Origin of the sequence: Nocardiopsis sp. NPDC006139 (genome assembly GCF_040614155.1) — a bacterium.
GTDB classification, from domain to species: Bacteria; Actinomycetota; Actinomycetes; order Streptosporangiales; family Streptosporangiaceae; genus Nocardiopsis; species Nocardiopsis changdeensis.
Genome location: NZ_JBEXTT010000004.1, coordinates 170,788 through 228,458, shown reverse-complemented (window position 1 = coordinate 228,458; position 57,671 = coordinate 170,788). Strand labels below are relative to the sequence as shown.

The 57,671-nt window shown below is 73.2% G+C and carries 45 protein-coding genes and 3 tRNA genes (2 of these 48 only partly in view); 33 read left to right on the top strand and 15 right to left on the bottom strand.

Annotated features, from left to right (window positions below):
* Both gatC and gatA read left to right on the top strand, forming a co-directional pair.
* Positions 1-86, top strand: partial view of an Asp-tRNA(Asn)/Glu-tRNA(Gln) amidotransferase subunit GatC gene (gene gatC, locus ABZ249_RS07145; RefSeq protein WP_220563153.1) — the final stretch only. Its footprint begins 214 nt before the window's first position; 86 of the gene's 300 nt are visible here — the last part of the coding sequence; its start codon lies beyond the left edge, outside the window; the stop codon is at positions 84-86.
* 2 nt (positions 87-88) lie between these two features.
* Positions 89-1,588, top strand: a complete 1,500-nt coding sequence (gene gatA / locus ABZ249_RS07140) for an Asp-tRNA(Asn)/Glu-tRNA(Gln) amidotransferase subunit GatA (protein ID WP_220563152.1) — start codon at positions 89-91, stop codon at positions 1,586-1,588.
* Positions 1,589-1,872: 284 nt separating this feature from the next.
* Here gatA and ABZ249_RS07135 read toward each other — a convergent pair whose 3' ends face one another.
* The 4 genes from ABZ249_RS07135 to ABZ249_RS07120 form a co-directional block, all read right to left on the bottom strand.
* On the bottom strand, positions 1,873-2,988 hold the full coding sequence (locus ABZ249_RS07135) for a thioester domain-containing protein (RefSeq protein WP_355258405.1): 1,116 nt from the start codon (positions 2,986-2,988) through the stop codon (positions 1,873-1,875).
* A 225-nt stretch (positions 2,989-3,213) separates the two neighbouring features.
* Positions 3,214-4,422, bottom strand: coding sequence for a thioester domain-containing protein (locus tag ABZ249_RS07130; protein ID WP_355258402.1), 1,209 nt, complete (start codon positions 4,420-4,422; stop codon positions 3,214-3,216).
* A gap of 271 nt (positions 4,423-4,693) precedes the next feature.
* Positions 4,694-5,905 (bottom strand): thioester domain-containing protein, encoded by a 1,212-nt coding sequence (locus tag ABZ249_RS07125; RefSeq protein WP_355258399.1) that lies wholly within the window; start codon positions 5,903-5,905, stop codon positions 4,694-4,696.
* 371 nt (positions 5,906-6,276) lie between these two features.
* Positions 6,277-7,401: a thioester domain-containing protein gene (locus ABZ249_RS07120; RefSeq protein WP_355258396.1), complete on the bottom strand. Its 1,125-nt coding sequence runs from the start codon at positions 7,399-7,401 to the stop codon at positions 6,277-6,279.
* A gap of 241 nt (positions 7,402-7,642) precedes the next feature.
* On the opposite strand from ABZ249_RS07120, the gene gatB reads away from it, so the two are divergent.
* From gatB to ABZ249_RS07030, 18 genes are all read left to right on the top strand, one after another.
* Positions 7,643-9,139, top strand: coding sequence for an Asp-tRNA(Asn)/Glu-tRNA(Gln) amidotransferase subunit GatB (gatB, locus tag ABZ249_RS07115; RefSeq protein ID WP_355258764.1), 1,497 nt, complete (start codon positions 7,643-7,645; stop codon positions 9,137-9,139).
* 420 nt (positions 9,140-9,559) lie between these two features.
* Positions 9,560-12,268, top strand: a complete 2,709-nt coding sequence (locus tag ABZ249_RS07110; RefSeq protein WP_355258393.1) for an EAL domain-containing protein — start codon at positions 9,560-9,562, stop codon at positions 12,266-12,268.
* Positions 12,269-12,682: 414 nt separating this feature from the next.
* The gene (locus ABZ249_RS07105; protein WP_355258390.1) at positions 12,683-14,443 is read left to right on the top strand and encodes an acetolactate synthase large subunit; all 1,761 of its coding nucleotides are present in this window, start codon (positions 12,683-12,685) and stop codon (positions 14,441-14,443) included.
* A gap of 19 nt (positions 14,444-14,462) precedes the next feature.
* Positions 14,463-14,987, top strand: coding sequence for an acetolactate synthase small subunit (gene ilvN, locus ABZ249_RS07100; protein ID WP_220563144.1), 525 nt, complete (start codon positions 14,463-14,465; stop codon positions 14,985-14,987).
* Positions 14,988-15,061: 74 nt separating this feature from the next.
* Positions 15,062-16,057 carry a ketol-acid reductoisomerase gene (ilvC, locus tag ABZ249_RS07095; protein ID WP_220563143.1) on the top strand — a complete coding sequence of 332 codons (996 nt, stop codon included), beginning with the start codon at positions 15,062-15,064 and terminating at the stop codon, positions 16,055-16,057.
* Positions 16,058-16,213: 156 nt separating this feature from the next.
* Positions 16,214-17,803, top strand: a complete 1,590-nt coding sequence (gene serA / locus ABZ249_RS07090) for a phosphoglycerate dehydrogenase (RefSeq protein WP_355258385.1) — start codon at positions 16,214-16,216, stop codon at positions 17,801-17,803.
* 310 nt (positions 17,804-18,113) lie between these two features.
* Positions 18,114-18,458, top strand: coding sequence for a hypothetical protein (locus tag ABZ249_RS07085; protein WP_355258382.1), 345 nt, complete (start codon positions 18,114-18,116; stop codon positions 18,456-18,458).
* Positions 18,455-20,434, top strand: coding sequence for a hypothetical protein (locus ABZ249_RS07080; protein WP_355258380.1), 1,980 nt, complete (start codon positions 18,455-18,457; stop codon positions 20,432-20,434). Before ABZ249_RS07085 ends, ABZ249_RS07080 begins: the two co-directional genes overlap by 4 nt.
* On the top strand, positions 20,431-21,687 hold the full coding sequence (locus tag ABZ249_RS07075; RefSeq protein WP_355258378.1) for a hypothetical protein: 1,257 nt from the start codon (positions 20,431-20,433) through the stop codon (positions 21,685-21,687). Before ABZ249_RS07080 ends, ABZ249_RS07075 begins: the two co-directional genes overlap by 4 nt.
* A 24-nt stretch (positions 21,688-21,711) precedes the next feature.
* Positions 21,712-22,404 (top strand): glycosyltransferase family A protein, encoded by a 693-nt coding sequence (locus ABZ249_RS07070; RefSeq protein ID WP_355258375.1) that lies wholly within the window; start codon positions 21,712-21,714, stop codon positions 22,402-22,404.
* A gap of 10 nt (positions 22,405-22,414) precedes the next feature.
* Positions 22,415-24,010 carry a glycosyltransferase family A protein gene (locus tag ABZ249_RS07065; protein ID WP_355258372.1) on the top strand — a complete coding sequence of 532 codons (1,596 nt, stop codon included), beginning with the start codon at positions 22,415-22,417 and terminating at the stop codon, positions 24,008-24,010.
* 11 nt (positions 24,011-24,021) lie between these two features.
* The gene (locus ABZ249_RS07060) at positions 24,022-25,602 is read left to right on the top strand and encodes a glycosyltransferase family 2 protein (RefSeq protein WP_355258369.1); all 1,581 of its coding nucleotides are present in this window, start codon (positions 24,022-24,024) and stop codon (positions 25,600-25,602) included.
* Between the two features lie 588 nt (positions 25,603-26,190).
* Complete coding sequence (locus ABZ249_RS07055) at positions 26,191-27,252, top strand: 3-isopropylmalate dehydrogenase (protein ID WP_220563134.1); 1,062 nt, start codon at positions 26,191-26,193, stop codon at positions 27,250-27,252.
* 219 nt (positions 27,253-27,471) lie between these two features.
* Positions 27,472-28,596, top strand: a complete 1,125-nt coding sequence (locus tag ABZ249_RS07050; protein ID WP_220563133.1) for a branched-chain amino acid aminotransferase — start codon at positions 27,472-27,474, stop codon at positions 28,594-28,596.
* Between the two features lie 316 nt (positions 28,597-28,912).
* Positions 28,913-30,529, top strand: coding sequence for a citramalate synthase (gene cimA, locus ABZ249_RS07045; protein WP_220563132.1), 1,617 nt, complete (start codon positions 28,913-28,915; stop codon positions 30,527-30,529).
* 359 nt (positions 30,530-30,888) lie between these two features.
* Positions 30,889-31,791 carry a sugar ABC transporter permease gene (locus tag ABZ249_RS07040; RefSeq protein WP_355258761.1) on the top strand — a complete coding sequence of 301 codons (903 nt, stop codon included), beginning with the start codon at positions 30,889-30,891 and terminating at the stop codon, positions 31,789-31,791.
* Positions 31,788-32,693 (top strand): carbohydrate ABC transporter permease, encoded by a 906-nt coding sequence (locus tag ABZ249_RS07035; RefSeq protein ID WP_355258364.1) that lies wholly within the window; start codon positions 31,788-31,790, stop codon positions 32,691-32,693. The genes ABZ249_RS07040 and ABZ249_RS07035 overlap by 4 nt, the downstream gene beginning before the upstream one ends.
* A 71-nt stretch (positions 32,694-32,764) precedes the next feature.
* Complete coding sequence (locus tag ABZ249_RS07030; RefSeq protein ID WP_355258361.1) at positions 32,765-34,162, top strand: ABC transporter substrate-binding protein; 1,398 nt, start codon at positions 32,765-32,767, stop codon at positions 34,160-34,162.
* A 68-nt stretch (positions 34,163-34,230) separates the two neighbouring features.
* Here ABZ249_RS07030 and ABZ249_RS07025 read toward each other — a convergent pair whose 3' ends face one another.
* From ABZ249_RS07025 to ABZ249_RS07015, 3 genes are all read right to left on the bottom strand, one after another.
* Entirely contained in the window at positions 34,231-35,955 is a 1,725-nt protein-coding gene (locus tag ABZ249_RS07025; protein WP_355258358.1) for a hypothetical protein, read from the bottom strand.
* A 64-nt stretch (positions 35,956-36,019) separates the two neighbouring features.
* Positions 36,020-36,460 (bottom strand): Rieske (2Fe-2S) protein, encoded by a 441-nt coding sequence (locus ABZ249_RS07020; RefSeq protein WP_355258355.1) that lies wholly within the window; start codon positions 36,458-36,460, stop codon positions 36,020-36,022.
* Between the two features lie 29 nt (positions 36,461-36,489).
* Positions 36,490-37,254, bottom strand: a complete 765-nt coding sequence (locus ABZ249_RS07015; protein WP_355258758.1) for a DUF3152 domain-containing protein — start codon at positions 37,252-37,254, stop codon at positions 36,490-36,492.
* 261 nt (positions 37,255-37,515) lie between these two features.
* Between ABZ249_RS07015 and ABZ249_RS07010 the strand changes: the two genes are divergently transcribed.
* The 6 genes from ABZ249_RS07010 to ABZ249_RS06985 all read left to right on the top strand — a co-directional run bounded on the left by ABZ249_RS07010 (position 37,516) and on the right by ABZ249_RS06985 (position 41,501).
* Positions 37,516-38,316 carry a fumarylacetoacetate hydrolase family protein gene (locus ABZ249_RS07010; protein WP_220563130.1) on the top strand — a complete coding sequence of 267 codons (801 nt, stop codon included), beginning with the start codon at positions 37,516-37,518 and terminating at the stop codon, positions 38,314-38,316.
* A gap of 89 nt (positions 38,317-38,405) precedes the next feature.
* Positions 38,406-39,428, top strand: a complete 1,023-nt coding sequence (locus ABZ249_RS07005; RefSeq protein WP_355258352.1) for a GDSL-type esterase/lipase family protein — start codon at positions 38,406-38,408, stop codon at positions 39,426-39,428.
* A gap of 59 nt (positions 39,429-39,487) precedes the next feature.
* On the top strand, positions 39,488-40,933 hold the full coding sequence (gene gltX / locus ABZ249_RS07000) for a glutamate--tRNA ligase (protein WP_220563129.1): 1,446 nt from the start codon (positions 39,488-39,490) through the stop codon (positions 40,931-40,933).
* Between the two features lie 174 nt (positions 40,934-41,107).
* Positions 41,108-41,179, top strand: a tRNA-Gln gene (locus tag ABZ249_RS06995).
* Between the two features lie 50 nt (positions 41,180-41,229).
* Positions 41,230-41,305, top strand: a tRNA-Glu gene (locus ABZ249_RS06990).
* A 120-nt stretch (positions 41,306-41,425) separates the two neighbouring features.
* Positions 41,426-41,501: transfer RNA gene (locus ABZ249_RS06985), tRNA-Glu, on the top strand.
* 64 nt (positions 41,502-41,565) lie between these two features.
* Here ABZ249_RS06985 and ABZ249_RS06980 read toward each other — a convergent pair.
* The 3 genes from ABZ249_RS06980 to ABZ249_RS06970 form a co-directional block, all read right to left on the bottom strand.
* Positions 41,566-42,165: a TetR/AcrR family transcriptional regulator gene (locus ABZ249_RS06980; protein ID WP_355258349.1), complete on the bottom strand. Its 600-nt coding sequence runs from the start codon at positions 42,163-42,165 to the stop codon at positions 41,566-41,568.
* A 176-nt stretch (positions 42,166-42,341) separates the two neighbouring features.
* The gene (locus ABZ249_RS06975) at positions 42,342-43,913 is read right to left on the bottom strand and encodes an SDR family oxidoreductase (protein ID WP_355258346.1); all 1,572 of its coding nucleotides are present in this window, start codon (positions 43,911-43,913) and stop codon (positions 42,342-42,344) included.
* A 210-nt stretch (positions 43,914-44,123) separates the two neighbouring features.
* Positions 44,124-44,855, bottom strand: coding sequence for an IclR family transcriptional regulator (locus ABZ249_RS06970; RefSeq protein WP_355258343.1), 732 nt, complete (start codon positions 44,853-44,855; stop codon positions 44,124-44,126).
* Positions 44,856-44,932: 77 nt separating this feature from the next.
* Between ABZ249_RS06970 and leuC the strand changes: the two genes are divergently transcribed.
* From leuC to ABZ249_RS06955, 3 genes are all read left to right on the top strand, one after another.
* A complete protein-coding gene (leuC, locus tag ABZ249_RS06965; RefSeq protein WP_220563125.1) occupies positions 44,933-46,339 on the top strand; it encodes a 3-isopropylmalate dehydratase large subunit in 1,407 nt (468 codons plus the stop codon).
* Positions 46,340-46,371: 32 nt separating this feature from the next.
* A complete protein-coding gene (gene leuD / locus ABZ249_RS06960) occupies positions 46,372-46,965 on the top strand; it encodes a 3-isopropylmalate dehydratase small subunit (protein WP_220563124.1) in 594 nt (197 codons plus the stop codon).
* 352 nt (positions 46,966-47,317) lie between these two features.
* Positions 47,318-47,599, top strand: coding sequence for an HU family DNA-binding protein (locus ABZ249_RS06955; RefSeq protein ID WP_073379845.1), 282 nt, complete (start codon positions 47,318-47,320; stop codon positions 47,597-47,599).
* Between the two features lie 91 nt (positions 47,600-47,690).
* On the opposite strand, the gene cofC is transcribed toward ABZ249_RS06955, so the two are convergent.
* Complete coding sequence (gene cofC / locus ABZ249_RS06950) at positions 47,691-48,377, bottom strand: 2-phospho-L-lactate guanylyltransferase (protein WP_355258338.1); 687 nt, start codon at positions 48,375-48,377, stop codon at positions 47,691-47,693.
* Between the two features lie 194 nt (positions 48,378-48,571).
* Between cofC and ABZ249_RS06945 the strand changes: the two genes are divergently transcribed.
* The 4 genes from ABZ249_RS06945 to ABZ249_RS06930 are packed head-to-tail and all read left to right on the top strand — an operon-like array spanning position 48,572 to position 52,845.
* Positions 48,572-49,375 carry a lysophospholipid acyltransferase family protein gene (locus tag ABZ249_RS06945; RefSeq protein WP_355258335.1) on the top strand — a complete coding sequence of 268 codons (804 nt, stop codon included), beginning with the start codon at positions 48,572-48,574 and terminating at the stop codon, positions 49,373-49,375.
* A 2-nt stretch (positions 49,376-49,377) separates the two neighbouring features.
* Entirely contained in the window at positions 49,378-50,436 is a 1,059-nt protein-coding gene (locus tag ABZ249_RS06940; protein ID WP_355258331.1) for an NAD(P)H-dependent glycerol-3-phosphate dehydrogenase, read from the top strand.
* Positions 50,437-50,448: 12 nt separating this feature from the next.
* Positions 50,449-51,657 (top strand): aminotransferase class I/II-fold pyridoxal phosphate-dependent enzyme, encoded by a 1,209-nt coding sequence (locus tag ABZ249_RS06935; RefSeq protein ID WP_355258328.1) that lies wholly within the window; start codon positions 50,449-50,451, stop codon positions 51,655-51,657.
* Positions 51,658-51,717: 60 nt separating this feature from the next.
* Entirely contained in the window at positions 51,718-52,845 is a 1,128-nt protein-coding gene (locus ABZ249_RS06930) for a D-alanine--D-alanine ligase family protein (RefSeq protein ID WP_355258325.1), read from the top strand.
* A gap of 73 nt (positions 52,846-52,918) precedes the next feature.
* On the opposite strand, the gene ABZ249_RS06925 is transcribed toward ABZ249_RS06930, so the two are convergent.
* The 4 genes from ABZ249_RS06925 to cydB all read right to left on the bottom strand — a co-directional run.
* Entirely contained in the window at positions 52,919-53,767 is an 849-nt protein-coding gene (locus tag ABZ249_RS06925; RefSeq protein WP_355258755.1) for an EI24 domain-containing protein, read from the bottom strand.
* 92 nt (positions 53,768-53,859) lie between these two features.
* Complete coding sequence (gene cydC / locus ABZ249_RS06920; RefSeq protein WP_355258322.1) at positions 53,860-55,626, bottom strand: thiol reductant ABC exporter subunit CydC; 1,767 nt, start codon at positions 55,624-55,626, stop codon at positions 53,860-53,862.
* Entirely contained in the window at positions 55,623-57,341 is a 1,719-nt protein-coding gene (gene cydD, locus ABZ249_RS06915) for a thiol reductant ABC exporter subunit CydD (RefSeq protein WP_355258319.1), read from the bottom strand. The genes cydC and cydD overlap by 4 nt, the downstream gene beginning before the upstream one ends.
* A gap of 120 nt (positions 57,342-57,461) precedes the next feature.
* Positions 57,462-57,671, bottom strand: the end of a protein-coding gene (cydB, locus tag ABZ249_RS06910; protein WP_355258752.1) for a cytochrome d ubiquinol oxidase subunit II. It continues 816 nt past the right edge of the window; only the last 210 of its 1,026 coding nucleotides appear in the window; the start codon falls outside the window, past its right edge; the stop codon is at positions 57,462-57,464.

Sequence of the window (57,671 nt, the reverse complement as noted above, 5' to 3'; positions counted from 1 at the left end):
TCACCCCGGAGCAGGCCCTGTCCGGGGCCCCGGCGGTGGAGGAGCAGCGGTTCCGGGTCCCGCGCATCCTCGGGGAGGAGGAGTAGCCATGAGCGACATCGTCAGTCTCAGCGCCGCCGACCTCGGCGCGGCGATCAAGGCGGGCGAGGTCTCCGCGGAGGAGGCCGCCAACGCCTACCTGGACCGGATCGAGGCCGTGGACGGCGAGATCAACGCCTTCCTCCACGTGCGCCGGGAGACCGCCCTGGAGCAGGCCCGGGCCGTCGACGCCCGCCGCGCCGCGGGCGAGGAGCAGGGCCCGCTGGCCGGCGTGCCCGTCGCCCACAAGGACGTGTTCGTCACCAAGGACATGCCCACCACCGCCGCCTCCAAGATCCTGGAGGGCTGGCAGCCGCCCTACGACGCCACCGTCACCGCGCGCCTGCGCGAGGCCGGGCTGGTCATCCTGGGCAAGACCAACATGGACGAGTTCGCCATGGGCTCCTCCACCGAGAACTCCGCCTACCAGGTCACCCGCAACCCGTGGGACACCGACCGCATCCCCGGCGGGTCCTCGGGCGGGTCCTCCGCGGCCGTCGCCGCGTTCGAGGCCCCCCTGGCCACCGGCACCGACACCGGCGGGTCCATCCGCCAGCCCGCCGCCGTGTGCGGCCTGGTCGGCGCCAAGCCCACCTACGGCGGCTCGTCCCGGTACGGGATGATCGCGTTCGCCTCCTCCCTGGACACCCCCGGCCCGTTCGCGCGCAACGTGCTCGACGCCGCCCTGCTCCAGGAGGCGTTCTCCGGGCACGACCCGCGCGACTCCACCTCCATCGACGCCCCCGTCCCGCCGATCGTCGAGGCCGCCCGCCGCGGCGACATCGACGGCCTGCGCGTCGGCGTGGTCAAGGAGCTGGACAGCGACGGCTTCCAGGCCGGGGTACGCCAGCGCTTCCACGAGAGCCTGGAGCTGCTGGAGTCCCTGGGCGCCAAGATCGTCGAGGTGTCCTGCCCCAGCTTCGACGCCGCCCTGTCGGCGTACTACCTCATCGCGCCCAGCGAGTGCTCGTCCAACCTGGCCCGGTTCGACGCCATGCGCTACGGGCTGCGCGTCGGCGACGACGGCACGCGCAGCGCCGAGGAGGTCATGTCGCTGACCCGCGCCCAGGGCTTCGGCCCCGAGGTGAAGCGGCGGATCATGCTGGGCACCTACGCGCTGTCCAGCGGCTATTACGACGCCTACTACGGCAGCGCCCAGCAGGTGCGGACGCTCATCAAGCGCGACTTCGACGCGGCGTTCGAGAGCGTGGACGTGCTGGTCTCGCCGACCACGCCGACCACCGCGTTCCCGATCGGCGAGCGCGCCGAGGACCCGATGGCGATGTACCTGGCGGACCTGTGCACCATCCCGTCCAACCTGGCGGGCAACGCGGCGCTGTCGGTGCCGTGCGGCCTGGCGCCGGAGGACGGGCTGCCGGTGGGCCTGCAGATCATGGCCCCGCCGCTGGCCGACGACCGCACCTACCGGGTGGCGGCCGCGGTCGAGCGCGCCCTGGCCGACCGGGACGGTGCGCTCATCGCGCGCAGCCCGTACGCGGTCAACGCGTAAGGCGCGAAGGACGGACGCACGGCGCCCGCCGCCCCGGAGGGGGCGGCGGGCGCCGTCGTGTGCCCGGGCCGTGGGGGTGCCTCCGCCCCGGGGCCCCGGTCGCGCCGGGGGTCGGGGGCTGGCCCCTCGGGGTGAAGGCCCTCCGGCCGTGCCCCGGCCGCCCCGGTCGGGTGGAGGGCCCGGCGGGGCGGGGGCACCGCGCCGCCTCCGGTGGTGGCCGGGTCCCCGGGGGTGGGGACGGGGCCCGGGCCGTGGGGGGTACGGTCCGGGCCCCGGGTTCGGGGTCAGTCCCGGGCGGTGCGGCGCCGGCGCGCGGCCAGGAGGAAGGCCAGGCCGCCCAGGATGAGGACCGCAGCGCCCGCCACCAGGGCGGCGACGGCCGGTCCGGTCAGGGCCAGGCCGCGGTCGTCGGCCGCCGCGGCCACCGGGCTCGCGGAGGGGCTCGCGATCGGCGGCGGGGTCCCGCCCGCCTCGTCCCAGGCCGCGGTCACCGTGCGGGAGACGGTGATCTCGCCGTCGGCCGCCGCGATGAGCGTCTGGGTGGGCTCGTCGGCGTCCTCGCCCTTGAACAGGCGCCCCGTCAGCACCGCCGCCTCCGCGGCGAGGGTCAACTCGGCCTCGCCCGCGGCGGCGTCCGCCGGGACCGACAGCCCGATCCGGTCGCCGTCCGACACGGTCTCGACGGCCTCCCCGGTCGCCAGGTCGACGACCTCCACGCCGTCGGGCGCGTCGAGTTCGACGGGCACCGACGCGGCGCTGGTCTCCACGGTGAACTCGCCGACGGTCTCCCCGGCCAGCCCCGACGCCTCCTCGGGGGACACCGACAGGGCGGTCGGCGGCTCGTCGGGCAGTTCCCGCGCGTCGGCGACGAGGAGCTCGTAGAGCTCCACCACCTCTTCCTCGGAGACCGTGGGCAGGTCCGGGTTCTGCTCCACCTGTTCCAGGTCGAGCCCGTTGCTGAAGTGCCAGATCGCCGCCTGGGTCGCCGTCAGGGCCTCGGCCTTGGTCAGCCCCGGGATGCCGGTCTCCTCGCGCAGGTCGCCGATCTCCACGACCGGGTAGGAGTTCATGAGGATCCAGTGGACCCGGCCCGGCTCGCTGAAGTCCCCCTCGCCGGGGTAGTCGGCCCAGCTGTCCTCCACGTACCAGGCGCCCCCCACGATCCCGGTCCGGAAGTCGATGCAGTAGGTCGGCAGGGTGCGGTCGCCCAGGTCGAGGCCGAAGGTCGCGGTGGTGGTGAACTCCTCGCCCCGCATGACGATCCCGTGCCCGTGCTCGTCGACCCCCGTGTACTGCCCGCGGACGGGGTCGGCGGCGGCCGGGAGGGCCAGCGGGCCCGCGAGGAGCACGGTGGCGGTGAGCGCGGCGAGGGCGGGGCGGCGGAGTGCGGACGCGTTCACGGTTCTCTTTCCGTCGGGGGGAGCGGAGGGGGAGAGGTGCTCGGGAACGGCGGCGGGGTACCTGTTCCGCTGGGGGATACCGGGCCGATGGTAGCGATTCAACTCCATGAGACCAACCCTCGGTAGTGGCTCAAGTGCACTGTGTCCACAGTTGGGGTTTTTGTCCGTTGAACACATGACAAAGGGCCCCGTCCTGTAACAGGACGGGGCCCCAGGGCCGGTGGATTACTCCTGGCCGGAAGCGGCCTTGCGCTTGCGGCTCAGGTAGATCGCGCCGCCGCCGGCGCCGAGGGCGGCGACACCCGCGGCGACCAGGCCGAGGAGGGCGCCACCGGTGACCGGCAGGGCCGGGCGGTCATCGTCCGGAGCGGTCGGCCTCGGGGAGGCCGGGGTGGAGGGGGACTCCGACGGCGTCGGGGTCGGGGTCGGGCCCGGGGTCGGCGACGGGGACTCGCTGGGCTCCTCGGAGGGGGACGGGGAGGGGCTCGGGGAGGGCTCCTCGCCGCCGCCGGCGGTCCAGGTGGCCGTCGCGGAGGCCGAGACGGTGACCTTCTCGGTCTTGGCGGTGATCAGCGTCTGGGTCGGCTCGGCCGGGTCCTCGCCCTTGAACAGGCGGCCCGCGGACACCTCGGCGGTGGTCTCCAGGGAGAAGGACGCCTGGCCGGCCTCGGTGCCCGCGGGCACCTCGAAGCCGACCTTGTCGCCGTTCTCGACGGACTCCACCTGCTCGCCGGTCTCCAGGTCGACCAGCGTGACGCCCGCGGGGGCGGTCAGGTCCACGTCGATGGCGGAGGTCGCGTTGGTCTCGATGGTGAACTCGCCGACGGTCGATCCGGCCTCACCCTCGGCGGTGCCGGGGGTGACGGTCAGGGACGGGCCCGGCTCCTGGGGGAGGTCCACGGCGTTCTCGACCAGGTAGTCGTAGACCTTCCTGACGCCTTCGGGGTCGTTGGCGGTGACCTTGGCCCCGTTGGTGAAGTGCCAGATCGCGGCCTGGGTTGCGGCGATGGCGTGCCTCTCCGAGAAGCGGCTGTTGGTCACGCCAGCGTTCTCGGCCAGCTGCTCGGCGGAGATCGTCGGGTAGCTGTTCTGGAGGATCCAGTGGACCTTGCCCGGGGCGGAGAAGGCGCCCTGGCCCGGGTAGTTCGCCCAACTGTCCTCGACGTACCAGGCATTGCCGCGGATGCCGGTCTCCAGGTCGATGCAGTACGTGGTGAACGTGCTGCCGTCCTCCAGTTCGAGGGTGAAGAGCATCGTGCTCTGGCTTACACCGTCCATGCGGACGTCTACACCACGGTCCGCCGGACCCGTGTACTGCGCGCGGACGGCGTTGTCGGCGGCGGCCGGGGCGGCCAGGCCCAGGGCGAGGAGGGCTGCCGCGCCTGCGGCGACGGTCGTGCGCCCGAGGGCACGGGGGAGGGACACGTTCGTCACGTCTCTTCCTTGAGTTCTGCGGTGGTGTCCGCGGAGGGACCAGGGGATGCTCGCACGGCAGGAGGAACACCGTGAGGAGGGTGAGCGGGGAGTCGGCGAATACCGCGTGACCGATATTAGCGATATGGGATGTCCCCACCAAGCCGAGAGAGGCGGGGCCCCGGAGCGCGGTTCGCGGCTCCCGGAAGAGGACGCGCGGGCGGGGCGAACGGTGTACACGCGAAAGCCCCCTCCCGGGTGAATCCCGGGAGGGGGCTCTCACGAGGTGGCCTTAGTCCTCGGTGGAGGTACCGGCCGCCTTGCGCTTGCGGCTCAGGTAGATCGCGCCGCCGCCGGCGCCGAGGGCGGCGATGCCCGCGGCGACCAGGCCGGCCAGGGCGCCACCGGTGACCGGCAGGGCCGGACGGTCATCGTCCGGGGCGCTCGGCTTCGGGGAGGCCGGGGTGGAGGGGGACTCCGACGGCGTCGGGGTCGGCACCGGGGTCGGGGCCGGGGACTCACTGGGCTCCTCGGACGGGGACGGGGAGGGAGTGGGCTCCTCGCCGCCGCCGGCGGTCCAGGTGGCGGAGGCCGAGGCGGAGGCCGTGGTCTCGCCGCCCTCGGCGGTGATCAGGGTCTGGGTCACGATCTCGATGCCCTGGAACAGGCGGCCGGTCGCGACGTGGGCGCTGGTCTCCAGGGAGAAGGAGGCCTGGCCCGCCTCGGTGCCCGCGGGCACCTCGAAGCCGACCTTGTCGCCGTTCTCGACCTCGGTCACGGCCTCGCCGGTCTCCAGGTCGACCAGCTCGACGCCCGCGGGGGCGCTCAGGTCCACCTCGATGGCGGAGGTCGCGTTGGTCTCGATGGTGAACTCGCCGACCGTGGTGCCGGCCACGCCCTCGGCGGTGCCGGGGGTGATGCTCAGGGTCGCGTCGGGCTCGGAGGTCTGCGGCAGGTCCTCGGCGTTGCCGACCAGGTACTCGTAGACGGCCTTGACGCCGGCGGAGTTGTCGTCGGTCAGGTCCATGCCGTTGCTGAAGTGCCAGATGGCGGCCTGGGTGCCGCCCAGGGCGTCCTTCGGGGTCAGGCCCTCGACCCCGGCGGCGGCGCCCAGCTCCTCGGCGGTGACGTTCGGGTAGGCGTTCTGGAGGATCCAGTGGACCTTGGCGGGCTCGGCGAAGTCGCCCTTGCCCGGGTAGTTTTCCCACTTGTCCTCGGCGTAGCCCGCGCCGCTCACGATGCTCGTGCTGAAGTCGATGCAGTACGTGGTGAGGATGGTGCCGTCTTGCAGCTTCAGGTTGAAGAGGCTGGTGGAGGCGGCGCCGCCGTCCATCTTGACGCGGGTGCCGCTCTCGGCGTTGCCGACGTAGGTGCCGGTGACCGCGCCCTCGTAGAGCTCGGGCTCGGCGGAGGCGGGGGCCGCCAGGCCGAAGGCGAGGAAGGCGGCGGCGGTGGCCGCCAGGCCCGCGCGCCCGGCGGTGCGGAGGAGGGAGATCTGAGTCAAGTCGTATCCCGGTGTCATCTAGGGGTGACCGGATGGAAACGGTTCGGGTCGCGGTAGGGGACCGCGGTGCGATCCGTGCGAAGGACGGGCGGTACAGGCCGCCACACGTGCGTCCGGGTCGGGGGTAGCAACGTCGGGGTCAGGCGGCGTGGAGCCGTGGGGAAGGGCGTGGGAGCGTCCCGGTCCCGGGCTGAGCCGTCTCGCGGGGGCGGGCCTGCGGCGCCGCACTAGGTCGATCGCCCGCCCGATACTAGCGATCCCATTCGCCACTTCCAACCCGGTTCGCGAAAAATGTGACCGGATACGGGCGAGAAAAAATGGCGCGCGGTCAGGGCCGCATTATGGGCGAATGTTATGCAACTGAACGGGGGTCACTCGCGTCGCTTGCGGCCCAGAACCAGGATGATCAGGCCCGATACCACCAGGGCACCCGCGATGACCAGCAGCCCCGACAGCCAGGTGCCCGTCGTCGGCAGGTCCTCCTCGGGGATTCGGTCGGCCTCGGTCGGCGTGGCCTCCGGGCTCGGTGCGGCCTCGGTGAGGGGCTCTTCGGGCTCCGGCTCCGGGGTTTCGGCCGGGGTTTCGGGCACCGGAGTCGGCTCGGGGCTCGGGGCGCGCCAGGTGACCGTCGCCGTGGTGGTGATGGTCGCCTCGGCCGGCTCGGCGGTGACCAGCGGGCGGGTGCGCACCCCGTCGCGGCCGGTGAACAGGCTCCCCTCGGCCAGCGGCAGGTCCTCGCCGCGCACGTGCAGGGTCACCACCCCGGCCGGGACGGACGGGCTCACGTCCAGGTACACCGGGTCGCCGTCGACGGCCCGGTCGGTCCGGCCGCCCTGCGCGTCCACCAGCCAGGAGGCGGGCGCCCCGCTGAGCGACAGGCTCACCGGCCCGTCGCCGGTGCTCGACACGGTGAGCGGGCCCAGGGGCTCCTGCGGGGCGGTGGCCTCCAGGTGGCCGGGGTCCACGGTCAGCGGGCGCGGCCCCGCCGGCAGGACCCCCTCGGCCTCGGTCAGGTGGTCGTACAGGGCCAGCACGGCCTCGTCGTTGGCCTCGCGGTCCGGCTCGGTGCCCGACAGCACCTTCCACAGGGCGGCCTGGGTGCCGGCGATCGCCTGCTCCTCGCCCAGCGGCAGGCCGACGTCCAGGCCCAGCGACAGCAGGTCCACGTGGGGGTAGGAGTGGGCGACGATCCACCGGGCGCGGTCGCCGTCCCCGGCCCCGGTGTCGGACCAGCCCGACTCCACGTAGGCGGCACGCCGGCGGACCTCGCCGTCGGGCGAGGCGGTGTAGGCGCGCACGGCGCCCTCGTTCCCGGTCCGCAGGCTGTAGAGCGCGGTGGGCACGGGTCCGCCGCCGGCGGTGACGAGGTCCGTCCCGGCCACGGCGTCGCGCTCCACACGGGAGAAGTCGTCGGCGAGGGCGGCCGGGGCTCCGGCCAGGGCCGCGACGAGGGCGACCGAGGAAAACAGCGTTGCGCACCGAAGCAGGACGCCCATGTACAGCTCCCGTGTTCGGCCTGGCGAAATCGTCTCCTGGGGACACTCAGACTAACGGTCCGGCACCGTGGGTGACGAAGGAACACCTCTACGGTGGCCTGATCGTGCGCATCACGTGACATCCGGCGTCGGACGCGTCACCCCCGGGCGCTCGGTAGGCTGACCTGGAAGGTATGTCCTCTACGGAAACGGGTTTGCGGCGATGGCCCACGCGGTGACTCCCACCACCAACGGCGGCCCGGTGGCCTACGAGCAGGCGCTGGCCGAATACGAGCCGGTGCTCGGCCTGGAGACCCACATCGAGCTGGGTACCGCCTCGAAGATGTTCTGCTCCTGCCCGACCGGGTTCGGCGCGGAGCCCAACACCCAGGTGTGCCCGGTCTGCCTGGCGCTGCCCGGCTCCCTGCCGGTGGTCAACGCCAAGGCCGTCGAGGGCGCCGTCCGCCTGGGCCTGGCGCTCAACTGCTCCGTCGCCCCCTGGGGCCGGTTCGCCCGGAAGAACTACTTCTACCCGGACATGCCGAAGAACTACCAGATCTCCCAGTACGACGAGCCGATCTGCGTCGACGGGTACCTGGACGTGACGGTGGACACCCCCGACGGGCCGCGCGAGTTCCGGGTGGAGATCGAGCGCGTCCACATGGAGGAGGACACCGGCAAGACCTCCCACGTGGGCGGGGCCACCGGCCGCATCCACGGCGCCGAGTACTCCATCGTCGACTACAACCGCGCGGGCATCCCGCTGCTGGAGATCGTCACCAAGCCGATCACCGGCACCGGCGAGCTGGCCCCGCTGGTGGCCCGCGCCTACGCCGCCGAGCTGCGCGACCTGGTCCGCTCCCTGGGCATCTCCGACGTCCGCATGGAGGAGGGCTCCATGCGCTGCGACGTCAACGTCTCCATCAACGAGCGCGGCGCCGCCGAGTGGGGCACCCGCAGCGAGACCAAGAACGTCAACTCCCTGCGCTCGGTCGAGCGCGCCGTCCGCTCCGAGATCGAGCGGCAGGCGGGCGTGCTCAAGGCGGGCGGCAAGGTCGTCCAGGAGACCCGCCACTTCCAGGAGCACACCGGCTCCAGCGTCTCCGGCCGCAGCAAGGAGGAGGCGCAGGACTACCGCTACTTCCCGGACCCCGACCTGGTCCCGGTCGCCCCGTCCGCGGAGTGGATCGAGGAGCTGCGCGCCACCCTGCCGGAGCTGCCCGCCGCCAAGCGGGCCCGCATCCGCGCCGAGTGGAACCTCAGCGACACCGAGCTGCGCGACCTGGTCAACGCGGACGCGGTCGAGCTGGTGGAGGCCACCGTCGCCGCCGGGGCGCCCTCGGGCGAGGCCCGCAAGCTGTGGCTGAACGAGCTGTCCCGCCGCGCCACCGAGCAGGAGGTGGAGCTGTCCGCCCTGCCGATCACCCCCGCCCAGGTCGCGCGGATCATCGCCCTGGTCGCCGAGGGCACGCTCACCAACAAGCTGGCCCGCCAGGTCGTCGAGGGCGTGCTCGCCGGTGAGGGCGAGCCCGACGCGGTCGTCGAGGCCCGCGGCCTCAAGGTCGTCAGCGACGACGGCGCGCTGGGCGCCGCCGTCGACGCCGCCATCGCCGCCGACCCCGACGCCGCGGACAAGGTGCGCGGCGGCAAGGTCGCCGCGGCCGGCGCCCTGGTCGGCGCGGTCATGAAGGCGACCCGCGGGCAGGCCGACGCCGGGCGCGCCCGGCAGCTGATCCTGGAGCGGCTCGGCGTCTCCTGACCCCGCGTGTGCCCGGCGCCACGCCGGGAGCGGGACGGTGCCCGTCCCGGATCCCCTAGGGTTCAGGGTGTGCCGCGGTTGCCGGATGACGGGCGCGGCACACCCGGGAGCATTCAGGGGACTCCGGCGTCCGCTACGGCGGTCACGATGGGTGACGACTCCGTCGTCATCTCTCGTCCGGTCCTCAATCGCCATGTGACCTTGGTTGCATAGGGTTGCGACCGCACGGTGGTGCCGCGGTCGACGGCGACCGCCCGCCGCCGGGACGTCCCGGTCCCACGAGATCGCCGGTCCGCGCGCCGCACGTCCGAGCGCGCCCGGAATCGTCACGACGCGAGGTGGGTGCTCCATGTCCGAGGAGAGAGCGTGTCCGCGGCGATCCGCCACGGAGTCCACAGCGCGCCCGCTGGGAGGTCGGTAATGGGAACCCGGGCACGTCGCCTGTCGGTCAGCGGGCTCGTCGCCTTGTTCCTCGTCTACCTCGCGGCGACCCTGGTCCCCGTCGGGGCGGAGGGCACCGTCGCGTCCCTGCTCGGCGAGTGGCCCGCCTCCGCGGCGGCCGGGGCCGCGGGCGCGTCCCTGCTGCTGGCCTCGCGCCGCTGGGCGGCCACCGGCGCCGACCGGGAGGCCCACGCCGACGGCGCGGACGGCCCGGCCGCGCTGCGCAACCTCGGCTTCGCCGCCCTGGCCTGGTGCGCGGGCGGCGTCACCCACGGCATCACCCGGATACTCAGCTCCGGGTCGGTGCTGTCCCTGACCCTGGGCGACCTGTTCGCGCTGGCGGCGCTGCCGCTGTTCGTGGTGGGGTTCACCCGCTTCGCCCCCTGGCCGGGGGGCCTGCGCACCGCGCTGCGGCACATCACCGACAGCTACGTGTGCGCGGCCGCCGTCTTCGCCGTGGTGTGGCTGCTGCTGTTCTCGCCGCTCTACGACGAGCTGGGCGAGGGCTCGGGGGTGCTGGGCTTCGCCCTGGTGTACCCGGTGGCCGACATCGCGGTGCTGTGCCTGCTGATCCCGCTGGTCTTCATGTCGCCGCACAGCACGCGGCGCGCGGTGCTGCTGGCGATCGGCGCGCTCATCGTCATCGCCGCCTCGGACATGATCGGCGCCATCAGCCGCCTGACCGGGCCGCCGGTGCTGGGCGGGCTGGAGCACCCCGTCCGCTTCCTGGGGTTCGCGCTGATGGGGGCGCTGCCGTGGCTGGTGGAGCACCGCCCCGGCGCCCGGCCGCGCAGGATCACCGGGCGGGGCCTGTACCGGTTCGCCCCGGAGCTGGCCGCGGTGGGCGCCGTCGCGGTCTCCGCGGTGGTGCTCACGGTGGCGGGCCTGCGGCTGCCGGGGGTGGCCCCGGTGCTGCCGCTGGCGGCGGGCACCGCCGTGCTCGTGCTGCTGGTGCGCATCCTCGGCATGCTGGAGGAGAACGCGACCCTCACCCGGATGGTGCGCAACCGCGAGGGGCACTTCCACGAGCTGGCCCGCAACAGCGGCGACGTCATCCTGGTGCTGGACCGCGACGGCGGGGTGACCTACGTCAGCCCGGGCACCGCGGAGGCGTTCGGGTACCGGCTGGACGACGTGCTGGCCGCGCCGGTGACGGCGCTCATCCACCCCGAGGACATGGACCGCGTCGAGGCGGTCACCGCCCTGTTCGACGCGCGCGACGGCCAGGGCGTGCACCTGAGGCTGCGCGTACGCGCGGCGGACGGCACCTGGCGGCACACCGAGTCCACGGTGTCCCTGTACGAGCAGCCCGGCGAGCCGGACCGGCTGCTGGTGACCACCCGGGACATCAGCGCGCAGGTGGCGCTCCAGGACGAGGTCGAGCACCTGACCTTCCACGACGGGGTGACCGGGCTGCCCAACCGGGCCTACCTGGAGGAGCGGGCCAGCGACGTGCTGGCGCACCGGGCGATCAGCGACGAGCCCACAGGGGACATCGCGGTGCTCTTCCTGGACCTGGACGGGTTCACGGCGGTCAACGACTCCGCCGGGCACGTGCGCGGCGACCACCTGCTGGCGCAGGCGGCGCGCAGGCTGCGCGGGGAGCTGGAGTCGGGTGCGACGCTGGCGCGCTGGGGCGGCGACGAGTTCGCCGTCCTCATCGAGGGCGTGCCCCGGGCGCAGCGGGTGGTGGACCTGGCCGAGCGGCTGGGCCGGGTGATCGCCTCGGAGCCGTTCCAGGTGGCCGACCGGGAACTGGTGCTGACGGCCAGCCTGGGGGTGGCCTTCGCCGAGCCGGACACCGACAGCGGCGACCTGCTGCGCAACGCCGACGTGGCGCTGACCCGGGCCAAGGAGCGCGGGCCGGGCAACGTCGAGGTGTACGCGGCGCACATGCACGACACGGTGGTGTCCCGGCTGGAGCTCCAGATCCGGCTGCGCCGGGCGCTGGCGGAGGGCGAGTTCTTCCTGGAGTACCAGCCCATCGTGGACCTGGGCACCTCCCAGGTGACGTCGGTGGAGGCGCTGGTGCGCTGGAACCGCGACGGCGAGACCGTGGGCCCGGACGGGTTCCTGGGCGCGGCCGAGGAGTCCGGGCTGATCGTGCCGCTGGGGGAGTGGATCCTGCGGGAGGCGTGCGAGAAGGTCGCGGTGTGGCGGGTGTCGGACTGGGACATCGGCCTGTCGGTCAACCTGTCCGTCAAGCAGGTACTGTCGCCGCGCTTCGTGGAGGCGGTGGAGTCGGCGCTCGCCGAGTCCGGCCTGTCCGCCGAGGTGCTCACCCTGGAGGTGGACGAGGACGTCCTGCTCGACGGCGGCGGCGAGGCGGTGCAGCGCCTGGCGGAGCTGCGGGAGCTGGGCGTGCAGCTGGCCATCGACGACTACGGCATGGGGTACGCCTCGCTGGCGCACCTGCGCCGGCTGAGCGTGGACGCCATCAAGGTCGACCCGTCGTTCATCGCCGACCTGGGCCGCGACGACACGGTCACCCTGCTCACGCACACGATCATCCAGCTCGGCCGGGACCTGGGCGTCCAGGTGGTCGCCGAGGGCATCGAGCGCCCCGAGCAGCTGGAGCAGCTGCGGGCGATGGGCTGTGACCGCGGCCAGGGCTTCCTGGTCGCCCGCCCCATGGCCGCCTCCGGTGTGGAGTCCCTCGTCGGCGGCGAGGCCGGCGCCAACCTGTGAGGGGCCGTACCCGGCGGCCGCGTTAAGGCGGGCTAACGGGTGGACTCCATGGCCCCTGTTACGTGTTCTCCGTTACACGTAACAGGGGCTTTTTCGGTGTTCGTCCTGTTCGGAGGGGTGTCCGCGGGGCGCCGGCGGTCGCATACTGACATTGCCGTCTCAGTATGCGAGACAATATGAAGTTCTGGTTGACGGGCGGACGCCTCTTCGGCCAAGGTTGGGAGCGTGAAGAGCAACTCCCTGATTCTCGTACTTGGTCGGCGCGCAGCCCACTGAGTCACTTCTGCTGCGCGCCACCCCTCGACCGCCATGGGCGGTGGGGGTTTTTTTATTGCCGCACCAGGCCACGACGAGTCAGTCCCACCACGAACCAGAGCCCCCGTGCCGCTCTGGGCCCTCGCTAAGGATCTTGAGATGACCGAGCAGATGACCGGCGCACAATCGCTGATCAGGTCGCTGGAGCAGGTCGGTGTCGACACCGTCTTCGGGATTCCCGGCGGCGCCATCCTTCCCGCCTACGACCCCCTCTACGACTCCGCGAAGGTGCGCCACATCCTCATGCGCCACGAGCAGGGCGCCGGTCACGCAGCCGAGGGTTACGCCTACGCCACCGGCCGGCCCGGGGTCTGCATGGCCACCAGCGGCCCCGGTGCCACCAACCTGGTCACGCCGCTGGCGGACGCCTACATGGACTCGGTGCCCATGGTCGCCATCACCGGGCAGGTCGCCTCCCCGATGATCGGCACGGACGCCTTCCAGGAGGCGGACATCTGCGGCATCACGATGCCGATCACCAAGCACAACTTCCTGGTCAAGGACGTGCGCGACATCCCGCGCACGGTCGCCGAGGCGTTCCACATCGCCTCCAGCGGCCGCCCCGGCCCGGTCCTGGTCGACATCTCCAAGGACGCGCTCCAGGCCGGCGCCGAGTTCGTCTGGCCCGAGCGCCTGGACCTGCCCGGCTACCGCCCGGTCACCAAGCCGCACGGCAAGCAGGTCCGCGAGGCCGCCCGGATGATCCTCGACGCCAAGCGCCCCGTCCTGTACGTCGGCGGCGGCGTCCTGCGCGCCGGCGCCTCGGCCGAGCTGCGCGTCCTGGCCGAGCTGACAGGCGTCCCGGTCGTCACCACGCTGATGGCCCGCGGCGTCTTCCCCGACAGCCACCCCCAGTTCGTCGGCATGCCGGGCATGCACGGCGACGTCGCCGCCGTCGGCGCCCTCCAGAAGGCCGACCTGATCGTCGCCCTGGGGGCCCGGTTCGACGACCGCGTCACCGGCCGGCTGGACAGCTTCGCCCCCGACGCCAAGGTCGTCCACGCCGACATCGACCCGGCCGAGATCTCCAAGAACCGCCACGCCGACGTCCCCATCGTCGGCGACTGCCGCGAGGTGCTCGCCGACCTGGTGGTCGCCGTCCGCGGCGACCAGGAGAAGGGCCGCGCCGGGGACTACGGGGCCTGGTGGCAGCAGCTCGGCCGCCTCCAGGAGACCTACCCCAAGGGCTACGACGCCCCCGACGACGGCACCCTCTCCCCGCAGATGGTCATCGAGCGGCTGGGCAGGGTCGTCGGCCCCGAGGCCACCTATGTGGCGGGCGTCGGCCAGCACCAGATGTGGGCCGCCCAGTTCATCGACTACGAGCGCCCCGGCGCGTTCGTCAACTCCGGCGGCCTGGGCACCATGGGCTTCTCCGTCCCCGCCGCCCTGGGCGCCAAGGTCGGCGACCCGGACCGCACGGTCTGGTCGATCGACGGCGACGGCTGCTTCCAGATGACCAACCAGGAGCTGGCCACCTGCGCCATCGAGGGCATCCCCGTCAAGGTCGCCGTGGTCAACAACGGCAACCTGGGCATGGTCCGGCAGTGGCAGACCCTGTTCTACGAGGGCCGCTACTCCAACACCGACCTGCAGACCTCGCCCCGCGACGAGAAGGTCCGCATTCCGGACTTCGTCAAGCTGTCGGAGGCGTACGGTTGTGTCGGCCTGCGGTGCGAGCGCGCGGAGGACGTCGACGCCACCATCGAGAAGGCCATGGCGATCGACGACGTCCCGGTCGTCATCGACTTCACGGTCAACCACGACGCGATGGTCTGGCCGATGGTCGGGCCCGGCGTCAGCAACGACAACATCCAGTACGCGCGCGACATGGCGCCGAGCTGGGACACCGAGGACTAAGAGGAGCAGGCCGACCACCATGAGCCGTCACACGCTTTCCGTCCTGGTGGAGGACACCCCGGGCATCCTCGCCCGCGCCTCTGCCCTCTTCTCCCGCCGCGGGTTCAACATCGACTCGCTCAGTGTCAGCACCACCGAGTATCCGGGCCTGTCCAGGATGACGATCGTGGTCAACTGCGACCTCCACCCCTTGGAGCAGGTGACCAAACAGCTCAACAAGCTGATCAACGTCGTCAAGATCGTGGAGATGGACACCACCGCGTCGGTCCAGCGCGAGCTGCTGCTCGTGAAGGTCAAGGCCGACGCGTCGAGCCGCACCCATGTGCTTCAGACGGCCGAGCTGTTCCGCGCGCACGTCGTGGACGTCAGCCCGGACGTCGTCGTCATCGAGGCCACCGGCGACCCCGAGAAGCTCGATGCCCTGGTGAAGAACCTGGAGCCGTTCGGCATCCGGGAACTGGTCAAGTCAGGGCTGGTCGCCCTGGGGCGCGGGCCGCGGTCGATCACCGACCGCTCCCTGCGGGCGGTCGAACGCACCGCCTGAGGATCCCGGCGCCCGGACACGGCCGGGTGCCCCCGCGTCCCCCAACGAATGTGAAGAACAAGGAGTAACCCCAAGTGGCAGCACAGATGTACTACGACGACGCCGCGGACCTCGGGCTCATCCAGAGCAAGAAGGTCGCCGTGATCGGTTACGGCAGCCAGGGCCACGCGCACGCGCTGTCGCTGCGGGACTCGGGCGTCGACGTCCGGATCGGCCTGGCCGAGGGCTCCAAGAGCCGCGCCAAGGCGGAGGAGGAGGGCCTGCGCGTCCTCACCCCGGCGGAGGCCACCCGCGAGGCCGACGTCATCATGATCCTGGTCCCGGACCACATCCACCGCGACCTGTACGCCGCGGAGATCGAGCCCAACCTGGAGCCGGGCAACGCCCTCTTCTTCGGCCACGGCTTCAGCATCCGCTACGGGCTCATCACCGCGCCCGAGGGCGTGGACGTCGCCATGGTCGCCCCCAAGGGCCCGGGCCACCTGGTGCGCCGCCAGTTCGAGGCCGGGCGCGGCGTCCCCTGCCTGGTCGCGGTCGAGAAGGACGCCAGCGGCCAGGCCTGGGACCTCGCGCTGTCGTGGGCCAAGGGCATCGGCGGCACCAAGGCCGGCGTCATCAAGACCACGTTCGAGGAGGAGACCGAGACCGACCTGTTCGGTGAGCAGGTCGTGCTCTGCGGCGGCACCGAGGAGCTGGTCAAGGCCGGTTTCGCCACCCTGGTCGAGGCGGGCTACCAGCCGGAGATCGCCTACTTCGAGTGCCTGCACGAGCTGAAGCTCATCGTCGACCTCATGTACGAGGGCGGCATCTCCAAGATGAACTGGTCGGTGTCGGACAACGCCGAGTACGGCGGCTACACCCGCGGTCCGCGCCTCATCACCGAGCAGACCCGCGAGGAGATGCGCAAGATCCTGCGCGAGATCCAGGACGGCTCCTACGCCAAGGAGCTCATGGACGAGTTCGACGCCGGGCAGCCGACGTTCACCAAGCGCCGCGAGGCCGAGCAGAACGAGCAGATCGAGAAGGTGGGCGCCGAGCTGCGCCCGCTGATGAGCTGGCTCAAGGGCTGAGCGGAGTCCTCGTGAGATGGGGGTGGGTGGCTACGACCACCCGCCCCCATCGGGCTTCCCTACCTCCGCAGTAGACTTCCTCCCGGCCGTCCTCACCCGATCGCGGTAGGGCCTGACCTGCGCGAATCGGGACGCACCACCCGAAAAGGAACCCCTGTGTCCAAACCCGCCGTACTCGTAGCGGAAGAACTCTCGCCCGCCGGAATCGCGCTGCTCGAAGAGGACTTCGAGGTCCGCCGCGTCGACGGCGCCGACCGGTCCCGGCTCCTGCCGGCCCTGGCCGACGTGGACGCGCTGATCGTGCGCAGCGCCACCAAGGTGGACGCCGAGGCCCTGGCCGCGGCCCCCCGCCTCCAGGTGGTCGCCCGGGCCGGCGTCGGCCTGGACAACGTGGACGTGGAGGCCGCCACCAAGGCGGGCGTGCTGGTGGTCAACGCCCCGACCTCCAACATCGTCAGCGCCGCCGAGCAGGCCGTGAACCTGCTGCTGGCCAGCGCCCGCAACACCGCCCCCGCGCACAACGCGCTGGTCAACGGCGAGTGGAAGCGGTCCAAGTACACCGGCGTCGAGCTGTACGAGAAGACGATCGGCGTCGTGGGCCTGGGCCGCATCGGCGCCCTGGTCGCCCAGCGCCTGCTGGCCTTCGGGACCCGGGTCATCGCCTACGACCCGTTCGTGCAGCCCGCGCGCGCCGCCCAGATGGGCGTGGAGATGACCACGCTCGACGACCTGCTCGGGCGCGCCGACTTCATCACCATCCACCTGCCCAAGACCAAGGACACCCTCGGCCTGATCGGCGAGGAGGCGCTGCACAAGGTCAAGCCGAACGTGCGGATCATCAACGCCGCGCGCGGCGGGATCCTGGACGAGGACGCGCTGTACCGGGCGATCAAGGACGGCCGGGTCGCGGGCGCGGGCATCGACGTGTTCGCCAAGGAGCCGTGCACGGACAGCCCGCTGTTCGAGTTCGAGAACGTGGTCGTGGCCCCGCACCTGGGCGCCAGCACCCACGAGGCGCAGGAGAAGGCGGGCACCCAGGTGGCCCGCTCGGTCAAGCTCGCGCTGTCCGGCGAGTTCGTGCCCGACGCGGTCAACGTGCAGGGCACCGGCGTGGCCGAGGAGATCAAGCCGGGCCTGCCGCTCACCGAGAAGCTGGGCCGGGTCTTCACCGCCCTGGCCGGCGCGCTGCCCAGCCGCATCGACGTGGAGGTGCGCGGGGAGATCGCCGCCCACGACGTCAAGGTGCTGGAGCTGGCCGCCCTCAAGGGCGTGTTCGCCGACGTGGTCGAGGACACGGTGACGTTCGTCAACGCCCCGCTGCTGGCCAAGGAGCGCGGTGTGGAGGTCGACCTCGTCACCAGCGACGAGAGCGGCGACTGGCGCAACCTCATCGCGGTGCGCGGCGTGCTGGCCGACGGCACCCGGGTGTCGGTGTCGGGCACGCTCACCGGTCCCCGCCAGGTCGAGAAGCTGGTGGAGGTCAACAACTACACCCTGGAGATCGGCCTGGCCGAGCACATGGTGTTCCTGTCCTACGACGACCGCCCCGGCGTGGTCGGCAAGGTGGGCGCCCTGCTGGGCGACGCCGGGGTCAACATCGCCGGCATGCAGGTCATCCGGGACCAGGAGGGCGGCCGCGCGCTCATCGCGCTGACCGTCGACTCCGCGGTGCCGGACGCGGTCCTGGCGTCGATCTCCGCCGAGATCGACGCCGAGGTCACCCGCCAGGTCGACCTGGAGGACTGACCCGGCCGCGCCGAGGGACGAGGAGGGGCCGCACCGTGAGGTGCGGCCCCTTTTCCGATGTTAAACGGCTTTTCTTGGAATTCGCCTTTTCTGTGAAGTCTGGGGTCGGTGAGGGATTTCCTGCCGATCGGCTCCGGGGCTTTCGGTATTCGGTGTCTCTGTTTACTCCTGCTTTCCTTTTTCGGCGGCGCCCTCTGCGGCCGGGGCTCATAAGGTTTCCTGGGACATATGAGTCGAACGGTTTTCCCTGGGGGCGGGGTTGAAGCTTTCGCGTTCTCGAATTCTCTTTCTCGGTGCACTTTCCGCCGGAATGGAGGTGGTGTTCCTGGGGGGCCTGGTCGCCTTCGGCCGCCTCTCCTTCCAGGACGCCGTCCAGCTGCTGGTGTGCACGGCGCTCCTCGGTACGTGCCTCGTCCTGGTCCTGGTGCTCCACCGGGTCAACCGCCAGCTCCGGACGCTCCGGGCCGGATTCGACCGGCAGGTCCGGGAGTTCGCCGAGATCTCCGGGGAGAACCGCGTCGAGCTCGTCGGCCGCGCCGACGACCTGGCCGAGCGCCTGACCCGCCTCGAACTCCGGCTCGCCTCCACGGGGGTGCGGATCACGCTGGACGGCCGCGACGCGGACGCCGCCCAGAGCCTGCGGAACCTCTCATGAGCCCCGCGCGGCGGACCCGGCTCGCCGGGTTCTTAGGACGCGGCCCCGTGCTGGTGTGCCGCTACGGCGGGGAGGGCGAACCGCCCCCGTCCGCGCTGCCCGGGAACGCGGTGTTCCTGGAACTGGAGGAACTGATCCGGGGGGAACGCCCCGCGTTCGACGGGGGACCCGGGTACGGGCAGGCGATGGTGATCGTTCCCGGAGTGCTCCGTCTACGGGCCCTGGTCCCGCACGCGCACCTGATCCCGTCCGTGCCCCGGCTCTCGGTCCTCATCGAGGCCTTCCGCGGGCCGGGCTCGCCCGTGCCGGCGTTCCCCGCGTCCCTTCCCGGCCCCGAACTCCTCGACTTCCGCGGCCGTGTGCTCCCCTGCGGCGGGCGCCTGGTCGAATTCGTCTTCGACAGCCCGGCACCGACGGCCGAGGTGTTGGCCGGGGTGGCCCGCGGCGCGCTCGGCGGCCGGCGCGGGGCGCCTCCCCTCCCCGTCGGCCGCGCGCTGGGCCCCGACGCGGGCTCGTGGCGGCCCGGGGAGCCCTTCCGCGCTCCTGCGGAACCGCTCGACCTCACCCTGCTCACCGGCGCGGGGACCCGCAACGACGACGTCCGGTCCCCGCACCTGGCCAGGCCCTCCGGGGCGGAGCTCTCCTGGGGTTCCGTGGGCCGGGCCGGTACCGACATCGCTCCGCTGCGTTCGCTGACCGTGGGGGATGTGCCTCCGGTGGATGAGCGTGTGGTGAACCCGGTGGGGTTCGTGCGGGGGTGTTCGTCGGTGGTGGGGCGGTTGGTGTGTCGGGAGGGGCGGTGGGTGCTGGTCGCGGGTGGTCGGGAGCGGTGGCGGGTTCCCGATGACGGGTCTGTGACCGATGTGGATGTGGCGGCGGTGCGTGATCTGCGTGCGGTGCGGGTGGAGTGGGGGCGCCATAGCGGTCCGTTGGCGGCGGTGCGTGCGGTGGCGGCGTTGGCGGTGGCGGGTGTTCCGGTGGTGTCGTCGGGTGTGCCTGCGTGGGCGGGGTGTCTGGGCGGGTCGTTGGTGGGGTTGATGGGTTCGGTGTCGGTGGCCGGGCTGGCGGACGCGCAGGTGCGTGAGGAGTTCAGTGTGCGGTTGCGTCGTGCGGCGTTGGGGTCGCACAGTGTGGCCGCGCGGTGGCGGGGGTTGGCGGTGCGGGCGGGGGTGGGGCCGGTTCCGGCGGCTTCGGTGTCGGTGGTGTTGTGCACGCGGCGGCCGGAGATGGTGGGGTTCGCGCTGCGGCAGGTGGGGCGGCAGCGGGGTGTGGATGTGGAGGTGGTGTTGGCGCTGCACGGGTTCGGTGCGGGTGTGCCGGGGGTGCGGGAGGCGGTGGAGGGGTTCCGGGCGTCGGGTGGCCGGCTGGTGGTGTGGGAGGCGCCGGGTGAGTGGGTGTTCGGTGCGGTGTTGAACGGGGCGGTGGCGCGGGCGTCGGGGTCGTTGGTGGCGAAGATGGACGATGACGACTGGTACGGGCCCGATCATCTGTCGGATCTGGTGTGGGCGCGTCGTTATTCGGGTGCGGACCTGGTGGGAACCGCGGCCGAATTCGTGTACCTGGAGCCCCTGGACGTCACGGTCAGGCTGGCCCAGCCGACCGAGTGCGCCTGGCACACCGCGGCGGGGGGCACCCTGTTCACGGACCGCAGGACACTGGAGGAGGCCGGGGGCTTCCCGGAGGTCCGTACCGGCGAGGACACCCGGCTGAACCTGGCCATCGGCAGGATGGGCGGCCGCATCCACCGCGGCCACGGCGGCAACTACGTGCTGCGCCGCAAGGCGTCCGGCCACACCTGGAGGGTGGGGAGCGGCTACTTCCTGAAGCACGGGGGCGAACGCCCCCTCCCCGGATGGCGGCCCAGTTCGCTGCTGGAGGCCGGGCCCGGCGAGGGGCCGCCGGGAGCGCGCCGGGCGGACCCGTGGACCGCGGGGGAGGAGCCCGCCCGCAGGGCGCCCGCGGAGGCGGCCCGGTGAGTGTGACGGAGCTCAACGGCGCGCTGCGCGCCGCTTCCCCGCGCGGGGCCCTGCTGTGCCACATCGGGCAGGGCACTTCGCGCCTCGCCCGCGCCGCCGCCACGGCGGGCGTCCGGCCCACGGACCTCGCGCAAGCCGACGCGGCCCCTCCGCCGGGGGCGGGGGACGGGCCCCTCGACCTCGTCGCCGTGCTGGCCGGGTCGATCACGGACCTGCGCCGCGGCATCCCCGCGACGGCGGGGCTCCCCGAGGCCGCCCGGGTCCTCGTCTGCGTCCGCTCGCCCGCCACCGCCCGGCGCCCGCCGCTGCCGGCCCTGCCGGACGCGGGCCGGTGGACCGGCCTCCTCGACGTGCGGGTCCGCCGGTCGGTCGGCTGGGGGTGGACGGCGGACCTCTTCTTCGAGTCCCCCGTGTCGGTGGCCGAGGTGCTGGCCGGGGTGGCCCGGGGGTTCCTGGGCGGCCGTCGCGGTACCGCCCCGGCGCCCCCCGCGGAGACGGCCGGGCCCGACGCCGGCCTGTGGCGCCCCGGCGAGGTCCCGCTGCGGGCGGCCGGCGGGAGCGAACCCGCCTCGGAGGTCCTCCCGGAGGCCGGGGAGGGGACCGGGGACCGGGGAGCGCCCCCGCGGCGCCCCCTCGCGGAGGGCTCCTGGGAACGGATCGGCTCCCCCGGCGCCGCGGACCTGTGCTCCCCCCTGCCCTCCGTGGGGGATGTGCCTCCGGTGGATGAGCGTGTGGTGAACCCGGTGGGGTTCGTGCGGGGGTGTTCGTCGGTGGTGGGGCGGTTGGTGTGTCGGGAGGGGCGGTGGGTGCTGGTCGCGGGTGGTCGGGAGCGGTGGCGGGTTCCCGATGACGGGTCTGTGACCGATGTGGATGTGGCGGCGGTGCGTGATCTGCGTGCGGTGCGGGTGGAGTGGGGGCGCCATAGCGGTCCGTTGGCGGCGGTGCGTGCGGTGGCGGCGTTGGCGGTGGCGGGTGTTCCGGTGGTGTCGTCGGGTGTGCCTGCGTGGGCGGGGTGTCTGGGCGGGTCGTTGGTGGGGTTGATGGGTTCGGTGTCGGTGGCCGGGCTGGCGGACGCGCAGGTGCGTGAGGAGTTCAGTGTGCGGTTGCGTCGTGCGGCGTTGGGGTCGCACAGTGTGGCCGCGCGGTGGCGGGGGTTGGCGGTGCGGGCGGGGGTGGGGCCGGTTCCGGCGGCTTCGGTGTCGGTGGTGTTGTGCACGCGGCGGCCGGAGATGGTGGGGTTCGCGCTGCGGTAGGTGGGGCGGCAGCGGGGTGTGGATGTGGAGGTGGTGTTGGCGCTGCACGGGTTCGGTGCGGGTGTGCCGGGGGTGCGGGAGGCGGTGGAGGGGTTCCGGGCGTCGGGTGGCCGGCTGGTGGTGTGGGAGGCGCCGGGTGAGTGGGTGTTCGGTGCGGTGTTGAACGGGGCGGTGGCGCGGGCGTCGGGGTCGTTGGTGGCGAAGATGGACGATGACGACTGGTACGGGCCCGATCATCTGTCGGATCTGGTGTGGGCGCGTCGTTATTCGGGTGCGGACCTGGTGGGAACCGCGGCCGAGTACTTCTACCTCGAACCCCTGTCCCTCACCGTCCGGTGGGACACCTTCTCCGAATGCTTCGCCGAGCACGTCTCCGGCGCCTGCCTCCTCACCGACCGGACCCTCCTGGAGGAGGTCGGCGGGTTCCGCCCCCTCCCGGTGAACGAGGACGCCGCGCTCCTGGAGGGGGCCCGGGCCGCCGGGGCCGCCGTCTACCGCGCACACGGCCTGGGGCACGTCATCCGCCGGGCCGGGCGCGGCCACACCTGGCTGGAGCGGATGGGGTTCTTCCTGCGCGACAGGGGAACGCAGTGGCGGGGCTGGCGGCCCAGCGCCCTGCTGGAGAGCGACCCCGGCGACGCGCCCCCCGGAGAGGCAGGGGGCCCCGCCGGGGCACCGGAGCGGGGGACCCCCTCCGGGCAGAGCACGAGCGACTGAGGAGACGGCCGTGACACTCGTCGACCATGCCGGGCAGCAGGTACTCGGCTCCACCGCACCCGCCCCGCCGCCGGTCCTGCGGCACAACGACTACTCGGCGCTGGAGCCGCCCCCGGTGGGGGAGTGGTCTCCGGTGCTGGGTGTGAGTGTGGTGGTCCCGGCGTTCGGGGGGCAGGAGAAGCTGGACCTGACGTTGGCCTCGTTGGCGGCGCAGGGGTATCCGCCGTCGTTGACCGAGGTCGTGGTGGTGGACGACGGGAGTGCTCCGGCTCTGCGGCTGCCGGAGCTGCGCCCGGAGAACACGCGGCTGGTACCGGCCCTGCCCGGCGGCTGGGGGCGTGCCCACGCCGTGCACTCGGGCGCCCTGTCCTGCGGGGGCGAGGTGCTGCTGTTCCTCGACGCGGACATGGTGGTGTTCCGCGACCACCTGGAGGCGCAGATGCGCTGGCACCACCTGGCCGACTACCTCGCGGTCACCGGGAACCTGCGCGTCGTCGAGGACACCGGACACCCGCCCACCCCGCGGGAGGTGTTCGAGGCCGTGGGAAAGGGGGAGGAGGAGCGGCTGGTCGAGGGGCCGGGGCGGGAGATGGAGTGGCTGGCCAAGGCCTACCGTACGACCGGGGACCTGCGGAAGGCCGGCCCCCGGGCGCACCGGTGCTTCATCGGGGCCACGGGCTCGGTCCACCGGGCCTTCTACCACGAGAGCGGGGGCATGGACCCCACCCTCCTGCTGGGCGAGGACACCCATCTGGGGTTCCGCATGCTCCAGAACGGAGCCGTCTTCGTGCCCGAGCGCGCCGCGGGCAGCTGGCACCTGGGCCTCCCCCACATGGAGAGGCGCCGCGCGGAGGCGATGCGCTTCAACCGGACCTTCGTGGGCAACCGCCTCCCCTACATGGCGGACTCCCGGCGCGTCCGGGGGCGGCGGTGGCAGGTCCCCGGGGTCGACGCGGTGGTGGAGGCCGAAGGGCACACGTTCGAGGAGGTCGCGGCCACCGTCGACGCGCTGCTGCGCGGTGACGCGTCGGACCTGAGGATCACCCTGGTCGGCGCCTGGGAGCCCGAGCGGGCGGCCCGGAGCAGACCGGCGGACGGCCCCGGCCAGGACCTGCGCCTGATCCGGGAGCACTACGGCGCGGAGCCCCGGGTCCGCTTCGCCGCCGCGGTGCCCGGCGCAGACCCGGACGTCCCCTTCCGCCTCCTCCTGGCACCCGGTCAGGTCCTCGCCCCCCACGCCGTGGACCGGATGGTCGACCGGATGGAGAAGAGCCGGTGCGGGCTCCTGCGGGCCACCGTCCTCGGGAACGACCTGGGGGGACCCCGGCTCGAACGCACCGCGGCCTTCGCACGGGCGCGCCGGCTGGCCGGGGAGGGCGAGGACCTGGAGGCGATGGTCGACCGCGTTTACGGCGTCCACTGGATGGACGGCGATTCGGAGCTGTTCCAGGAGGCGCCGGAGGCCCCCGCCGACTGGGAGGAGCAGGTCGCGCGGGCCCTGGCGGCGGCCGAGGGGCACCGCGCACGGGCCCGGGCCCTGGAGGGCAGGTTCCGCCGGCTGACCGGGGGCGGGCTCGGGCGGCTGCTGTGGCGGGTCCTGGGATGAGGGGTGACGCTGTGACGGGTGTCCGTTCCGAGGGCCTCCCCGCGGGCGCGGCGTGTGCGCCGCGGCCCGTGGTCCGGCGCAACGACCACACCGTGCTGGGCCCTCCGGCGCTGGGGGAGTGGTCTCCGGTGCTGGGTGTGAGTGTGGTGGTCCCGGCGTTCGGGGGGCAGGAGAAGCTGGACCTGACGTTGGCCTCGTTGGCGGCGCAGGGGTATCCGCCGTCGTTGACCGAGGTCGTGGTGGTGGACGACGGGAGTGCTCCGGCTCTGCGGCTGCCGGAGCTGCGCCCGGAGAACACGCGGCTGGTACCGGCCCCGCCCGGCGGCTGGGGGCCGGGGCACGCGGTCCACTCGGGGGTCCTGGCCTCCGAGGGCGAGGTGGTGCTCCGGCTGGACGCGGACATGGTGGTGTTCCGCGACCACCTGGAGGCGCAGATGCGCTGGCACCACCTGGCCGACTACCTCGCGGTCCTGGGTGACACGGTGTTCGAGGAGGGACCCTTCCACGACCTGACCCCCGAGGGGGTGAGGAGTATGGTCCTCGCCGCCGAGTGGCCGCGCCGCCGGCGGGAGAACGCCGCCCGGCCGGCGTGGATCGCCGAACTGCTGGAGGCCGTCGCGGGGCCGGCGGGTGCGGCGCACCGCGCCTGGGAGGTGTTCACCGGGGCCTCGTTCTCGGTCCGCCGGGCCTTCCTGGAGGAGGCCGGGGGCATCGACCCCGCCCTGAGCCTGGGCGAGGACAGCGAGCTCGGTTACCGCCTGGCCCAGCGGGGGGCCGTCTTCGTCCCCGACCCCGAGGCGGTCGGCCGGCATCTGGGCGTGCCCGCCACGGAGCACGACGGACCGCGGGTCCTGCGGGCCTCGCGGCCCGCCAAGGAGGACCGGATCCCCCTGATGTGGAGCCGCCGACAGGCGGCGTGGCGCTCCTGGCGGGTCCCCTACGCGCAGATCGCGGTGGACACCCGGGGGCAGGGCTACGACGGGGTCGCGGCCGTGGTGGACGGACTCCTGGGCGGTGCGCCCGCGGACATCGAGGTGGTGCTCTCGGGGGAGTGGTCCAAGGCCGGCCCCGGACGGCACGGGATGCTGGACGACCCGGACCTCGACGTGCGCCTGCTGAAGGAGTACTACCGCTGCGAACCGAGGGTCCGCTTCTGCGAGGGGGGATTCGAGCCGCACCCGGACGCGCCCTTCCGGCTGCTGGTGCCGGCGGGTTTCCCGGTGGCGCCCCATGCCCTGGCGGTGATGGCGGGGATCGCCGACAGGGAGCGGGCGGGGCTGGTCCTGACCCGGGGCGGGGGACCGCGGCTGGAGCGGACCTCGGCCTTCGCCCGGGCCCGGCTCCTGGGCGCCTCCCCGGAGGACCCGGACGCCGTCGTGGCCGATGTGTGGGGGACGGCGGAGGCGGACCGGGACGCGGTCGCCGCGACGGGGGAGGCGCCGGAGCCTCCCCCCTCGGACTGGGACAGGCGCCTGAAGAAGGCGCTCCGGAAGGCGGAGCGGGCCGAGGAGGAGGCCGACCGCTGGGAGCGGCGGATCCGTGCGCTCACACGGGGCCGCTGGACCGGGCTGACCCTGTGGGGGACGCGCTGACGACAGGGCAGGGGCGCGGTGTCCGATCGGAGGCCGCACCCCTTCTGTTCCGAGGTGGAACGCGGGCGCTCCCACCTGCGGCGACACGCGGTCGTCTCACATCGTGAGAACTTCTGGCCACATAGTTGGACATCCGATATTCTGTCGTCCTAGGAGCCAGCGGTGTCCGACTCCACCGGTCGACGCCGCCGTCCGCCGCTTCCGCCCGCCCCCACCCGGGTCCGCGGAGGCGGCCCCGGCGACCCCGCCGGGAACCACGCTCCCGTCTTTCTCTCATCTCTCGCGGTCACCGTGGACCGCGGCATCCGCACGGCGCGCCCATCCGGCCCGAGTGCACGCGATGCCGGTCACGCACCGCAATCGGAGTCCCACATGATGTACGACATGGTCGAGTACCCGTCCGCCTCCGACGTCGACGACGAGATCCACCGCGCGCTCCAGGACGCCCTGAACCGCCGCGACTGAAAGGTCGGGCGACGGACGCCGCCGGTCTCGCGGACCGGTATGGTTGTCTCATTCAGTGTTCATTCTGATCTCACCATGTGAGAAGTAGCCGGTGGGATCGCGATCGGAGCAGAGGCAGGCCGCATGGCAGCGCGCACGGTGAAACTGGCCGTCATCCCCGGCGACGGGATCGGACCCGAGGTCGTCGCCGAGGGCCTCAAGGTGCTGGAGGTCGCCGCCGCCCGGCACGACCTCGCCGTCGAGACCACCGAGTACGAGCTCGGCGCCCGGCTCTGGCACCGCACCGGCGAGACCCTGCCCGACTCCGTCGCCGCGGAGCTGGCGCAGCACGAGGCCGTCTACCTGGGCGCGGTCGGGGACCCCACGGTCCCCAGCGGCGTCCTGGAGCGCGGCCTGCTGCTGCGCCTGCGCTTCGACTTCGACCACTACGTCAACCTGCGCCCCGTGCGCCTGTACCCCGGCGTGGAGAGCCCGCTGGCCGGAGTGGGCCCCGAGGACATCGACATGCTCGTCGTCCGCGAGGGCACCGAGGGCCCCTACGCCGGGGCCGGCGGCGTCCTGCGCAAGGGCACGCCGCACGAGATCGCCACCCAGGACAGCGTCAACACCCGCTTCGGCGTGGAGCGCGTCGTCCGCTTCGCCTTCGCCAAGGCCGCCGAGCGCCCGCGCAAGAAGCTCACCCTGGTCCACAAGGACAACGTCCTGACCTTCGCGGGCGAGCTGTGGCAGCGCGTCGTCCGCGAGGTCGGCGCCGAGTACCCGCAGGTCTCGGTCGACTACTGCCACGTCGACGCCGCGGCGATGTTCTTCGTCAACCAGCCCGCCCGGTTCGACGTGATCGTCACCGACAACCTGTTCGGCGACATCATCACCGACATCGGCGCCGCCATCACCGGCGGCATCGGGCTGGCCGCCAGCGGCAACGTCAACCCGGACCGGACCTTCCCGAGCATGTTCGAGCCGGTCCACGGCTCGGCCCCCGACATCGCCGGGCAGGGCAAGGCCGACCCGACCGCCACCGTGCTGTCGGCCGCCATGCTGCTGGACCACCTCGGCGTCCCCGAGGCGGCCCGCCGCATCGAGGCCGCGGTCTCCGCCGACCTCAAGTCCCGTGCCCCCGGCGAGACCCGCTCCACCTCCCGCATCGGCGACGACCTCGCCGCGCGAGTAGCCGAGCAGGGCTGACGCCCCGCGTCGGCCCTGCCCCGTCGATGGACCAGGGCGCGGCCGACCGGCACAGCCACCGCGAACACCCGTGAGGGCGCGCCCGGACATCCCCGGGCGCGCCCTCGCCGTGTTACGGGCCCGTTGCTCCCGCTCTGGCACAGGGTGCGCTCTTCCGACAGACTAGATCCCAGGTCGGCGGCGCTGCCGACCTGATGCACCCGAGAGGACCGACGAGTCATGACCAACGACAACACCACCACGAGCGGGTTGGCGTTCGACATCCAGCTCTCCGACCGGCGGAAGACCCCGCAGGAGCGAGAGGCACTGCTGGAGAGTCCGGGGTTCGGCCAGGTGTTCACCGACCACATGGTGAGCATCCGCTACACCGAGGGCAAGGGGTGGCACGACGCGAAGCTGGAGCCCTACGGCCCGCTGAGCCTGGACCCGGCCACCTCCGCGCTCCACTACGCCCAGGAGATCTTCGAGGGGCTCAAGGCCTACCGCCACCCCGACGGCTCCCTGGCCTCCTTCCGGCCCGAGGCCAACGCGGCCCGCTTCAACCGGAGCGCCGCCCGCATGGCCATGCCGGAGCTTCCCGAGGACCTGTTCCTCAAGTCCATCGAGCTGCTGCTGGAGCACGACGGCGAGTGGGTCCCCACCAAGCCCGACTTCAGCCTCTACCTGCGCCCGTTCATGATCTCGACGGACGTCGGCCTGGGGGTCAACCACCCCTCCCGCAGCTACGTCTACCTGCTCATCGCCTCCCCGGTCGGCTCCTACTTCTCGGGCGGCATCAAGCCGGTCACCGTCTGGCTGTCCACGGACTACACGCGCGCCGCCCCCGGCGGCACCGGCGCGGCCAAGTTCGCGGGCAACTACGCGGCCAGCTTCCTGGCCCAGGCCCAGGCCGTGGAGAAGGGCTGCGACCAGGTGGTCTGGCTGGACGCCCGCGAGCACCGCTGGGTCGAGGAGATGGGCGGCATGAACCTGTGGTTCGTGTTCGGCTCCGGTGAGAACGCGCGCCTGCGCACGCCCCCGCTGACCGGCACGCTGCTGCCCGGCATCACCCGCGAGTCGCTGCTGACCCTCGCCCCCGACCTGGGCATCCCGGCGGAGGAGAAGCCGATCTCCACCGAGGAGTGGCGCAAGGCCGCCGAGTCGGGCGAGCTGACCGAGGTCTTCGCCTGCGGCACGGCCGCGGTGATCACCCCGGTCGGGTTCGTCAAGAGCGACGAGGGCGAGTTCACCATCGGCGACGGCACCCCCGGCCCGATCACCATGCGCCTGCGCGAGGAGCTGGTGGGCGTGCAGACCGGGCAGCGCCCCGACGAGCACGGCTGGGTGACCCGCTTCGGGAAGTAGACCCGGACGCGGGACACCGAACGCGGGCCGCCGGGGTCTCCCCGGCGGCCCGCGGCGTCCGGCCCGGCCCCGCCCGATTCGTCCAGTGGGAGAAATCACTGTCCCACATGTTGGGACAATCGGTCCGCGGGCGGGGTCACGGACGTCGTCCTGTGGCACACTGGCCGCATGCCGTCTCAGGTGATCATCATCGTGAGGCGCGCCGGCTGACAACGGACCTGGCCGGCGCGCAGACCTCTCATGTCCATGGGGGGTCTTTTTTGTTGGCCGGGTCCGGGTCGGTCCTCCACAGCATCCACCTTCGGGAGTTCCACCCATGAGGAACGACGGTTTCCACGTTTTCGACACCACGCTGCGCGACGGGGCCCAGCGCGAGGGGATCAATCTCCGGGTCTCCGACAAGCTGGCCATCGCCGCGCTGCTGGACGACTTCGGGGTGGGGTTCATCGAGGGAGGGTGGCCGGGGGCGAACCCCAAGGACACCGAATTCTTCCAGCGGGCTTCACAAGAGCTCTCGCTGAAGCACGCGCAACTCACCGCGTTCGGCGCGACCCGCCGGGCCGGTGTGAGGGCCGCCGACGACCCCATGGTGGCCGCGCTGCGCGACAGCGGCGCGCCGGTCGTCACCCTTGTCGCCAAGAGTGACGACCGGCACGTCGAGCGCGCACTGCGCACGACCCTCGACGAGAACCTCGCCATGATCGCCGACACGGTGTCCTACCTGCGCGAACACGGCCAGCGCGTGTTCGTGGACTGTGAGCACTTCTTCGACGGGTACCGGCACGACCCGTCCTACGCCCTCGACGTCGTGCGCACCGCGGCCGGCGCCGGCGCCGACGTCGTGATCCTGTGCGACACCAACGGGGGCATGCTCCCCGACGACGTCTTCCGCACCGTCACCGAGGTGCGCGAGGCCACCGGCGCCCGGCTGGGCATGCACGCCCAGGACGACACCGGGTGCGCCGTGGCCAACACCCTGGCCGCCGTGGACGCCGGCGCCACCCACGTGCAGTGCACCGCCAACGGCTACGGGGAGCGGGTGGGCAACGCCGACCTGTTCGCCGTGGTGGGGGCGCTCACCCTCAAGCGCGGCATGGACGTGCTCCCCCAGGGCTGCCTGGAGGAGATGACCCGGGTGTCGCACGCCGTCGCCGAGATCGTCAACCTGGCCCCGGACACGCACCGCCCCTACGTGGGGGTGTCGGCGTTCGCGCACAAGGCCGGGCTGCACGCCTCCGCGATCAAGGTCGACCCCGACCTGTACCAGCACACCGACCCGGCGCTGGTCGGCAACACCATGCGCATGCTCGTCTCCGACATGGCCGGGCGCGCGTCCATCGAGCTCAAGGCCCAGGAGCTGGGCCTGGACCTGGCCGGCGACCGCGCCCTGTCGGGCCGGGTCGTGGAGCGGGTCAAGGGCCTGGAGCTGTCGGGGTACAGCTTCGAGGCGGCCGACGCCTCCCTGGAGCTGCTGCTGCGGGAGGAGATGGGCGAGCCGGTCCGCTACTTCGAGACGGAGTCGTGGCGGGTCATCACCGAACGCCGCCCCCGGGACGGGGCACCGCTGTTCGGCGCGTACGAGAGCCTGACCGAGGCCACCGTCAAGCTGACGGTCAAGGGCGAGCGGGTCATCGCCACCGCCGAGGGCAACGGCCCGGTCAACGCGCTGGACCGGGCGCTGCGCTCCTCCATGGAGGGCGTGTACACGGCGCTGGCCGGACTGGAGCTGGTGGACTACAAGGTCCGCATCCTGGAGGGCAGCTCGGGCACCAACGCCATCACCCGCACGCTCGTCACGTTCAGCGACGGCGCGGGGGAGTGGACGACCGTGGGCGTGGGCCCCAACGTCGTGGACGCCTCCTGGGTGGCCCTGGAGCAGGCCTTCAACTACGGCCTGCTGCGCCAGGGGTACCCGCGCGAACGCGACGTGTGACGGACGGCCGCCCGCCGCGGCACGGGCCCCTCGACCGGACGGCCCCGGACGAGGGACCCGTCCCGCGCGGCGGGCCCCCGGACCGCGCCCGCCGACCTTCGGGGGCGGTGGACGCCGTCCCCGGGGTGCGGCCACCGTGTTCCGCGTCGCTCGATGCCGCGAACTTCTGGTGAACCCGCACGTTACGAGCGGTGATCGGTGCCGGACATAACCGCCCCGCGTCCCCCCGTTGGCACACCGTTCCCCCCGCAGGGGGGAAGCGGTCACCCGCCCGGACAAGACTGCGGGGCGTGTCCTCACCAACCACCCCCACCGGAGGGGGAGGGGGCGCGACCACCACCCCGACGGCCACCGCACCCCTGAAACCCCCGCAGGCGCGCCGTACCCGCCAGAGCAGGGAGACCGTGCTGGCCTGGGCGTTCCTGGCGCCCTCGATCGCGGTGTTCGCGCTCTTCCTCGCCTATCCCCTCGGCCGCACCGTGTACCTGTCGATGCACGGCAACGACATCATCGGCAGGCCCGACCGGTTCGTCGGGTTCGGCCACTTCGCCGAAATGGCCTCGCCCGAGTTCGGCGAGGTCCTGCTCACCACCCTGCTCTTCACGCTCGGCACCGTCGTTCCCGGGGTGCTCGGCGCGCTCGTCATCGTCCTCCTGCTGGAGGGCGTCATCCGCGGACAGCGCATCCTGCGCGGCGCCTTCGCCCTGCCCTTCGCGTTCTCCGTGGCCAGCGCCTCGGTGATCTTCGTGGTGTTCTACAGCTCCGGCAACAGCGTGCTCAACGGCATCCTGTACCGCGTCGGGCTCTCCCAGGTCCCCTGGCTGACCTCCCAGGAGATGGCCCTGTGGTCGGTGTGCATCACCACGGTCTGGATGAACCTCGGCTACGGGGTGCTCGTCCTGGCCGCCGGGATCGGCTCCATACCCAGGGAGGTCAACGAGGCCGCCCGCATCGACGGGGCCACCGGTGTGCGCCTGGCCCGCGACGTCACCGTCCCCATGCTCGGCCCGCAGCTGTTCTTCCTCATCGTGATCTCCACGATCAACGCCCTCCAGGGCTTCGGGCAGATCCACATCCTCACCCGGGGCGGGCCCAGCGGTTCCACGACCACCCTGGTCTACTCCATCTTCGAGCACGCCTTCGCCTACAGCACCAGCGACTTCGGCCGGGCCAGCGCCCAGGCCCTCGTCCTGCTGCTGGTGGTCCTGGTGTGCACCGCGGTCCAGTTCGGCGTCATCGAGCGGAAGGTGCACTACGCATGACCGCGGCCCCCCTCACCACCGTCGGACGCGGCGACCCGGCCCCGGCCCCTCCGGAGCCCCGGCGCCGCCGCCACCGGCCCTCCCCGCGCTTCCTGCTCGGCCGGGCGGTGCTCTACCTGCTGCTGCTCGTGTTCCTGGTCCCCACCCTGTTCCCGGTGTACTACGTGTTCGCCGGAGCGCTCATGGACCCCAGGGAGCTGTCGACCTTCCCGGCGCAGCTGCTCCCCACCGGGCTGCACACGGACAACATCACGGCCGCCCTGAACGCCGTACCGCTGGTGCGCATGTACGGGAACTCGCTCCTCATGGCGGGGATCATCACGGTCTCCCAGCTGGCCACCTCGGCCCTGGCCGCCTACGCCTTCGTGTTCCTGCGCTTCCGCGGATCGGCCGTGGTCTTCGCCCTGTTCCTGGCGACCCTGATGGTCCCGGGCGAGGCCACCTTCATCCCCAACTACCTGACCATCGCCTCCTGGGGCCTCACCGACACCTTCGCGGGCCTGGTCATGCCCTTCCTGGCCTACGCCTTCGGCACGTTCCTGCTGCGCCAGAGCTTCAAGCAGTTCCCCGGGGAGCTGTACGACGCGGCGCGCATGGACGGCATGGGGCACCTGCGGTTCCTGTGGACGGTCCTCGTCCCGCTCAGCCGTCCCGCGCTCAGCGCCGTCGGCGTCTACGTGTTCATCACCAGCTGGAACATGTACTTCTGGCCGCTGATCATCACCCGCAGCACCGAGATGCAGACCCTCCAGATCGGACTCAACAGCCTCAAGACCGGTGAGGCGTCCGACCCCGGCCTGCTCCTGGCCGGAGCGGCCCTCTCCGTCCTGCCCACCCTCGCCCTCGTGGTCTTCGGACAGCGCTTCATCGTCCGCGGGCTCACGGCCGGGGCGGTCAAGTAGCCGGACCCCGATCGCCCGCACCCCGAGAACCCGGGTGCGGTCCCCCTACCGACCACAGGAAGCGACGAAGCATGAGAATCTCCCCCCGGCGGCACGCGGTCCGTGCCGCCGCCCTGATCACCGGCCTGGGCCTGGTCCTGAGCGGCTGCTCCGGCGGCGGTGGTGGCGACAGCACCCTCACCGCACCCGGCGCGGAGGTCCTGGAGGGCCTGGACGAGGCGGTCCAGGTGGAGTTCTGGCACAGCATGGACGCCACCAACGGACAGGTGCTCGACGGTCTCATCGAGGAGTTCAACGCCCAGAACGAGGGCCGCATCGAGGTCACCGGCTCCTTCCAGGGCGACTACGACACCGCGCTGGCCAACCACCGGGCCGCCATCCAGCAGGGCGAGACCGCCGAGCTGATCATGATCTTCGACCTGGGCACCCAGTTCATGATCGACTCCGGGCAGACCGTGCCCGCGCAGTCCTTCATCGACGCGGACGGCTACGACACCGGGCCGATCGAGGACGCGCTGCTCAACTACTTCACGGTGGACGGCGAGCTGCGGTCCTTCCCGTTCAACAACTCCACCCCGCTGATGTACATCAACCGGGACGCCTTCGAGGAGGCGGGCCTGGACCCCGACTCCCCGCCCGCCGACCTCGCGGAGATCCGCGAGGCGGCCGAGAAGCTGACCGTCCGCGACGACGACGGCACCGTCGTGCAGTACGGGTTCGGGGCCGCCGTCTACGGCTGGTTCATCGAGCAGTTCATGGCCCGTGCCGGAGTCCCCTACTGCGACAACTCCAACGGCCGCAGCGGCCGGGCCGCGGAGGTGCTCTTCGACGCCCCCAAGGTCGTCGAGATGGTCGAGTGGTGGCAGGGGATGGTCGACGACGAGCTCGCCCTCCAGATCGGCCGCAACACCGACGAGGCCCAGGCCGCGTTCAACTCGGGCCGGGTCGCGATGACCCTGGAGTCCACCGGTTCGCTGGGCGGCTTCATCGAGCAGGCCGACTTCGAGGTGGGCGCCGGGTACTTCCCGCTGGTCGCCGCGGGCGACCCGGGCGGCTCGATCATCGGCGGCGCCTCCCTGTGGATCAACGGCGAGGGGCACAGCGAGCAGGAGGTCCGCGCCTCCTGGGAGTTCGTGCAGTTCCTGCTGACCCCCGAGTCCCAGTCGAAGTGGCACGCCGGGACCGGCTACCTGTCCGTCAACACGGAGGGCTACGACGGTCCGGAGGCACAGGAGCGGGCCGAGGAGTTCCCGCAGTTCTCCGTGGCGGCGGCCCAGCTCGCCGACTCCGAGATCAACGAGAACACCGCCGGGTGCATGATGGGCGTCATGGCGGAGGCGCGCGCCGCCGCCGAGGAGGGCTGGGAGACCGCCCTGACCAGTGACACCCCCGCCGAGGAGGCCATGGCGGCGGCCGCCGACCGGCTGACCACCCCCATCGAGGAGTACAACGCCTCCGTGGAGGAGTGACCCCCGCTTCAAGGACCGCGGGCCGGGGGAGCGTCCTCCGGCCCGCGGCGGTGTCCGGGGCGGGCGGGTCAGGGGGCGCGGCGCACACGGGTCGCGGGCGGGGCGTCGGCGGTGTGCAGGAGCACCCCGCCGTCGTCGGCGCGCAGCAGCCAGTGGCCGCCGTCGCGTTCGGGGGTGCCGGGCCGGCCGTCGGGGTCCACCGCCCAGGCCAGGCCGCGGGCGACCGGCCCGGTCACCGGGTGCTCCAGGTAGGAGGAGACCCAGACGCCCAGTGCCGGGGCGTGGCCCCCGAGGGCGCCGAGGCGCTCCTGCTCGGCCTTGAAGGTCCTGCGGACGCGCGCCGCCCGGTCCTTGGCCTCCTTGAGGGCCTCGGGGTGTTCCGCGGCAAGCTCCCGGGGCGCCCGGGAGCCGGTCCTCCCGTCGGGTCCGGTGTACCGCAGGGCCACTCCCCCCTCCGTCACGGCGACCGTCACGCTGTGGCCGCCGACCCGCTCGGTGCGGGTCCCGTCGGGGCCGAGCCCGTGCGCGGGGACGGTGCGCTCCGCGGCCTCGGCGGCGGACAGGCCCATGCGGTCGGCCACCGTCCTCAGCGTGGCGTCGGCGTACCCCACCGCCGTCCGGTCCCGGAGCTCGGAGCGGATCTCCACCAGGGCCGCCAGCGACTCCGGACCGGGCAGCCGGTTGAACGTGAGGAGGAAGGAGCCGGCCCTGTCCAGCGCCCGGGGGCCGCGCCCGGCCGCGGGGACGCCCAGGTGCAGCACCAGGCGGCGCAGCAGGTCCGGCGCCCACCGCGGGACCGGGTCCAGCAGGGGCAACAGCTCGGACATCCCCCGCAGCAGGTGGCCGGCGTGCACGGCGATGTACTTCTCCCCGCGGTGGCGGACGTGCCCCGGCAGGTGGTGGTCGAGGCGGTCCCGCGCGGTGAGGGCGGGAACGGGATCGGGCAGGTCGGGCAGGTCCAGCGCCACCTCCAGGAACCCGCGCAGCGCCCCGTCGAGGTCGGTGAACCCGGTGAGCAGGTCGGGCAGGCCCTGTCGCCAGGTGTCCCCGTGGAAGGGCTGGAGGGAGTGCACGAGCAGGGCGGGCAGCCCCGGAGCGGTGAGCAGGTCCGGGCGCGCGGCGCGCAGCCGGTCGAAGAACCGGTCCCCGGCGTAGCAGAGCCCGTCGAGGGAGGCGGGGGCCTCGCCCAGCTCCAGCAGGGCCCCCAGCAGCCGGTGGTGGGCCTGCTCCCGGTCCCGGTCCTCGGCCGGGACGGACACCAGCCACTCCTCCAGGTGGGCGGCCACCGCGCGGACGGTGTCGGCGGAGGCGGCCAGGACGTGGCGCGGCGCCTTCGCGCAGGCGTTCACCGCCAGGTCGGAGGGGCGCAGCCCCAGGGCGCAGGTGCGCAGCAGCAGCGGGAGGGTGGCGCCGTCCCAGTCCAGCGCGGAGCGGGAGAAGTGGCGCTGGATCCGCCGGTGCCGCCGGGCCTCCTCCTCGGTGCGGGCCGGTGCCGCCTCCTCCGGCCCCGTGTACGGGGGCATGGTCGCCAGCGACCACACCAGGACACGGCGGAGGGTGTCATGGTCCAGGCCGTCCAGCAGGAGGTCCGCCCCCGTGCCGGGACGGCGGCTGGTGAGCCCCCAGGTCGGCAGGTGGTCCGCGGGCAGGGCGGCCACCTCGCGGTCGAACTCCGCCGCGGCCGCGGGCAGGGACGGGGTGTACAGCTCCTCGAGCAGGTCGGCGGCGGCGGGGGAGAGGGCGAACCCCCCGGCCTGCGCCTCGGCCCAGGAGCGTGCTGCGGAAGACGTCATCGGCGGCCCTTCGTACCGGTCGGTGTCGGCGGTGGGATCCCCCGGCGCCCGCCGCGGTTCGCGGTCAGCCGACGACCAGGCCGCCCTCCCCGGTGACGGTCACCGGGTACTCCTCCAGGGGCTCGGAGGCCGGGCCGTCCGTCCGGGAGCCGTCGGCGATGGAGAACCGGCTGCCGTGGCACGGGCACACGATCTCGTCGCCGACCACCTCGTCCACCGGGCAGCCCTCGTGGGTGCAGGTGGTGGAGAACGCCCGGAACTCGCCCTCCTCCGGCTGGGTCAGGACCACGGCGGCCCCGGGCAGGACGACGCCGCCGCCGACCGGCACCTCCTCGACGGTGGCCACGGACTCCTCCGGTGAGGGCGCCGGAGCGCTCTCGGGGGAGGGGGAGGCCGGGGCCCCGGTGCCCTGTCCGGGGCCCGAGCAGGCGGCGACGGCGCCGGTGGCCGCGCCCGCGGCCGCGCCCAGGACCGCCCTCCTGCTCAGCGGGAAGGGAACGTTCACGGGTGCGGCCTCTCTGTTCGGGACCGGGGTCAGTCGTCCCCGGGCGGGTCGTTGTCCGGGTACACCCAGCCGTTGGCCTCGCAGCCCTGGAGGTCCAGCGTCTGCTGCTGCATCACCGGGGCGGTCTCGCCCTCCCCCGGGCAGAACACGTGGCCGTGGCCCAGGGTGTGGCCCACCTCGTGGTTGATCAGGTAGATCCGGTAGGTCTCCAGGTCGCCCTCGAAGTGCGGGACCCCGGCCACCCAGCGGTTCTGGTTGATGATGGCCCGGTTGCCGTTGGCGCAGGAGACGTACCCGTTGGTGCGCAGCGGCGCGCACAGGCGGTCGACCGTGTCGGGGGCGGCCAGCAGCACCCGGATGTCGGCGTCGTCGCCGTCCACCCGCTGCATCGACCGCTTCCCGTCGTCGCCCCAGCTGCGCGGGTCGCCCAGGATCAGCTCGACGGCCTCGGCGAAGTCCTCGGCCTCGCCGGGCAGGCCCTTCTCGACCTCCACGGCGAACGTCGTCACCGGCCCCTCGCCCATGACGTCGCCCTCGCCCTCCAGCACGGAGAACTCGCCGTCGGCGGTGTCGACCTCCTCCACGACCGAGCGCAGCAGCACCGGCTCGTCCTCCTCCTTCTCCTCCTCGGAGGGAGAGGGGGAGGGGGACGCCGGGGCGGCCGACTCCTCGGACCGCCCGTCGGCACTGGCCTCCGGCGGGGTCCCGGCCGCGCCGGGCGTCCCGTCGCCGACCGGCCCGGAGGAGCCCGCGGGGGTGCCCGAGTCCTGCAACGGCGGCGGCACGCTGACCATCAGCACGGCGGAGGCGCCCGAGACCAGGCACAGGCCGAGGGCGAGACCCGCCGAGTACCGGCGGGGCCGGCGGCGACGGCCCCGCGGGGACGGAGCGGACGTGGGCACGGGGCACCTCTCAGTAACGGACGACGGACCCCAGCATGCCATGACCGCGGCCGTGGGGAGGGCCAAGCCGGAGGTGCGGCACCGCCGTCGTGCCGTCGGGGGCGGGCGCGGATAACCTGCAAGCGCAAACGTGTCGATCTGGGAGGACAAGCAGTGCGCATCGCACGGTTCGCGGCCGGTGACGAGGTCGGGTTCGGCCTCGTGGAGACCGATACCGACAGCGGCGACGAGTACGTCGCCAGGCTCAACGGGCACCCGCTGCTCGGCGACATCAAGCTGACCGGGGAGAGGGCCAAGCTCGCCGACGTCCGCCTGTTGTCGCCGGTCCTGCCCACCAAGGTGGTCTGCATCGGCAAGAACTACGCCGACCACGTCGCGGAGATGCAGGACATCACGGGCGAGACCACGGAGGAGCCCGTGGTCTTCCTCAAGCCGTCCACCGCCGTGGCCGGGCCCACGGACCCGATCTTCCACCCGGCGGTCTCCGAGCGGGTCGACTTCGAGGGCGAGCTGGCCATCGTCATCTCCCGGCCCTGCCGCGAGGTGCCCCGGGAGCGGGCCGCCGACGTCATCTTCGGGTACACCGTCGCCAACGACGTCACCGCCCGCGACCTGCAGCAGAAGGACAAGCAGTGGACCCGGGCCAAGGGGTTCGACTCCTTCTGCCCGATCGGTCCGTGGATCACCACCGGGCTGAGCATCGACGAGGCGCAGGACCTGGCGGTCACCACCACCGTGGACGGCGAGGTCCGGCAGAGTGGACGAACATCACAGTTCATCCACGACATCCCGGGCATGATCTCCTACGTCACCTCATTCATGACGCTGCTCCCCGGCGACGTCCTCCTCACCGGCACACCCGCCGGCGTCGGCCCGGTGCGGGTCGGCCAGGAGGTCTCGGTGACGGTGGAGCGGCTGGGCACGATCAGCAACCGGGTCGTCGCCCGGGACTGAAGGCCCCGGCCCGGCCGCGACCCGGCCGGGCCGCACCGTCCCCGGGCGGCCCCGGCCGCCGCCCGACACCTCACCGGAAGGGCTCCGAAGTGGCCATCCTCCCGTCCCGACGCACCGGCACCCTGATCCTGGCCGGTCTCGTCGCGCTGGCCCTGGTCGCCGGCGGCGGCTACCTGTGGGTGACACGCACCGACGACCGCGGAACCGACCCCCGAGCGGAGGCTGGAACACCCATGAGCGGATCACTGCGCGTCATGCTCTCCGGAGACTCCATGACCCAGGGCGCCAACGGCGACCGGACGTGGCGCTACCACCTGTGGAACCACCTGGAGCCCGCCGTGGAGGGGCTCGACTTCGTCGGCCCCTACACCGACCCGGCCACCACCGACATGATCATCCCGGTGCCCACCGACGAGGCCCGGCCCTCCGACGAGGACTCGCCCTCCGACGGGCCCACCGCGGACGGGCCCGCCGACGAGCGGCGCGCCGACGGGTCCGCCGGGGCGGAGCCCGAGGACTCCGGGAGCCCCACGGAGCCCGCCGGCCACGGCTGGCCGGGCGCCGACGGGGACGCCGGCACCGGCGAGTACCGCGACCCCGACTTCGACCAGGACCACAACGCCGTGTGGGGCCGCACCCTGCGCGACGCCTCCGCCAGCATCGAGGAGGAGGTGCGCCGCTACGAGCCGGACGTGCTGTGCACCCTCATCGGCGTCAACGACCTGTTGTGGCCGATCGGGATGGAGGAGATGGAGCAGCGGCTGCGCCGGTACATCGAGGGCGCCCGCGAGGGCAACCCCGACGTGAGGATCGTCCTGGCCGAGGCGCTGCCCATCGCCTACGCCGACAACGACCCCGGGTTCGCGCTGCGCACGTACTCCTACAACGTCCTCATCCGGGACCTGGCCGGGGAGCTGTCCACCGAGCGCTCCCCGGTGATCAGCGTCGACATCGCCGAGCGCGAGGAGTGGGACGTGAAGGCCGACACCTACGACGGCACCCACCCCAACGCGCGGGGCGAGATCAAGATCGCGGCGGCCTTCGCCGACGCCCTCTCCGAGGCCTACGGGGTGGGCGGGCCCTACCCCCGACCCCTCCCCGAACCCTCCTGAGCACGCCGGGAACGGCCGGACGGGGCCCGCGCGGTCCGTTCGGCCCTACCCTGGAAGGCGTGACCGAGACTTCGATTCGTACCCGCTTCGCCCCGTCCCCTACGGGCATGTTCCACGTCGGCGGCGCCCGCTCCGCGCTCTTCAACTGGGCTCTGGCACAGCAGCAGCCCGAGGGGCGCATGGTGCTGCGCATCGAGGACACCGACGCCGCGCGCAACCGCCCGGAATGGACCGAGGGCATCATCAGGGCCCTGGCCTGGCTGGGCATCGGGGAGGACGACCCCCACTTCGAGGGGCCCTACTTCCAGTCCGCCTACGCCGACAAGCACCGCGAGGCGGCGCAGGAGCTGTACAAGAACGGCCGCGCCTACTACTGCGACTGCACCCGCGAGCAGCTGGAGGCCCGCCGCGACAACCCCAACCTGGGCTACGACGGCTTCTGCCGCGACCGCGGCCTGGAGGCCGGCCCCGGCCGGGCGCTGCGGTTCCGCGTGCCCGACGGCGGGCCCACGGTCGTGGACGACCGGATCCGCGGCCGGGTGGAGTTCGCCCACTCGGCCATCGAGGACTTCGTGATCGCCCGGGCCGACGGCTCCCCGCTGTTCGTGCTGGCCAACGTGGTCGACGACGTCGAGATGGGCATCACCCAGGTCGTCCGCGGCGAGGAGCACCTGTCCAACACCCCCAAGCAGCAGCTGCTGTGGGAGGCGCTGGGCCACACCCCGCCGGTGTGGGCGCACCTGCCCGTCATCGTCAACGAGCAGCGCAAGAAGCTGTCCAAGCGCCGCGACAAGGTCGCCCTGGAGTCCTACCAGGAGGAGGGCTACCTGGCGGAGGCGATGGTCAACTACCTGATGCTGCTGGGCTGGGGCCCGGGCGACGACCGCGAGATCATGCCGTGGTCGGAGATGGTGCCGCTGTTCCGCATCGAGGACGTCAACAGCTCCAGCGCGTTCTTCGACGAGAAGAAGCTGCGCGCCTTCAACGGCGAGTACATCCGGGCGCTGGGCGTGGACGAGTTCGTCGAGCGCTGCGCCCCCTGGGTGACCGGCGAGGACACCCCGTGGGCGGCCGCCGACTTCGACCCGGAGGTGTTCCGGGCGGTCGCGCCGCTGGCCCAGAGCCGGGTCGCGGTGCTGTCGGAGATCGTGCCCAACGTCGACTTCCTGTTCCTCGCCGAGCCGGTGGAGGACGAGAAGAGCTGGGCCAAGGCGATGAAGCCGGGTGTGGGCGAGGAGATGCTCGCCGCCTCCCTGGAGCGCTTCGCCGACCCGTCCCTGGAGTGGAACGCCGAGGCGCTCAAGACCGCCACCGAGGAGACCGGCGCCGGCCTGGGCCTCAAGCTCGGCAAGGCCCAGGCGCCCGTGCGCGTCGCGGTGACCGGCCGCACGGTCGGCCTGCCGCTGTTCGAGTCCCTGGAGCTGCTGGGCCGCGAACGCGTCCTGGCGCGGCTGGGCGCGGCCCTGGAGAAGCTGCGCGCCCAGGGGCCCGCCGAGCAGTCCTAGCGTTCACCGGAGCAGCACATCCGCTGCTCAGAGGGGTGCACAACGGGGTGGTCGGGGTCACGGACCCCCCACCCCGTTTTCGGTTCGCGAGCACTCTGAAGTTCCGCTAGAGTTATCCACGTCGCCGAGGGGGACAGGGAAAGCGGAAAAGCGGACCGGGTCCTCCCAGAGCACTGGGGTATGGTGTAATCGGCAGCACGACTGATTCTGGTTCAGTTAGTCTAGGTTCGAGTCCTGGTACCCCAGCGCGGTCCGAGTGAGAGCTCGGGCCATCGGGTCCGAAGGACCCGGCACGCGCCCCCGTCGTCTAGTGGCCTAGGACGCCGCCCTCTCAAGGCGGTAACGGCGGTTCGAATCCGCTCGGGGGTACCACAGGGAGCGCCTCCCACCATCGTGGGGGGCTTCTTTCTGGCCGGTGTTCGTCACCGGTGTCCGGTTCGACCGGGTATCGTAGGGTCGGTGGTCACGCCGACCACTGCACCAGCAGTTCAGGCCCCCGTCGTCTAGTGGCCTAGGACGCCGCCCTCTCAAGGCGGTAACGGCGGTTCGAATCCGCTCGGGGGTACCAGCACCAAGGCCCCGCCCACCAGGGCGGGGCCTTCGTCGTTCCCGGAGCCCCGGGCCCGCCCGGGTCAGCCCCGGGAGGTCAGGGCGCTCAGCTCCTCCTCCGGCGCCCCGGCGGCCAGCACCATCGCGACCAGCTGGTCCAGCAGCCAGTCGGCCAGCTCCTCCGCGGTCCGCCCGCGCTCCCGGAGCCACAGCATCACCGCGGTCTCCACCACCGAGATCCAGCAGCGCAGCGCCATCAGCACCGGCGGGGAGGGCGGCCGCGGGCCGACGCGGTCCAGGAGGAGCTCCAACACCCCCGTGCGCACCCGGTCGATCTCCGCCTCGGTCTCCTCGGTGGCGATCACCGAGCCGCCGCGCAGCAGCGCGACGTAGGCGGGGGAGTAGGAGTCGGCGAACTCGACGAACCGGACCAGGGAGCCCCGCAGCTGCTCCCGCGGCGGCAGGTCCGCGGGCGGCACCAGCCGTTCCAGCAGCTCGGACATGGCCTGTTCCAGGGCCTCGCGGCGCAGCCGCGCCATGTTCGGGAAGTAGCGGTACACCAGCGCGCGGGACACGTCCGCGGCCTCGGCGATGTCCTCCGGGGTGACCTCTCCGGGCGGGCGCAGCGCGAAGACGCCCAGCGCCGTCCGGATCAGGTCCTCCCGGCGTTCGTGCGGCGCCATGCGGCGGGGCCGCCGCCCCGGCCCCGGCCGGTCCGCCGTGGGCTCCGAACCCGCCACCCGCGCCCGGTGACGGTCGGTCCTGTGGGACACCACCGTGGTGACGACCTCCCGAAAGTTCCTCTATCCCTCCTCCCGAACCTACCGGCGGCCACCGACACCGGCGGCCGCCGCGGCGGTCACCGGCACTCCGGGAAGTCCGCGACCGCGTCGGCGACGCGGCGGGCCGCCTCCTCGGGGGTGAGGCCGCGGCGGCGGTACGGGCGGGCGGCGGCTCCGGTGCCCACGGGGCCCGGGAGGACCGCGGTGACGCCGACGCCGGAGGCGGCCAGCTCGCGGCGCAGGGAGCGGCTGAGCGCCAGCACGGCGGCCCTGGCGGCCGGGTACGCCCCGTGCGCGCGCGGGGCCCGGCCGGCGGCGACGGAGACGGTGTTGACGATGAGGCCGCCGCCCCCGGCCCCGGCCATCACCGGGGCGAAGGCGCGGCAGCCGTGGACCACGCCCCGCAGGCCGGCGTCGACCGGGCGCTCCAGGTCGGCGTCCGGGATGCGGAGCAGGGGCCCGGCGGGCACGGTCCCGGCGTTGTTGACGACCAGGTCCGGCACCCCGGACTCCTCGCGCAGCCGGGCGGCGAGCCCGTGGACGGCGGAGGCGTCGGCGACGTCCACCCGCCGGGGGACGGCGCCGGGGGTGAGCCGGGCGCACAGCTCGGCGGTGCGCTCGGCGGCCGGGCCGTCGGCGTCCACGGCGACCACCCGGGCGCCGCGTTCGGCCAGTTCCAGGCTCAGGGCCCGGCCGACGCCGCCGCCCGCCCCGGTGACCACCGCGAGCTGCCCGGCGAAGGCGCCGCCGTGGCGGTGGGCCGCCTCGGGGGACCGGCGGGTCCGGGGCGCTCCGGACTCCACCTCCGCGACGAAGGAGCGCAGCCGGTCGGCCACCGCCGCCGGGCGCGAGCGCAGCGACCAGTGGCCGCCGTGGAAGCGGTGGAAGCGCAGGTCGTCGACCCAGCGGCCGGCGTTGGACTGGAGCGGGCCGACCATGAACGCGTCGCGGGTGGGTGCCAGCACCTGCACCGGGACCGCGGTGCGGCGCTCGGCCGGGCGGGTGAGCCGGGGGGCCATGTTGGCCCGGTACAGCGCCAGGCCGTTGACGTAGTCGCGGGTGGCGCGGCGGGCGGGGCGCACCGGCCCGCCGCCGGCCCGCTCCAGCCCGGCCAGCGCCGCCCCGCCCAGCCCGGTCAGCCAGAACAGCTCCGGGACCAGCGGGGTGTGGAAGAACCCGATGTAGCCGGAGCGCACGGCCTGGCGCAGGACGGCGCGCAGGCCGTCGGGGGCCGAGCGGAACCAGTGCCCGGCGTGGTCCAGGTCCGGCCCGGAGATCGAGGTGTAGGAGGCGAACCGGTCCGCGTACCGGGGCTCGGTGACGGCGTGCCAGCTCTGGATGGACCCCCAGTCGTGGCCGACCAGGTGGACCGGCCGGCCCGCGCCGACGGCGTCGGCGACGGCGGCGACGTCCGCGGCCAGCCGGTCCAGGCGGTAGCCGGCGCGGGTGCCGGGGGCGGTGGAGCGCCCGGCGCCGCGCACGTCGTAGGCGGCGATCCGGTACTCCCCGGCCAGTTCCGCGACCAGGGCGTCCCACACCGAGGAGTTGTCGGGGTAGCCGTGGACGAGCAGCAGGACGGGGCGGTCGGCGGGTCCGGTGGTGCGGACGGCCAGTCGCTGGCCGTCGGGGGCGGTGACGTACTGGTGCACTCGGCTCTCCTCGGGGGGCGGGGTCCCGGACGTGCTCGTGTGAGACTTCGCGTCATGTTAGACAACCCGTCAGTAAGCGTCCACGGGCGGCCCCGGCCCCAGGTGGCGCCCGGACGCGGAAGACCCCGCCCGGCGGTGGCCGGACGGGGTCGTGCGCGCTGTGGCGGCCGTGGGGTGCGCGGCCGCGGGGAAGAGTGGTGGGGGTGCGGGTCAGTGGGACTCGACGCTGTGCAGGGACTCGCTGATCTTCTCGGCGGCGGACAGGATCGCCTGGGAGTGGATGCGCCCCGGCGAGCGGGTCAGGCGCTCGATGGGGCCCGACACCGAGACCGCGGCGATCACGCGCCCGCCCGGCCCGGACACCGGCGCCGACACCGAGGCGACGCCCTGCTCGCGCTCGGCCACGCTCTGGGCCCAGCGGCGGCGGCGGACCTGGGCCAGGCTGGCCGCGGTGAAGCGGGCGCCCACCAGGGAGCGGCGGATGCGGTCCGGGTCCTCCCAGGCCAGCAGCACCTGCGCCGCGGAGCCGGCGTTCATGGGCAGCTCGCTGCCGACCGGCACGGTGTCGCGCAGGCCGCTGGTGCGCTCGGAGGCGGCCACGCACACGCGCACGTCGCCCTGGCGGCGGTAGAGCTGGGCGCTCTCCCCGGTGAGGTCGCGCAGCTGCACCAGGACCGGAGCGGCCACGGCCAGCAGGCGGTCCTCCCCGGTGGCGATCGACAGCTCACCCAGGCGCGGGCCCAGCACGAAGCGCCCCTGGCTATCCCGGGAGACCATGCGGTGCCGCTCCAGGGCGACCGCCAGCCGGTGGGCCGTGGGCCGGGCCAGGCCGGTGATCTGGACCAGCTGGGCCAGGGAGGCCGGTCCGGATTCCAGGGCGTCCAGGACGGACATCGTCTTGTCGAGTACTCCGACGCCGCTGGATGAGCTAGAGTTGTCCATGACTTGATATTGCCGTCTCGAAATATGGAATGCAAGTCAGAGTCCGCGCACGGAACGAACGAGAGAGGCGATCGCCCATGGCACGCACGATGGCCGAGAAGGTCTGGGAGGAGCACGTCGTCCGGCGTGCCGAGGGCGAGCCGGACCTGCTCTACATCGACCTCCACCTCGTCCACGAGGTGACCAGCCCCCAGGCCTTCGAGGGCCTGCGGCTGGCGGGCCGCTCGGTGCGCCGCCCGGACCTGACCATCGCGACCGAGGACCACAACGTCCCCACCATGGACCTGCTGGCCCCCATCGCGGACCCGGTCTCCCGCAAGCAGGTCGAGACGCTGCGCAAGAACTGCTCCGACTTCGGCGTCCGCCTGCACCCCATGGGCGACATCGAGCAGGGCGTCGTGCACGTGGTCGGCCCCCAGCTCGGCCTGACCCAGCCCGGCATGACCATCGTCTGCGGCGACAGCCACACCAGCACCCACGGCGCGTTCGGCGCGCTGGCCTTCGGCATCGGCACCAGCCAGGTCGAGCACGTGCTGGCCACCCAGACCCTGCCCATGGCCCCGTTCAAGACCATGGCCGTCACGGTCAACGGGAAGCTCAGGCCGGGCGTGTCCGCCAAGGACATCATCCTGGCGGTCATCGCCAAGATCGGCACCGGCGGCGGCCAGGGCTACGTCCTGGAGTACCGGGGCGAGGCCATCGAGGCCCTCTCGATGGAGGCCCGCATGACCGTGTGCAACATGTCCATCGAGGCGGGCGCCCGGGCCGGGATGATCGCGCCCGACCAGACCACGTTCGACTACATCGAGGGCCGCCCGCACGCCCCGCAGGGCGCCGACTTCGAGGCCGCCGTCGAGCACTGGAAGACCCTGCGCACCGACGAGGGCGCGGTCTTCGACGCCGAGGTGGTGCTGGACGCCGACGAGCTCAGCCCGTTCGTCACCTGGGGCACCAACCCGGGCCAGGGCGTCCCGCTGGACGCCGCGGTGCCCGACCCCGCCTCCTACGACGACCCCTCCGAGCGCGCCGCCGCCGAGAAGGCCCTGGCCTACATGGGCCTGGAGGCCGGGACCCCGATGCGCGAGGTGCGGGTGGACACCGTCTTCCTGGGCTCGTGCACCAACGGCCGCATCGAGGACCTGCGCACCGCCGCCGAGATCATCAGGGGCCGCAAGGTCGCCGAGGGCGTCCGGATGCTGGTCGTCCCCGGCTCCATGCGGGTCAAGGAGCAGGCCAACGCCGAGGGCCTGGGCGCGGTCTTCGAGGAGGCCGGGGCCGAGTGGCGCGAGGCCGGCTGCTCCATGTGCCTGGGCATGAACCCCGACCAGCTCAAGCCCGGCGAGCGCAGCGCCTCCACCTCCAACCGCAACTTCGAGGGGCGCCAGGGCAAGGGCGGCCGCACCCACCTGGTGTCGCCGCAGGTCGCCGCCGCCACCGCGGTGCGCGGCACGCTGTCCTCGCCCGCCGACCTGGCCGACCTGTAGCCGCGCCCGACCACGACAGGAGGAGACCTGCCATGGAGAAGTTCAACGTCCACACCGGTCGGGCCGTGCCGCTGCGCGCGAGCAACGTCGACACCGACCAGATCATCCCCGCCGTCTACCTCAAGCGGGTCAGCCGCACCGGGTTCGAGGACGGCCTGTTCGCCGAGTGGCGCGAGGACCCCGACTTCGTCCTCAACCGCCCCGAGTACCAGGGCGCGTCCGTGCTGGTGGCCGGGCCCGACTTCGGCACCGGCTCGTCCCGCGAGCACGCCGTGTGGGCGCTGCAGGACTACGGCTTCAAGACCGTGCTGTCCTCCCGGTTCGCCGACATCTTCCGCGGCAACTCCCTCAAGGGCGGCCTGCTGACCGTGCTGCTGCCGCAGGAGGTCATCGAGCGGCTCTGGAAGGCCGTCGAGGCCGACCCGGCCACCGAGATCACCGTGGACCTGGTGGAGCGCGAGGTGCGCGCTCCCGGGGCCGGCGTGCAGGAGGCGTTCGAGCTGGACGACTACACCCGCTGGCGGCTCCTGGAGGGCCTGGACGACATCGGGCTGACTCTGCGTCACACGGACGCGATCGCGGAGTTCGAGGAGCGGCGCAAGCCGTGGCTGCCGGTGACCCTGTAGCGGTCCGAACCCCTTACGGGACGGGGGTCGGCGGGGCTGTGTGACGCAGCGCACCCGTCGGCCCCCAAATATTTTACCTTTACTTGGCGTGACCGAACTGCGGTGCTCCCCGTATCCGTGAACAGGGTCCACCGCTCGCCCGGAATCCGGTTATACATAGGCATTTGAGGATCACAGAGAGGGGCAAAAGGGACCCGTCGGGATGCCTCCGAGTGCACGGCGGAGCCGTCCCGGAGAGTGACCGCGCAGGTCGGACCGGCCCCGACACGCCCTAACCGCAGGCGTTTGTATTTGTGCAAGGGCCTCTGTGTCCCCTAATTTCGTGCGAGCAAGGGGGAACCGGAGGAACCTTATGAACAAGCGTGACCTGATCGACGCGATCTCCGACCGACTCGGAGACAAGAAGACCGCGACCGAAGCGGTCAACGCTGTGCTTGAGACCATTCAGGCCACCGTGGCGTCGGGCGACAAGGTCGCCATCACCGGCTTCGGTGTTTTCGAGAAGGCCGAGCGGGCCGCGCGCACCGCTCGCAACCCCGCCACCGGCGCCACCATCGACGTTCCCGCGAGCTTCGTTCCGAAGTTCCGGGCCGGCGCCGACTTCAAGGCACTCGTCAACGGGGACAAGAAGTAGGCACGGTCGATCCGACCGTGACCGCGCTCCGCCCGGGTCCGCACGGACCCGGGCGGAGTCGTGTCCGGGGTCCGGAGCGGGCGGGTGCCCCTCAGGGGGCCCCGGGGCCGGGCTGGAGCAGCGCGGCGGCCAGCGACCGCGTGCGCGGGCCCACGCCCAGCTCCAGCGCCGCCGCCAGGTCGGCGGGGGTGTCCACGTCCCGGCGCACCGACTCCACGTCCGGGAGCGGCAGCTCCACCGCGCCGGCGGCCAGGTGCCGCTCGCGCGAGGCGCCCTCGAAGGCGGGGGAGAACCCGTGCCCCGGCGACGCCGCGAACAGGGTCGTCCCCACCCCGGGGGCGTCGGCCAGGAACGAGCGGCCGTGCCCGGCCGCGGCCGCCAGCACACGGCCCAGCTCCGCCGGGCGCAGCGCGGGCAGGTCCGCCGACAGCGCGCACACGCCCGCCCCCGGCGCCCGCAGCCGCGCCGCGCGCGCCCCGTGCTCCAGCGCCGGGTTGAGGCCGGTGCCCGGCTCCCCGGTCACCACCGCCGCCCCCAGCGCCGCCAGCTCCGCCCCCGCCCTCGGGTCCTCGGTGACCGCGAACACCTCCGCCACCGCCGGACAGGCGAGCGCGGCGGCCACCGTGTCACAGGCGAACGCCAGGGCCAGCTCCTCGCGCCGGGGGCCCAGGGCCGGGGCCAGGCGCGACTTGGCGAGCCCGAGGTGCTTGACTGGGATGACCAGGGACCAGCGCACCCCGGGGTCCGCGACCCCCTCCCGCTCTCCGACGCCGGCCACGCTCTCCCCCGGGACGCTCGTACGGCCACGACAGTGACGAGGGTAGGGCTTCACGGGGGCGGGACCGGGCGGTGGCCGGGCCCGGAGACGTTCCGGCACCGTGACCTGCCCTTGCGGAGCGGGAGTGGGGCCGGGAGCGTCCTAGACTGAACCGATTGTGCTTCGAGGTCCGTTAGGGACCCGGGAGCGATGGAATGAGGAGTCCCGTGGCCAAGGCCAAGCAACGAGAATCGCGGTGGGTGAAGGCGGTCGTCTCCCGCATCGTCCGCTTCGTCCTGTGGTTCGTCACCAAGCCGGACTGGAAGGGCACCGAGAACGTTCCGGCCCAGGGCGGCGTGATCATCGCGGCCAACCACCTGTCGCTGGCGGACCCGCTGACGGTGGCGCACTTCCTCTACATCGGGGCCCGCCGCTGGCCCACCTTCACGATGAAGGACGGGGTCATGAAGATCCCCGTGGTGCGGTCGGTCGCCAAGAGCACGGGGCAGATCCCGGTCAAGCGCGGGACCACCGACGCCGTCAAGGCCCTCAAGGAGGCCGAGCTGGCGCTCACCCGGGACGGCGCGTCGGTGATCTTCTACCCCGAGGGCACCTGCACCCGGGACCCGGACCTGTGGCCGATGAGCGCCAAGACGGGTGTCGCCCGGCTGGCCCTGACCACCGGCGTCCCCGTCGTCCCGGTGGCCCACTGGGGCGAGCAGAACATCCTGCCCTACGGCTCCAAGAAGCCGAGGCTCTTCCCGCGCAAGCGCCTGGAGTTCCTGGCCGGCCCCCCGGTCGACCTGGAGCGCTTCAAGGGGCGGCCGCTGACCGCGACGGTCCTCAAGGAGGCCACCGACGCGATCATGGACGACATCACCGCCCTCCAGGCGAAGATCCGCGGCGAGCAGCCGCCGGCGGTGCGCTACGACCTCAAGCGCGCGCGCCTGGAGGAGGCCGAGAAGAAGAGGGCCGGGGACGCCGGCGGCGACGACACGACGAAGGGTGCGGCGGAGTGACGGTGACGGGCAACGACAGCGCGCGGATCGCCGTCCTGGGCTCCGGGTCGTGGGGCACCGTGTTCGCGAACGTCATCGCGGACGCCGCCGCCCACGCCCTGTCCCAGGACCCGGCCGCCCCCGCCGCGGAGGTCGTCCTGTGGGGACGGCGGGCCGAGGTGGTCGACGCCGTCAACCGGACCTCCCAGAACCCCGACTACCTGCCGGGGCTCACGCTCAACCCGCGGCTGACCGCCACCACCGACGCCGCCAAGGCGCTGGCGGAGGCCGGGGTCGTCGTGATGGCGGTGCCGACCCAGTCGCTGCGGGACAACCTGGCGCAGTGGCGCGGGTACCTGCGCGAGGACGCGGTGGTCGTCAGCCTCATGAAGGGCGTGGAGCTGGGCACCCACCTGACCGCCTCGCAGATCATCGCGGAGGTGCTGGAGCTGCCCGCCGAGCGCATCGCCGTGGTCTCGGGCCCCAACCTGGCCCGGGAGATCGCCGAGCGCCAGCCCGCCACCGCCGTGGTCGCCTGCCCGCACGAGGAGACGGCCGTCCGCCTCCAGGCGCTGTTCAAGGCCCCGTACTTCCGCCCCTACACCAGCACCGACCTGGTGGGCGTGGAGATCGGCGGCGCCATGAAGAACGTGATCGCGCTGGCCGTGGGCGTGGCCGAGGGCATGGGCTTCGGCGACAACACCAAGGCGTCGCTCATCACCCGCGGCCTGGCCGAGACGACGCGCCTGGCGGTGGCCCTGGGCGCCGACGAGCACACCCTGTCCGGGCTGGCCGGAATGGGCGACCTCGTCGCGACATGCTCGTCGCCGCTGTCGCGGAACCGGACCTTCGGTGAGAAACTGGGCAAGGGCAAGACCCTCGAGCAGGTCATCGCCGAGACCCGGCAGACCGCGGAGGGGGTCAAGTCCTCGGAGTCGGTCCTGGAACTGGGCTGGGCCCGCGGGGTCGACCTGCCGATCACCGAGGCCGTCGTCAAGATGATGCACCACGACCTGAGCCCCGCGGAGGCGCTCGTCGCCTTCATGGCGCGCAGTGCCAAACCCGAGCGCTACGGGGTCTGAGAGCGAGCAGCGATGTCGTACACACCCGCGGCCGGGGGCGAGCACACCCGGGCGGTCTCCCCGCCGCCCGCGGCCGTCCCCGCCGAGCGCCCCATGCGGATGCCGGTCCACCGGGCGACCACCTACGCCTTCGACACCTCCCAGGACTACGCGGACGTGCTGTCCGGGGCGCAGCAGGGCTACTCCTACGCCCGCATCGACAGCCCCACCGTCGACGCCTTCGCCGAGGCGGTCGCGGCCCTGGAGGGCGCGGGCCTGCCCGACCGGGTGCGCGGCCAGGCGTTCGCCTCCGGGATGGGCGCGCTGAGCACCGTGTTCATGGCGCTCACCGAGGCCGGCTCGCACGTGGTCGCGGCGCGGTCCATCTACGGCAACACCTACTCGCTGCTGGACCGGCTGCTGCGCCGGTTCGGGGTGCGGACCGACTTCGTGGACATCACCGACCTGGACGCGGTGCGCGAGGCCGTGCGGCCGGGCACCGCGGTGCTGTTCACCGAGACCCTGTCCAACCCCACCATGACCGTCTCCGACCTGCCCGGGCTGGCCCAGATCGCCCGGGAGGCCGGGGCCGCCCTGGTGGTGGACTCCACGTTCGCCTCCCCGGCGGTGTGCCGGCCCCTGGAGTACGGGGCCGACATCGTGGTGCACTCGGCCACCAAGTACATCGGCGGGCACAGCGACACCACCGGCGGCGTGGCCGTCGCCGCGCCCTCCTTCATCGACCGGATCCGGTCGGCCCGGATCGACCTGGGGCCCTGCCTGGCCCCCGACGAGGCGTACCTGCTGCACCGGGGCCTGGAGACGCTGCCGCTGCGGGTGCAGCGCCAGTGCGAGACCGCCGCGGCGTTCGCCGCCGCGCTCGCCGAGCACCCGCTGGTGGAGCGGGTCGACCACCCGTCCCTGGACTCGCACCCGCAGGCGGGGCTGGCGGCCAAGCTGTTCGACCCCGGGCGGTACGGGGCCGTCGTCACCGTCCACCCGCGCGGCGGCTGGGAGGCGGGGATGGCCTTCGCCGACCGCCTGAAGGTCGCCACCATCGCCGCGTCCCTGGGCGGCACCCACACCCTCGCCGGTCACGTCGCCTCCACGTCGCACCGGAACATGAACGACGTCGAACTGGCGGCCGCCGACATCTCACCTGGTGCGGTGCGGTTCTCCATCGGCCTGGAGGACCCTCAGGACCTCATCGGGGACGCCCTGGCGGCCCTCGGGGGCAACTGACACACAGCGGGCCGGGAGAACCCCGGCCCCTTCCGGCAACGAGTACAAAGGGTCAGCACCATGTCGTCCGAGCAGCGAAGGATCCGGGTCGCCGTCGTCTTCGGCGGTCGCAGTTCCGAACACGAGATCTCCTGCGTCACCGCGGGCAGCGTCCTGTCGGTGATCGACCACGACCGCTACGAGGTCGTGCCGGTCGGCATCACCAAGACCGGCAACTGGGTGCTGACCTCCGGCGACCCGGAGCTCCTGCGCATCGAGGAGGGCACCAAGGCCCTGCCGACCGTGGCGGAGGAGGGCGGCAAGGACCTGGCCCTGCCGTTCGACGCCGCCGGGCAGCTGATGGTGGTGGACCCCGCGGACGGGCCCTCCCGGCTGGCCGAGGTGGACGTGGTGCTGCCGCTGCTGCACGGCCCCTTCGGCGAGGACGGCACCATCCAGGGGCTGTTCGAGATGATGGGCGTGCGCTACGCGGGCGCGGGGGTGTTCTCCAGCGCCGCCGCCATGGACAAGGTGTTCATGAAGGCCATCCTCACCGGCAACGGGATCCCCACCAGCGACTACGTGGCCATCACCGACCGGCGCTGGCGCACCGAGCGCAAGAAGGTCCTGGACGACATCGCCGAGCTGGGGGAGACGGTGTTCGTCAAGCCCGCCCGTGCGGGCAGCAGCGTGGGCATCAGCAAGGTGCGGGACTCCTCCGACGCCGACGCGGTGATCGCGGCCGTCGAGGCGGCGCGCGAGCACGACCCCAAGGTGCTGGTGGAGGCCCAGGTCGTCGGGCGCGAGATCGAGTGCGGCGTGCTGGAGGCCGAGGACGGGGGCGTCCCCGACGTGTCCTTCCCGGCCGAGGTGCACGTGGCGGAGGGCTTCGACTTCTACGACTTCGAGGCCAAGTACCTCTCCAGCAGCGGGCTGACCATCCCGGCGGAGATCCCCGAGGACGTCACGGCGCGGCTGCGCGGGCTGGCCGCCGAGGTGTTCGAGGCGATGGGCTGCGAGGGGCTGGCCCGGGTGGACTTCTTCTACACCGAGGACGGCGAGGTCCTCGTCAACGAGCTGAACACGATGCCCGGGTTCACCCCGGCGTCGGCGTTCCCGCAGATGTGGGCGGCCACCGGGCTGGACTACGCGGCGCTGGTCGACCGGATGATCACGACGGCGCTGCGGCGCTCGCCCGGCCTGCGCTGACGCGAACCGGTACGTACGGGAAAGGGGGGCGGCCCGCTCGGGCCGCCCCTCTTTTCGTGTCCTCTTCGTGTCCTCAGGCCCCGGGGTGCGGGGGCGGTCCCTGCGGGTGCCCGTGCGGCGGGGCGACCGGCGGCCGCCCGGGCGGGGGAGCGACGCCCTTGGGCGCGTCGGGCACGCCCAGCAGCTGCCGGGCCAGGATGGTGCCGCCCGCCGTCGCGGCCGGGAACACCACGACCGCCAGGAACGGGATCGCCAGCAGCAGGTACGTGGGGACCGTGAACCCCAGCACCCGCAGCCGCCGGGTGCCCATCCACTTGCGGCGCTCCTTGATGGTGAGGAACCCGCGGCGGTCGAACGAGCCCGCCACCAGTTCGATGCCCAGCAGCCAGCCGCCCAGCAGGGCGGCCAGCACCGAGCCGACGACCGGGCCGGCCAGCGGGACGAACCCGATGGCGAACACCAGGACCGTCACCAGCAGCGAGGCGAGGATGATCACCAGGGACTGGCGCACCGCCCGGCCCAGCGACGACCAGACCGACTCGTCGGACTCGGCGGGGGCGTTGCCCAGCTCCTGCTCGACCAGGTCGGTGATCTTGTCGTAGATCGGCGCGCCCAGGGCCAGCGTGATGGTGGTGAACGAGACCACCATCAGCAGGACCGTCCCGGCCAGGGCGCCGACGGCGACGGCGCCGCGGAGCAGGTTGCGCCAGACCTCGTCCCAGCCGTCGGCGAACGGCGTCGCCCACGCGGCCAGGTCGGTCAGGTTCATCACCAGGAGGACGAACAGCGCCAGGAAGAGCAGCGACGTGATCAGGGCGGGGAGCGCGCCCAGGAGGAACAGGCGCGGTCTGCGCAGCAGCAGGCCGAAGCCGCGCGCCAGCGCGCCGACTCCGCCGAAGACTTCACGAACGGGATTGGGAATGGCCACGCTGGAACATTAGGGCAATCCCGCCCGCGCCTGCCAGTCGGCCCGTCCCCCCGGGCGGCCCCGCCGCGAAGACGGGGCCGCCCGGCTCAGAGGCCGGGGTGCACGTCGCGGTACCAGCCGTCGCGGGCCAGCAGCTCGGTGTGGGTGCCGGACTGCACGACGCGGCCGTCGCGGACCACGACGATGCGGTCGACCCGCTCCAGCCCGGTGAGGTCGTGGGTGATGAGCAGCGTCGAGTAGCCCTCGGCCGCCGCCAGCAGGTCCTCGACCACCGCGTCGCGGGTGTCCGGGTCCAGGTGGGCGGTGGGCTCGTCCAGGACCAGCACGCGGGGCGCGGCCAGCAGGGCGCGGGCCAGCGCCAGGCGCTGCACCATGCCGCCGCTCAGCCCCAGGCCGTGGGTGCCGACGCGGGTGTCCAGGCCGTCGGGCATCGCCGCGACGTCGTCGGCCAGACGGGCCCGGCGCAGCGCCGCCCACAGGTCGTCGTCGGACGCCTCCGGCCGGGCCAGCCTCAGGTTCTCGCGCAGGGTCGAGGCGAACACGTGCGGGTCCTGCGGCACCCCGGAGACCACGGCGCGCACCTCGTCGGCCGGGTACCCGGTGATGTCGGCGCCGCCGAGCTCCACGCGCCCCGCGTCGGGGTCGCGGAACCGCAGCAGGACGGAGGCCAGCGTGCTCTTGCCCGCGCCGCTGGGCCCCACCACCGCGACCGTCTCGCCCGCCGCGACGTCCAGGTCCACGCCGTCCAGGGCCCACGGCCCGTCCGGGGTGTAGCGCACCCGCAGCCCGCGGACGCGGACCGCGGAGTCCCCGTCCGGGTCCAGGCCCGTGCGGACCGCCGGGGCGACCGCCGCCGGGGTGTCCAGCACCCCGAACAGCCGCGCACCGCTCTCCCGGATCGCCCCCAGCCGGGCGGCGACCGCGGGCAGCGGGGCGACGATCTCGAACGCCGCCAGGGTCACCAGCACCAGCACCGCCAGCGACACCGCGTCCAGCTCCCCGCCCTCGACGGCCAGCACCCCCAGGAACAGGGCGCCCCAGACGCTCAGACCGGTGATGAGCGTCGTCGCGCCCGCCCCCAGCCCCAGCACCGCGGCGTCGCGCCGCGCCATCCGGGTCAGCTCCTCGTCGGCCTCGTACACGCGGGCCACCTGGCGGTCCATCGCCCCGTAGGCGATGAGGTCGGGCGCCCCGTGCAGGGTGTCCACCAGGGAGGTCGACAGCCGCCCGCGCGCCACCGCCTGGCGCCGCCCCGGGGCCCGGCCCAGCGCGGCGGCCGCCCAGGGCACCGCCAGCCCCGCCAGCAGCAGGCCCGCGGCCAGCAGCGCCCCGCCCGGCGCGTACACGGCGGTGACCACCAGGACGGTGACCCCGCCGGTCACCAGGGACACCAGCGGCGGGGTCAGGCCGCGCACCAGCAGGTCCAGGGTCGCCTCGGTGTCGTTGACCAGGCGCGACACCAGGTCGCCGGACCGGAACCGGCCGAAGGGCTCGGTGGCGGCGAGCCTGCGGTACACGCGCACCCGCACCTCGGCCAGCGTGCGGAACGCGGCGTCGTGGGTGACCAGCCGCTCCAGGTACCGGCTCACCCCCTTGCCGACGCCCAGCGCCCGGGTGGCCACCACCGAGACCCCCAGCGCGGTGATCCCCGGGTGCGAGGCCGCGGTGGCCAGCATCCACGCGGCCACCCCCAGCAGCGCCACCCCGGAGCCGGTGGCCACCGCGCCCAGCAGGACGCCCAGCGCGAACCTCCCGGCCCGGGGCCGGGCCAGCGCGACCATCCGCCGCAGCGGGTCGCGGCGGCGCTCCTCCTCGGACACGGGCGCGGCGTCGGCGGTATCGGTCGTGCTCATCGGTTCAGCGCCCCTTCACGGCCCGGCAGCGGGAGTTCCACGACCCGGGCGCCGAGGACGGCCTCGGCCCAGCCGGTGTCGTGGGCGACGATGACCGCGGTGCGCCCCCGCAGGAGGCGGTCCACGGCGGTGCGGACCGCGGCGGCGTTCTCCGGGTCCAGGTGGGCGGTGGGCTCGTCCAGCAGCACCAGCGGGGCGTCCCGGCAGAACGCCCGGGCCAGCGCGATCCGCTGGCGCTGGCCCGCCGAGAGCCGGGCGCCGCGCTCGCCGAGCCGGGTGTCGTACCCGTCGGGCAGCGCGGACACGAACCCGTCGGCCTCGGCCAGCCGGGCGGCCTCGCGCACCCGCTCCAGGGGGGTGTCGGGGTCGCCCAGCCGGATGTTGTCGGCCACCGAAACGTCGAACAGGTAGGGGTGCTGGGGCACCCAGGCCACCCCCAACCGCCAGTCGTCGGCGGGGACGGACTCCAGCGGCTCCCACGCGCCGCCGGGCGCGCGCACCTCGATCCGCCCCTCCGAGGGGGTGTTCATCCGCAGCAGCAGCGACAGCAGGGTGGTCTTGCCCGACCCGCTGGGCCCGGTGAGCAGCACCCGCTCGCCCGAGCGCACCGTCAGGTCCACCCCGGACAGGGCGGGCAGGTCCCGCCCCGGGTAGGTCAGCGACACCCCGCTCAGCCGCAGGTCGCCGCCGGTCGCCGGGGACCGCTCCCCGGTGGGCGCGGGCGCGCCGCCGTCCGCGGTCCGGCGCCGCTCCAGCTCGGTGAACACCTGGTCGGCGGCGGCCACGCCCTCCATGCTCGCGTGGAACCGGGCGCCCACCTCGCGCAGCGGCAGGTAGGCCTCCGGCGCCAGGATCAGCACCAGCAGGGCGGTCTGGTAGTCCATGTACCCGCCCAGCAGCCGCAGCCCCACCTCCACGGCGACCAGCGCCACCGCCAGGGTGGCCAGCAGTTCCAGGGCGAACGCGGACAGGAACGCGATCCGCAGCGTCCCCATGGTCGCCCTGCGGTGCTCCTCGCCGACCCGCCGGATGAGCGCCGCCTGCGCCTTGGCCCGGCGGAACACCGCCAGGGTCGGCAGCCCCTCCACCACGTCCAGGAAGTGCCCGCCGAGCCTGCTCAGCAGCCGCCACTGCCGCTCGGTGCGGTTCTGCGTGTGCATGCCGATGAGCGCCATGAAGACGGGGATGAGCGGCACCGTCACCAGGATGACGACCCCGGAGATCCAGTCGGCCCAGAACACCACGGCCAGCACCGCGACCGGCACGATCGCCGCCAGCACCAGCTGGGGCAGGTAGCGGGCGAAGTAGTCGTCGAGCGCGTCCAGGCCCCGCGTGGCCAGGGTGACCAGCTCCCCGGCCTTGGGCGCCTCCCCGTCCTCGCCGCGCTGGGCGGTCCACACCGTCCCGTCGCCGGTGACGCGGTCGATCAGCCGGCGCCGCAGGATCGACTTGGTGCGGGCGGCGCTGTGCAGCGCCGACGCCTCGGCCGCGTACGACAGCAGGGCGCGGACCAGGGCGATGCCGGCGACGGCGGCGACCGCCCACCCCAGGGGGGCGAACCCCGACCCGGCGAACACCTCCGAGATGACGTGGGCGAGCAGCCATGCCTGGGCCAGGATCAGCCCGGTGATCGCCACCCCGCTGAGCACGGAGACGGCCAGGTGGGTGCGGACCGCCGACGCGGTCCGCACCAGGCGCGGATCGAGCGGTTTCAATGGGACCCCTTTGAGGGTGGCGGTGGACGGTGGGCGTTCGTGCCCAGTCTCGCCGATGGGCACCGGATACGGGCACGGCCCCCGCCCCGGGCGATGGGGGAGGGGGCCGCGCCCTTCGGATCAGGCGCCGGAGCGCTGGGCCACGGACTCGCCGGTGACGGTGGCACCGGTGACCCGCTTGCGGAACACCCAGTAGCTCCAGCCCTGGTAGAGGAGCACCAGCGGCAGGAAGACGACGGCCACCCAGGTCATGATGGTGAGCGTGTAGTCCGCCGAGGAGGCGTTCTCGACGGTGAGGCTGAACGCCGGGTCGGTGGTGGAGGGCAGCAC

Coding starts and splice junctions, on each gene's coding strand:
- ABZ249_RS07080 (WP_355258380.1), top strand. CDS start 18,455: ATGAGCCCCGCGCGGCGGACCCGGCTCGCCGGGTTCTTAGGACGCGGC.
- ABZ249_RS07025 (WP_355258358.1), bottom strand. CDS start 35,955: ATGACGTCTTCCGCAGCACGCTCCTGGGCCGAGGCGCAGGCCGGGGGG.
- ABZ249_RS07085 (WP_355258382.1), top strand. CDS start 18,114: ATGGAGGTGGTGTTCCTGGGGGGCCTGGTCGCCTTCGGCCGCCTCTCC.
- ABZ249_RS07015 (WP_355258758.1), bottom strand. CDS start 37,254: ATGGTCAGCGTGCCGCCGCCGTTGCAGGACTCGGGCACCCCCGCGGGC.
- ABZ249_RS07030 (WP_355258361.1), top strand. CDS start 32,765: ATGAGAATCTCCCCCCGGCGGCACGCGGTCCGTGCCGCCGCCCTGATC.
- ABZ249_RS07110 (WP_355258393.1), top strand. CDS start 9,560: ATGGGAACCCGGGCACGTCGCCTGTCGGTCAGCGGGCTCGTCGCCTTG.
- ABZ249_RS07055 (WP_220563134.1), top strand. CDS start 26,191: ATGGCAGCGCGCACGGTGAAACTGGCCGTCATCCCCGGCGACGGGATC.
- cydC (WP_355258322.1), bottom strand. CDS start 55,626: ATGAGCACGACCGATACCGCCGACGCCGCGCCCGTGTCCGAGGAGGAG.
- ABZ249_RS07035 (WP_355258364.1), top strand. CDS start 31,788: ATGACCGCGGCCCCCCTCACCACCGTCGGACGCGGCGACCCGGCCCCG.
- leuC (WP_220563125.1), top strand. CDS start 44,933: ATGGCACGCACGATGGCCGAGAAGGTCTGGGAGGAGCACGTCGTCCGG.
- ABZ249_RS06970 (WP_355258343.1), bottom strand. CDS start 44,855: ATGGACAACTCTAGCTCATCCAGCGGCGTCGGAGTACTCGACAAGACG.
- ABZ249_RS07105 (WP_355258390.1), top strand. CDS start 12,683: ATGACCGAGCAGATGACCGGCGCACAATCGCTGATCAGGTCGCTGGAG.
- leuD (WP_220563124.1), top strand. CDS start 46,372: ATGGAGAAGTTCAACGTCCACACCGGTCGGGCCGTGCCGCTGCGCGCG.
- ABZ249_RS06935 (WP_355258328.1), top strand. CDS start 50,449: ATGTCGTACACACCCGCGGCCGGGGGCGAGCACACCCGGGCGGTCTCC.
- ABZ249_RS06980 (WP_355258349.1), bottom strand. CDS start 42,165: ATGGCGCCGCACGAACGCCGGGAGGACCTGATCCGGACGGCGCTGGGC.
- ABZ249_RS07120 (WP_355258396.1), bottom strand. CDS start 7,401: ATGGGCGTCCTGCTTCGGTGCGCAACGCTGTTTTCCTCGGTCGCCCTC.
- cimA (WP_220563132.1), top strand. CDS start 28,913: ATGAGGAACGACGGTTTCCACGTTTTCGACACCACGCTGCGCGACGGG.
- ABZ249_RS07050 (WP_220563133.1), top strand. CDS start 27,472: ATGACCAACGACAACACCACCACGAGCGGGTTGGCGTTCGACATCCAG.
- ilvN (WP_220563144.1), top strand. CDS start 14,463: ATGAGCCGTCACACGCTTTCCGTCCTGGTGGAGGACACCCCGGGCATC.
- ABZ249_RS06955 (WP_073379845.1), top strand. CDS start 47,318: ATGAACAAGCGTGACCTGATCGACGCGATCTCCGACCGACTCGGAGAC.
- ABZ249_RS06930 (WP_355258325.1), top strand. CDS start 51,718: ATGTCGTCCGAGCAGCGAAGGATCCGGGTCGCCGTCGTCTTCGGCGGT.
- ABZ249_RS06945 (WP_355258335.1), top strand. CDS start 48,572: ATGAGGAGTCCCGTGGCCAAGGCCAAGCAACGAGAATCGCGGTGGGTG.
- gatA (WP_220563152.1), top strand. CDS start 89: ATGAGCGACATCGTCAGTCTCAGCGCCGCCGACCTCGGCGCGGCGATC.